The following is a 57671-nucleotide window of genomic DNA, read 5'->3' as shown; positions in this document are numbered from 1 at the left end:
GAGAACGGCCTGGTCGCCCCTCGGGGAAGCGTGGTGTACCGCCGCACCGAGGAGGACGGCCTGCGGGAGTCGCTGGTCTACGTGGACCGCGCCCTGTCCGACGACCCGTCGCTGCACTCCGCCCTCACCGCCCTCGGCATCCAGGAAGCCGACGTCCGGGGGCGCTTCGTGAGCGTCCTCGACCAGGGCTTCGGCTCGTACGGCCCGCAGGAGTGGAACCGGTTCTGGGAGCTCTTCCACCGGGCGGGTGCCTCCGTGGTGGGCCATGAGGTGACCACTCGGGTGGACGCGCCCCTGGAGACGCTGATGGTGCGGACGGCGGACGGCCGCTTCCACACCATGCGCGACTGCATGCTGCCCGGTGTCGTCGTCACCGCGGAGAGCGACCCCGAGATCGCGGTGGACATGCGCTTCCACTCCGACGACGCGGGATTCTTCCGCGAGTTGGGCCTGCGGGACCGCCCGACCGGCAAGCACAGGCCCGAGGAGGAGCCCTGGTTCGAGGAGTACCGGGCCGCCGCGCACGCGGCGTACTGCCGCACGCTCGACGACCGGGCGAGTCGGCCGACCCTGGCCAGGATCAGGATCGACGGTTCGCCCGTCGGTGGGCCCCTGCACCTGCTGCCCCGGCTCTCGGAGCCGGCCCGCGCGGCCTTCGTCCGGGCGCTGCCGGAGGACGCGCTGGTCGAGCACTGGACCCTGCAGATCGGGGCCCAGGTCGACTCCCGTCGATCGGTGCAGTCCCCCATCCGGTGGATGATCTCCCGGCACGGTCTGATCGAGACGTCCCAGGGCCTCAGGCCCCTCAAGGAAGCCGTGGGACCGCAGCTCGGCGGCTACCGTGATGTGCTCCCGGTGGCGTCGATCAGCGAGGAGAAGTCCCGGAAGCTCGGGCTCGCGGACAGCGTCGAGAAGGTCCGTACGAAGCAGTGGGAGCAGCTCCTGGAGAAGCTCCAGGAGAGCGAGGACGACACCTTCGTCGGTTCCACCTACGCCCTGCTGACCCGGTTGGAGATCCCCTTCCCCGAGGACTCGCTGACCCGCTGCCGGATCGGCGACGCCTGGGACACCCGGGCGGACGGCGAGATCGCCGTCGCCGCGGACCCGGAGGAGTACCGCTCCTTGCAGGCCGAGCGGGTGCCCGCGCTGCTGATGCCGGACCAGGAGTCCGCCGACCTCATGGTCGAGCAGTGGGGCATGCTGCGCCACGACGACGTCGTCAGCCGGGAGACCCGGCACGAGTCGAGCGTGGAGCCGGTTCCGCTGGACGAGGAGTTCCCGACGCTGCGGCAGAAGATGGGCGGCTCGGTCGGCACCTACTCGCTGCTGCGCTGCTCCACGCTGGAGGAGGTCGTCCGTACCCCGCACGGTGCCCGGGCGAAGTCCCTGGCGAGCGCCCGCCAGGGCAACGTGATCAAGGTCGTGGACTCGCTGGACCGGCTGGGCACGCTCCGGGCCGTGGACCGCGAGTTGGGTCTGCGGATGGGAGAGGCCGGCTGCCGGGCGCTCCTGGAGGCGCAGGTCCGTCAGGAGCAGGACGAGAAGGTGCGTTCCTCGCTCAAGGCGATCCGCGAGGCCGAGGACGTGACGGCCAAGCTGGAACTGCTGATCGGTGCAGAGGCCCTGCGCGACCGGCTCCCCTCAGGACTCATGGACGCCGAGCGCCAGGATCCGGACGGGCCGGAGCCCACCGGTCGCCGGATCGCGCAGATGGCGTTCAACGCGCACGGCGACAGCGTGCTCAAGACCCATGCGCGCGACATCCAGGAACGCTTCCCGAGCGCCCCGTCCTCCTACACCGGGGGCCCGGCGGCGGTCTCCTTCGTCGCCGATCTCGGCCTGCCCGCGCCCTTTGCCGGATACCGGGCCCCGGCCCTCGAACAGAGCCTGACCGTGGACGGCCCCCGGGACTTCCCCCGCCTGCACGAGTACCAGGAACGTCTCGCCCTCAACATCTTCGAGATGCTGGACCGACTCGCCCCGCAGCGCGCCATGCTCTCCCTGCCCACCGGCGCCGGCAAGACGCGGGTCACCGCCGAAGCCGTCATCCGTTGGGTCAAGCAGGCCGGTGAGCTGAACGGTCCGATCCTGTGGATCGCCCAGACCGAGGAACTGTGCGAACAGGCCGTACAGAGCTGGCAGTTCGTCTGGAGCAAGGCCGGCGCGCAGGAGCGGCTGACGATCAACCGGCTGTGGACCTCGAACGAGGCCGCCCCGGTCACCGACGGGCCGCAGCTCGTGGTGGCCACCGACGCCAAGCTGCGGGTGTGCCTCGACACCGACCGCTACGCCTGGCTGCGGGCCGCCGCCCTGGTGGTGGTGGACGAGGCGCACGTGGCCACCAGCCCGAGCTACACCGAGATCCTGAGCCTGCTCGGCCTGACCCAGCACCGGACGGATCGGCACCTCCTCGGTCTCACCGCCACCCCGTTCCGCGGCCACAACGAGGAGGAGACCCGCCGGCTGGTCAACAGGTTCGGCACCCGTCGGCTGGACGAGGGCGTCTTCCCCTCCGACGACGCCTACGGCCACCTCCAGGAGATCGGTGTACTGGCACACGTCGAGCACAAGGAGCTGACCGGCGGCACCATCGAGCTGTCGCGCCAGGAGCGGGAGAGCGCCGAGCAGTTCAGTCTGCTGTCCAAGGCCGCCGAGCAGCGTCTGGCCGACGACCACGACCGCAGCCGCCGCATCGTCGACGAGGTCGCGGACATGGACGCGAACTGGCCGGTGCTGGTCTTCGCCACCTCCGTGGAGCACGCCAAGTACCTGGCGGCCATGCTGATGGACCGCGGGATCTCGGCTTCCTCGGTGGACGCCACCACCTCCGACAGCGACCGTCGTTCCAGGATCCGGGACTTCCGTGACGGCCGAGTACGCGTGCTCACCAACTACGGGGTGCTCACCCAGGGCTTCGACGCCCCCGCCACCCGCGCGGTCGTCGTCGCCCGGCCCGTCTACAGCCCCAACGTGTACCAGCAGATGATCGGCCGCGGTCTGCGCGGCCCCCGCAACGGCGGCAAGGACACCTGCCTCATCCTCAACGTCCGCGACAACATCCGGAACTTCGACACCGCCCTCGCCTTCACGCAGTTCGAGCACCTGTGGAGCAACCGATGACCACCCACCCCGAGGACGGCCCCGTCCTCACCGCCGAACAGCAGGCCGTCGTGGACCGGCCGTGGGACACCCGGCTGCTGGTCACCGCGGGAGCGGGGACGGGCAAGACCCACACCCTGGTGCGCCGCATGGACGCGCTCGTCGGACACACCGACCCGGACGAGGCGCTGGAGGCGTCCGAGCTGCTGGTCCTCAGCTTCTCCCGCGCCGCCGTCCGGGAACTGCGGGACCGGATCGCCCGACACGGGGAACACGCGCGACGGGTACGGGTACAGACCTTCGACTCCTGGGCCTACTCCCTGCTGCTCCAGGCGCACCCGGACGGGGAGTGGTCGGCGCTCTCGTTCGACGAACGGATCCGGGCGGCCACCGACGCGATCGAGAAGGGCGCGCTGGAGTCCCTGGAGGCAGGCCCGCCCACGCACGTGATCATCGACGAGGTGCAGGACCTGGTGGGCGCCCGCCGGGAGATGGTGGAGTCGTTGCTCGACCGGCTCCAGGACTCCTGCGGGTTCACCCTGGTCGGCGACTCCGCCCAGGCGATCTACGACTTCCAGATCGAGGACCCGGAGGAGTACGCCGATCGCGCCGACCTCTTCCTCCGCTGGGTGCGGATCTCCTATGCCGACGACCTGGAGGAGCTGCGACTGACCCGCAACTTCCGGGCCGTCACCCCCGAGGCGCGCACCGCGCTCCCGCTCGGCCCCGCCGTCCAGGCCGTCGGCAGCGCCCCCGAAGGCGCGGACGCGGCCGCCGAACGCCTCCACGAGGAGCTGCGCGAGCTGCTGCTCGATCTGCCCGACCTGGGCTCGTTCACCGACTCGTTCACGCTGGACACGCTGCGGTCGTTCCCCGGCACCTGCGCGATCCTGTGCCGCGACAACCGGCAGGCTCTGGTCGTCTCGGAGCTGCTGCACACCCAGGGCGTCCCGCACGCCCTGCGCCGCCCGCTCCGGGACCGGCCGGTGCCGTACTGGGTCGCCGAGGTGCTGCGTCGGACCGCGGCCGCCACCCTGGCCGAGGAGCGACTGCGCGACCTGCTCGCCGCGATCCCCCTGCCCGAGGAGACCGACCTCGACCGGGTGTGGCGCTCCCTGCGCCCGGCGGCACGCGGCGCCGGGCGGGGCACCCTCGACGTGGTGCGGTTGCGCCGTCTGGTGGCGGAGCGCCGGTTCCCGGACGAGTTGGCCGATCCGGAACCGGCCCGGCTCGTGGTGTCCACGGTGCACCGCTCCAAGGGCCTGGAGTTCGACCGGGTGATCGTGCTCAACCCGCCGACCGTCGCCGAACTGCGTCGCCGCACCGAGGCACCGGACGTTCCCGCCGAGGCCCGCGCGCTCTACGTGGCGATGACCCGGGCGCGGGAGGACCTGTACCGGGTCGCCCCGCCTGACACGGTGACGGTGCTCAGGCACAAGCCGACCGGCCGGCTGTACCGGGGAGTCCCGAACCAGCGTCTGCAGTGGCGGCGCGACGGCATCGAAGTGCGGGCCGGAGACGTGGACGCCCTGGAACCGGCCGACGCCGTCGGTGACGCCCCCGGCGCCCAGGCTTACCTGCTGGAGCGGGTACGGCCGGGGGACGCGGTGTCGTTCCGGCTGCGTGACGCCCTCCCCATGGGCGCCGAGCAGAGCCCTCGGTACGCCCTGCTGCACGAAGGGCGGGAGATCGGCGACGCCTCCGAGGTCTTCCGGAGTCAGTTGCACTCCGTCCTCAAGGTCGGCTCCACGTGGGAGATCCGCTGGCCCGAGGAGATCTCCGGTCTGCGCATCGACTGCCTGGAGTCGGTCGCGGGCAGTCCGGCCGCCGGGGCCAACGCGGGCCTCGGCGACCACGGGGTGTGGATCGCCCCTCGCATCAGCGGAATCGGACGGTTCCGGCACACCACCGGAACCCAGGAGGAGCAGGAATGACCATCCACGCAGGGCGGCACGCCGAGCACTACCGGGTCCGTGAGGACCTGGTGTCCCGGCTCCGCCGGGAGCTGCTGGGCCCCGACATCGGGGACTCCGCCGAGGACCGGGCCGAGGTCCTGGACCAGGACGCCCCGATCACCCGCTATCCCATCGGCGTGCTCTACCCGCGCCCGGCGGACGCCGCGGCGAGCCGTCGTCTCGAGGAGGACGACGAGGAACAGAGCGGCCTCGACGAGGAGCCCCTGCCCAGGTCGGCCGGCCTCGACGAGTCCGGCCCGTCCGTCGACCACCACGACTCCGGCGGTCGACGGCCGTCCAGTGTCGGTCTGACCTTCGCGGTCGACCCCACCGTGTGCCGGGAGATCGTGGTCTCGGCCCGTGCCGCCGTGTACGAGCCGGAGGACGCCGAAGGGCGCAAGGTCTCGGCGCGTCGCAGCGAGGCCCGCACCACCTCCGACCAGCGGGAGCACTGGCGTCGGGTGGAACTCGACCTGGCGGACGTCACGATCGACCTCGCCCTCCCGGACCGTCGTGGCGACTACTACCCGATCGACCGACCGGTCCGGCTGGACGTGCACGTCCGCCGCCCGTCGAAGGAGACCGGCACGGTCACCGTCACGGTCACCCTGGTGAACGAGCAGAGGGTCGGCGAGCGGGAGCTCCAGGACGCCTTCGCCCTGTTCCAGGCCGGGCTGACGGTCCGTGCCGCCGACGGGTCCAGTGCGTTCGTGGAACGTCCGACCGCGCTGTCCGCCGTGGACCCCGAGCTGGAGAGCAGCAGGCTGCTGCACCGGCACGCCCCCACCTTCGCCACCGGCCACGGCTGCGCGGCGGTATGGGACTGGACCCCGCCCCCGATCGGCCTCACCGACGTGGTGCAGGCGGGAGTGAGCGAGGTGCGCACCGAGTTCGTGCCCACGCACGAGGTGCTGCTCACCGACTCCAACCCGACGATCGACGCGAGTGCCCTCACCATGCTCGGCCTGGCCGAGGCCGGGGACGCCGAGGTGATCGCCGCGCTGGACGGGCTGGCCGACGGCTACGAACGGTGGATCGAGCGGAAGCGGGACGAAGCCGCCGAACTCGCCGGTACCTCGTACGAGACGGCCGCCGCCGAGCAGGTCCGCGCCTGCCGCGAGGCCCTGGAACGGATCCGGGGGGGCATCGCGCTGCTGCGCGACAAACCCGACCTGATGTGGGCGTTCCGCCTGGCCAACCGGGCGATGGCGACCCAGCGGGCCCGGGCCGCCTGGGTCAAGAGCGGCCGGATCGGCGAACCCGACCCGACGACGGCACGCTGGCGTCCGTTCCAGATCGCCTTCGTACTGCTGTGCCTGGCCGGGGTGGACGACCCGGAGCACCCCGACCGGGGCGTGTCCGACCTGCTGTGGTTCCCCACCGGTGGTGGCAAGACCGAGGCGTACCTGGGCCTGATCGCCCTGACCACCTTCCTGCGCCGCAAGCGGCTCGGACCGGCCGGCGGCGGGGTCACCGTCCTGATGCGCTACACGCTGCGCCTGCTGACCCTCCAGCAGTTCGAGCGCGCCGCCATCCTGATCTGCGCCATGGAGCGGATGCGGCTGGAGAACCCCGGGGAACTGGGCCACGAGGAGATCTCCATCGGCATGTGGGTGGGGCGCTCCGCCACGCCGAACACCCTGGAGGTGGCCTCCCGGCAGCTCGCCGCCGCCCGCTCCGGCCGGGTGCTCCAGACGGAGAATCCCGTCCAGTTGCACGCCTGTCCGTGGTGCGGGACCGCCCTGGACGCCCACCGCTACGCAGTGGACGAGGAGGCCAAGCGGATGGACGTGCGCTGCCCCGGCACGGACTGCGCGTTCTCCGACGGGCTGCCCGTGCACCTGATCGACCAGGCGGTGTACGCGGCCCGGCCCACCCTGGTGATCGCCACCGTCGACAAGTTCGCCTCGATGCCCTGGCGGGAACAGACCGCCGCCCTCTTCAACCGGGACCGTCAGGACTCCACCCCTCCGCCGGAGTTGATCGTGCAGGACGAGCTGCACCTGATCTCCGGACCGCTGGGCACCCTGACCGGCCTGTACGAGACCGCCGTCGACGTGCTCGCCGAGCGGCCCAAGGTGATCGCCTCCACCGCGACCATCCGCCGGGCCGCCGACCAGGGCAGGGCCCTGTTCTCCCGCGAGGTACGGCAGTTCCCGCCCGCTGGACTGGACGCCCGCGATTCGTGGTTCGCCGTGGAGACCCCGGCGAACGAGAAGGCGTCGCGCCGCTACGTGGGCCTGCTCACCCCCGGCACGAGCCAGTCCACCCTGCTGATCCGCACCTACGCCACGCTGCTCCACCAGGCACTGCGGACCGACGCGCGCCAGGAGGTGCGCGACGCCTACTGGACACTGGTCGGCTACTTCAACAGCCTCCGCCTGCTGTCCGCCGCCGAACTCCAGGTCCACGACGACGTCGTGGCCTATCTGGAGCACCTGGCCGAACGCGACGGGAGCGAGCCGCGGTCCGTCGGGAACTACTCCGAGCTGACCAGCCGGGTGGACGCCAGCGAGATCCCGGCCCGGCTGAAGCAGATCGAGCGCAGGCTGACGGACGGTGACACGGCGGACGTGGTGGACGTGCTGCTGGCCACCAACATGATCGCCGTCGGCGTGGACGTGGACCGACTCGGTCTGATGGCCGTCATGGGCCAGCCGCAGACCACCGCCGAGTACATCCAGGCCACCAGCCGGGTCGGCCGCGCCCACCCGGGCCTGGTCGCGGTGATGCTCAACTCGAGCCGTTCCCGGGACCGTTCGCACTACGAGAACTTCCAGCACTTCCACTCCGCGCTCTACCGCGAGGTCGAGTCCACCTCGGTGACGCCGTTCTCGGCCCGGGCCCGTGACCGTGGCCTGCACGCGGTGATCGTCGCACTGGCCCGCATCCTGATCCCGGCGGCCCGCAGGGACGAGGACGCGGGGCGGATCGACCTCTTCCACGAGGAACTGCGGGAGCGGATCCGCCCGCTGATCCTCGACCGGGTCGCGAACGTCTCCCCGGAGGAGGTCGACCACGTCGACGCGGCCTTCGAGGAGTTCGTCGGATGGTGGTACGAGGAGGCCGAAGCGAACGGCAACCTGTGCTACGAACCGAAGCGCGGGCGTTCCAACCCCTCGCTGCTCAAGCCCTACGACGACGCCCTGGAGGACGTCGAGGCGTGGGAGACCCTGTGGTCCCTGCGCGACGTCGACGCCGAGTCCGCCCTGTTCATGGAGGCATCCCGATGACCCCGCCCCCGTCCCGTCGACGGCGCACCGCCGGCTCCACGACTCCGGCCCACAACCTGCCCCGGCGCGGCGCGGTCCGTCGGGCCCAGGCCATCACCACCTACGGCGTGGGTTCGTTGGTCGCCGTGGAACAGGAGTCCTTCATCGTCTCGGGCATCGACGGCGCGGCGGACCAGTGGCCGCGCGACGAGGCCCCGGTGATCCGCGAACCCCGTCTCGCCCGGGTGCTGGGAGTGACGCACTTCCGTCTGCCGCCCGCTTCCGGTGACGGCAGTCGCGACGGCATCCGGGTGCGCCGCTTCCCCCTCTGGCACCACTGCCCCGAGTGCCACGCGCTGGACCACGTACGGAAGTTCAACTCTCCGCCCGGACGGAACGAGTGCGGCGAGTGCGGCGAGCCGCTGGTGCCCTCCCGGTTCGTGGTCGCCTGCGAGGACGGGCACATCTCCGACTTCCCGTACTGGCGGTGGCTGCATCGGGGCCGGCGCGCCGAGAGCGGCTTCTGCGGCGGTCGGATGAGCCTGACGTCCTCCGGACGCACCGCCTCGCTCCGTTCCGTCGTGATCTCCTGTTCCTGCGGCGTGCCCGAGGTGTCCATGGAGGGCTCCTTCCGGGCCGGCGCCCTCAAGGAGCTGGGGTTCGACTGTCCGGGCGATCGCCCCTGGCTGAAGGGGGCCGACAGGATCCCCTGCTCCCGGAGGCCCCGGACGCTCCAACGCGGCTCCTCCTCCGTCTGGCAGCCGGTGCTGCGCTCGGCCCTGTCCATCCCCCCGTGGAGCGACACCCGGGTGCACGCCCTGGACGAGCACTGGGACGATCTCCGCGCGTGTTCCGACCTCGCCCAGATCGAGATCCACCTGAAGTACATCTTCAAGGGGTCCACGTCCCCGGTGAGTTCCCAGCAGGTCCTGGACCTGATCTCCGCGATGGAGGCCGAGGACCCCTCCGCCGAGGACACCCCCGATCGGGACCAGGAGCAGCGCTACCGGGCCCTGCGCGACCTGGAGTACCGGCGTCTGTGTGCCGGCAACCCGGAGGAATCCGGGCACCACACCGAGCAGTTCGTCTGCGAGCCGCCGATCGGCGACGAGAAGCCCCTGACCGAGCTGGGCCTGGTCACCCCGATGCTGGTGAAGAAACTGCGCGAGGTCCGCGCCCTGAAGTCCTTCACCCGGGTCATCGATCCCGAGACCTCCGCCGAGGGCCACGAGGCGCAGTTGTCGCTCGCTCCCACCGACTGGTTGCCCGCCATGGAGGTCCACGGCGAGGGGGTGTTCCTCCGGTTCGACGAGGAGCAGGTGGACGCCTGGGCCGAACAGCCCGCCGTCGTCGACCGGGTGGCCCGTATGCGGCACCACCACCAGCGGGTCCTCACCGAACGAGCCTCCGATCCGGCCCGGGTCCCGGTCTCCCCCACCACGCCGCGCATGGCCCTGCTGCACACCTTCGCGCACGTGATGATCAACGAATGGAGTCTGGACTCGGGCTACCCGGCCGCGTCGCTGCGCGAACGGATCTACTCGGGCGACGAGATGGCCGGGGTGCTGATCTACACGGCCACCAGTGACTCGGCCGGCAGCCTCGGCGGCCTGGTCGCCCAAGGCGAGATCGACCGCCTGGCCCAGGCCGTGAGCTCGGCCGTCCACCGTGCCGAGTGGTGCTCCGCCGACCCGCTGTGCATCGAGACCGAGGTCTCCGGCGCGGGTGGCACCAATCTGGCCGCCTGTCACGCCTGCGTGATGCTCCCGGAGACCAGTTGCGAGCACAACAACGGCCTGCTCGACCGGGCCCTGCTCGTCGGCACCCCGGAGGACCCGTCGATCGGGTTCCTCGCGCACCTGCTCACCCACTGAGCACCGGGCGCCGAGGGCGGGACGGCACGGCCGGTGTCGTCCCGCCCCGGTGTCGTCCCGCCCCGGTGTCACGAGCGCCGCACGGCTCCCTTCACCGTCCGTCGCACGGTACCGGCGCCGGGTTGCCCAGCGCGGCCCGGATCGCGAGACCGAAGGCCCGGGCCACCGGGGGCGGTGACGCGTGGCCCACCTGCCGGTAGCGGTCCGTCTTGCCGCCGGCGAAGGTCCAGTCCTCGGGGAAGCCCTGCAGCCGCGCCGCCTGCTCGACCGTCAGCTTCACCATGTCCGTGCCGTCCGGTGACGGGTCCCAGAGGTCCTCGGGCCCGGGGACCTCATTGGCGACGGTGCCGCCGTTGACCCGCATGCGGGCCCAGGACCGCTTCGATCCGGTCGGCCCCAGATCCGGCCCACCGCGATTCCAGGAACCCCCGACCAGGGTCGGGGCGACCTCGTCGGCCTGTGCGGCCCAGGCCGCGGCGTGCGGCCATCCGCGGGCGGCCATCGAGACGCCCAACGCCTCCCCCACCGTCAGCGGTGGCTCGGTGTCCCGCGCCGGGGGCACGAAGTCACGCATGGAGCCCTCCTTCAGCGCCACCAGGATCCCCTGCTTGCGGTCCTGAGGCACGCCGTGCCACTTCGCGTTGACGACGAACCACTCGTACTCGTACCCGAGGTGTCGGAGTTCGGTCTCGACCTCCGAACGGATGGACTCGTACGCGGGCTTGGAGGCCAACTCGGAGAGGTTCTCGATGAGCAGGGCACGGGGCTGCACGCCGTGCAGGAGCATGACGGTCGCATCGAGCAGCCGGAGCTCCTCCGCGCTGTCCTCACGCCTCACCGCGGCGCTCGCCTTCACCCGGGGCAGACCGGCGGCCAGGAGGTCCACGTCGTAGCACTCCTGGTGCTCCTCCGGAACGAAGTCGAGGAGGTCCGTCCGGAGGACGTGCCAGTCCGGGCGGTTCGACCGCAGCGTCTCGCAGGCCACCGGACGGTTGTCGAGCAGCAACACCGGATCGAACCCGGCTTGTTCGAGACCGAGCGCGAGGCCCCCCGCACCGGCACACACGGCGAGGCAGGTCAAACGGTCGGGACGGGACGCTTCCATGATCACCATTCGTACTCGTCGGAGAACTCGGCAGCGGCCGGAGCCCTGGGTACCGACGGCCGCGTTTCTCCCTGGCGGGAGACGACGGTCAGGATACGCACGGCACGTTGTCCGAGCCCACTGCCCTACCGTGCTCACGCGCCGGGCGCGCGGGCCGGTCAGAGTTCGTCGAGGGGTTCGTCCAGGACGCCCTGGCGGGCGATGATGTAGCCGAGGTGGCCGCGGCTGCGGCTGCCGAGGAGTTCGCTGGCCTTCTGGATGTGGCTGGACACGGTGCGGGTGCTCATGCCGAGGCGGGAGGCGATGGCCTCGTCGGTGTAGCCGTTGACCATCAGGCGCAGCACGTTCTGCCGGGTGCGGGCGGTCAGCAGCCGGGGGCGGTGGTGGCCCTGCTGGTAGGTGACGGGCTCGGCGCGCTCCCACATCAGCTCGAAGATCTTGAGCAGGTACTCGACCAGCGGCGGGAGTTCGATGAGCATCGCGGCGGCCTGGCGGTCGGCGCCGGCCGGGATGAAGGCGGTGGAGCGGTCGCAGATGATCACCCGGTCGAAGACCTCGTTCAGGGTGCGCACCTGGGCGCCCTGAGCGGTGACCTGCTCGATGTAGGCCAGCGTCGGGCCGTGCGAGCGCACGGTGTGCTGGTAGAGGGTGCGTTGGCGCACGCCGCGGCCGGCCAGGGCGAGGTCGCGCGGGAGCGCGTCGCCCAGTTGCTCGGGGCCGCGGCCGCCGCCCGGCTGGGCGGTGAGCAGTTCCTCGGAGCAGGCCGCGACGGCCTTCTCCAGCGCGGGGTTGATCTCCTCGCCCGCCAGCAGCCGGATCGGCAACTTGGCGCGCCGCATGACGTCGCGGTAGGTGTGCTCGGCGGCGTGGAAGGAGGTGTGCAGCGCGGCGAGCCGCTCCTGGTGGGCCAGTACGGCGAGTTCGAGCGGCCGCGCCAGTCCGGTGGCGGCGATGTCGGGCGGGACGGGGACGAGCCGGTCACCGGAGCCGGGCAGCGGGCGCAGCAGACCCATCGCGAGCAGGCATTCGGGGGCTTCGCCGACCGCCTCCCCCTCGGCCAGCGCCGTGCGGTAGAACTCGATGCCCCGGTCGCAGAGCTGGGGTGTTCCCCTTTCCGCGCAGTTGTCCTGACTTGGGCACATCTGGGCATCCTTCCGGCTTCGGCATTGCGGTTTCACGAATGCCCGTACCGGCTACCGCCAGGCATCCGAACCGGCAAGATGGAAGTGACTGCCGTTCGAAAGCCGCCCCCCGGGCTCCGACAGCCGTGAGTGTACGCCCAAAGGGCGCGGAAATCATCGGCTGACGGTAGTCGGGCGTGCACGCAAACGGGGAGCCGGGGTCACGGTCGTGACCGTACCCGGCAGCGGTGACCGGGGGATTGCCGGCGCATCGCACCTGGCGTTCCGACGGGACGTCCGGAGCGGGCGGTCGGTGCACGGAACGGCCTACAGACGGAAGGCACCCCCAGTTGCGAGCTGATTCCGACCCGGCGGCACCGCCCGCCGCCCTCGCCGGCCTGGTGGACCAGCGCCTGGTGCGGCAGTTGGCGGAGGCCGCCGCCGCGCAGGTCGGCTCCGGCGCGGTCCGGCTGCTGGGCGACGGCGGGATTCTCCAGGCCTTCGCCAAGCAGCTGATCGAGGGCGCCCTGGAGCTCGAACTCCAGGAGCACCTGCGCGGCTCCGGCAACGGCACCGGCAACGGCTCCGGTCCCGGCGGCAACGGCCGCAACGGCGCCCGGGCCAGACGGCTGCTCACCGAGATCGGCCCGGTCGAGGTGCGGGTGCCCCGGGACCGCGAGGGCAGCTTCACCCCCAAGGCCGTCCTCCCCCGCGCCCGGCGGCTGCCCGGGCTCGACCGGCTGGTGATCTCGCTGACCGCGCGCGGCCTCAGTTCGGGCGAGCTGGTGGCGCACCTGGCCGAGGTGTACGGCGTGGAGCTGAGCCGGGAGACCGTCTCGGCCATCACCGACCAGGTGCTGGACGAGCTCGCCGAGCGGCGCGTGCGGCGGCTCGACCCGGTCTACCCGGTGGTCTTCGTCGACTCGGTGCGCAGCGGCCGCTCGGGCGGGCCGCTGGTGCACCTGGCGCTCGGGGTCTCCACCGAGGGCCGGCGCGAGGTGCTGGGCCTGTGGCCGGCCGCGGACGGTGAGCAGTGGCCGCAGGTGCTGGCGGGGCTCGCCGAGCGCGGGGTGCGGGAGGTCTGGGTGCTGGTGGGCGGCACCGGCGCGGTGCTGGCGGAGGCGGCGGCCGAGCAGTGGCCGCGCACGGTGGTGCACGGTTCGGTGGCGCACCTGCTGCACGCGGCGCTGCGGCACGCGCCCGGCGAGGACTGGGGCGCGCTCTCACGGGCGCTGCGCGAGACCTGTACGGCGCCGACCGAGGCGGCGGCGCTGGAGCGGCTGGCCCAGGCCGAGCGGGAGTGGGGGCCGAGCCACCGCGAGGTGTTCCGGGTGTGGCGGTCGGCCTGGCCGCTGCTGGCCCCCGGTTTCCGCTTCGGCCCGGAGGCACGGCGGCTGCTGACCGGCGGGGGCGCGCTGGAGCGGCTGCACGCCCGGCTGCGCCGGATCGAGCAGTCCGCGGGGCGGGTGCAGGACGAACGGGCGGCGCTCAAGCGCGCCTACCTGGCGACGCTCGCCCTGGAGTCGCCGACCGGGACGGGCCGGCCGTGGGTCGAGGACTGGCCCGCCGTCCGGGAGGAGTTGCGCCGGGGCTCGCTGCGGCGGGCCGGAGTGCCCGCTTCCGCCCCGCGATGTCCTCCGCGATGTCCCACGCGCCCGCGGAGTTCCCACCACTGATCTGACAGACCCAGGTACGACTTGGATCATGTCTGTCTGTTTTTGGCACGATCTGACCGGGCTTCCGGTTCCCGCATTGCGTGTTCACGATCACAGTGAGAGCTTCCAAGCACGTTTGGGGCTTCGGCAGGATGCATTTCAGAGCGAAGAGGGCAGACCGCCCTCCTCAGGAAGAGGAATTCGCGATGCCAAGCCTTGCCGTCCGCGTCCACAAGATGCTCGGGATGCTCGCCGTCCTGCTGGCCGCCGTGGTCGGCCTCCAGCTCCACGCCCAGCCGCACCTGTCCACGGTCTCCGTCACCGCCCACGACGCCCCCAGCGAGGACTCCGGCTGGGGTCCGTGAGCCGCGGCTCCGTTTGATCACATCCGGTCACGTCCGACCACCCTGCTCCTCCCCTTCTCGCACTGCTCTGCACGGCTACGAACCAGATCTGCACAGCTACGAACAGAGAGGAACCGACGATGGCGAACCCGTTCGAGGATGCCGAGGCCAGCTACCTCGTCCTGACGAACGACGAGGGCCAGCACTCGCTGTGGCCGGCCTTCAGCCCGGTGCCCGCCGGTTGGCAGCAGGTGTTCGGTGCCGCCGGACGACAGGACTGCCTCGACTACGTCGAGCAGAACTGGCAGGACCTGCGGCCGAAGAGCCTCATCGCGCACCTGTCCGAGCACTGACCCCGGCCACCGCCCACCGACCGTCGGACCGCTGAGCACCGCGCGGCCGCCGGACGGGGATCCGCGCCGAACGGCCGCTCACCCGGTCGCACCACCTCGGCGGCGCAGCACCCGGCACAGCACCGCCTGACAGCGCACCACCTCGGCAACGCACCCAGGGCAGACCGCCGCTCACCCGGCACCGCCCCGCACCCGAGCCGCCCCTCACCAGGCCGCTCGCCCGGTCGTCGGCGCACCGCACCGCCGGAGCCCGCCGACACCGCCTCACCACACCACCGCAGCACCCCGTCACCGCCGCGCGGCCGCACCGTCACGCCGCCGGCGCGGTCCCGTGTCCGACGTCTACGCGCGTGCATCGAACAGCACCGGCGCGCCACCACCCTCCGCACCGCCGCACCGCACCCGTGTGCCGCACGGACGTCACACGAAGCACACCGCAGCACCGCAAGACGACCGCAACATCGCTCCGCCGACCCCCGGGCCGACCGCCCCGGGGTCAACCCAGCTCGCCGCTCCCGCCACCGCGGGAGCCAGCCGCACGAGGGAGAGAGTCACATGTCCGGGGTCCAGCAGACGCACAGATCCGAGCAGCGGCCGGAAGCGGCCGAGGTCCTGTGCCGACTGTTCGCGGAGGTGCTCGGCCGGGAGTCGGTCGACCCCGCGGCGGGCTTCTACGACCTGGGCGGCGACCGGCCCGCCGCCGAGCGGCTGCTGGCCCGCGTGCACGAGGAGTTCGGCGTCCGCCTGGAACCGTCCGTCCTGGCGGACGCCCCCACCCCCGCCGCGCTGGCCGCCCGGCTGGCCCGCCCCGACACCCGCCCGACCCTCACCGAGCTGGTCGACGCCCAGGTCGCCCGCACCCCGGACGCCCCCGCCCTGTACGCCGAGGGCACCACCCTCACGTACGCCGAGCTGGACGCCCGAGCCAACCGGCTGGCCCGGGTGCTGGCCGCCCGCGGCCTGGGCACCGAGGACGTCGTCGCGCTGGCCCTGCCGAAGTCCCCCGAGGCGATCGCCGCGATCCTCGCCGTCGCCAAGACCGGCGCCGCCTGGCTGCCCGCCGACCCGGCCTACCCGGCCGAGCGGCTGCGCCACATGCTGAGCGACTCCCGCGCCGCCCTGGTGCTCACCACCGCCGGGGCCGCCGGCCGGCTGCCGGAGACCGGCGCCCCCCGGCTGCTGATCGACTCCGCCGAGCACCTCGCCGACCTGGCCGCGCGCTCCGGGGACCGGTTCACCGCCGCCGAGCGGGTGCGGCCGGTGAGCGCGCTGAACACCGCGTACGTCATCTACACCTCCGGCTCCACCGGCGTGCCCAAGGGCGTGGCCGTCACCCACACCGGGCTGCCCAGCATGGTCGGCACCCAGGTCGCCGCCACCGGGGTCGGCCCCGGCAGCCGGGTGCTCCAGGCCTCCTCGCTCAGCTTCGACGTCTCGGTCTCCGACCTGTCCGTGGCCCTCACCACCGGCGCCGCCCTGGTGCTGCCGCGCGAGCAGAGCCAGCTGGTCGGCGAGCCGCTGGCCGCCCTGATCGACCGGTTCGGCGTCACCCACGCCGACGTCGCCACCGCGATGATCTCCACCCTGCCCGACCTGCCGATGCCCTCGCTGCGCACCCTGATCGGCGGCGGCGAGGCGGTCTCCCGCGAGCTGGCCGCCCGCTGCGGCCGCGGCCGGCTGATGCTCAACAGCTACGGGCCGACCGAGGCCACCGTCATCGTCAGCATGAGCGAGCCGCTCACCGGCGAGGAGCTGCCCCCGATCGGCCGCCCCTGCCAGGACGTGCGCATCCACGTGCTGGACGAGCAGCTGCGCCAGGTCGAGCCGGGCACCGTCGGCGAGCTGTACCTGGCCGGCCCGCACCTGGCCCGCGGCTACCTGAACCGCCCGGGCCTGACCGCCGAGCGCTTCGTGGCCGACCCGTACGGCGAGCCCGGCGACCGGATGTACCGCACCGGCGACCTCGGCAGCTACCGCCCGGACGGCCAGCTGGACTTCCTCGGCCGGGCCGACGACCAGGTGAAGATCCGCGGCTTCCGGGTGGAGCTCGGCGAGATCGAGCAGACCCTCTCCGCCCACCCCGAGGTGCGCCAGGCCGTGGTGCTGGTCCGCGAGGACCGCCCGGGCGAGCGCCGCCTGGTCGGCTACACCGTCGGCGCCGCCGACCCGGCCGAGCTGCGGGCGTACTGCGCCGAGCGGCTGCCCGACCACATGGTGCCCGTCGTCGTGGTGCTCGACCGGCTGCCGCTCACGCCCAACGGCAAGGTGGACAAGCGCGCCCTGCCCGCGCCGGTGTTCGGCGCCGGCGAGGAGGACGGCCGCGCCCCCGCCGGCGAGCTGGAGCACACCCTGGTCCGGCTGTTCGGCGAGGTGCTGGGCCTGCCCCGGGTGGGCGTCACGGACTCCTTCTTCGAGCTCGGCGGCGACTCCATCGTGGCCATCCAGCTGGTCTCCCGGGCCCGGCACGCGGGCCTCCAGCTCACCCCGCGCGAGGTGTTCCTCGCCCCGACCGTCGAGAAGCTGGCACTGATCGCCCGTCCGCTGGAGGGGCCGGTCGTCGTCGAGCCCGCCGGGTCCGGCCTCGGCGAGGTGCCGCCGACGCCCATCGTGCACTGGCTGGCCGCCCAGCACGGCGCGGTGGAGAGCTTCTACCAGTCCACCCTGCTCACCCTGCCCGCCGGCACCACGCGGGAGCACCTGACCACCGCCGTCCAGGCCCTGCTCGACCACCACGACCTGTTCCGCGCCCGCACCTCCCCGCTCGCCGAGCGCCCCTGGACGCTGCACGTGCCCGAGCCCGGCGCCGTCCCCGCCGACGCCGTGCTGCGCCGGGTCGAGGGCCGGGCCGACGCGGACGCGCTGCGCGCCGAGACCGAGGCCGCCCGCGGCCGCCTGTCGCCCGAGGACGGCCGGATGGTCCAGGCCGTGCGCTTCGACGCCGGCCCGGAGCAGCCCTCGCAGCTGCTGCTGGTGATCCACCACCTGGTGGTGGACGGCGTCACCTGGCGCATCGTCGAGGAGGACCTGCTCGGCGCGCTCGCCGCGCTCCGCGAGGACCGCGCCGTCGAGCTCGCCCCGGTGCCCACCTCCTTCCGCCGCTGGGCCCAGCGCCTCACCACCGAGGCCAACACCGACCGCCGGGCCGCCGAACTCCCGCTCTGGCAGGCCGCGTTGGCCACCCCGGACCCGCTGCTCGGCGGCCGCCCGCTGGACCCGGCCCAGGACACCTACGCCACCGAGGGCCTGCTGCGGCTCGTGCTGCCCGCCGCGACCACCCGGGCGCTGCTCACCAAGGTCACCGCCGCCTACCACGCCCAGGTCAACGACGTGCTGCTGACCGGGCTGGCCCTGGCCCTCGGCCACTGGCGCGGCCAGGAGACCACCGGGCCCGACGGCGCCGTGCTGGTCACCGTGGAGGGCCACGGCCGCGAGGAGGTCGTCGACGGCGTCGACCTGCACCGCACCGCCGGCTGGTTCACCTCCGTCTACCCCGTCCGGCTCGCCCCCGGGGCGCTGCCCTGGTCCGAGGTCACCGCGGCCGGCCCCGCACTCGGCCGGGCCCTCGGCCGGGTGAAGGAGCAGCTGCGCGCCGTCCCCGACAACGGCATCGGCTTCGGCCTGCTGCGCCACCTCAACCCGGACACCGCCGCCGCGCTGGCCGGGCACGCCGACCCGCAGATCGAGTTCAACTACCTGGGCCGCTTCGCGCCCGAGGGCGTCACCGCCGAGGACGTGCTCGCCGGCACCGAGGCGATGTCCGAGGGCGCCGCGACCGGCCTCGCCCTCGGCCGGGTGCTCGGCCTGGACGCCACCACCGTGGACACCCCGCAGGGCCCGCTGCTGGTCGCCCAGTGGTCCTACGCCACCGGGCTGCTCTCCGAGGAGCGGGTGCAGGCCTTCGCCGAGGCCTGGTTCGCCGCGCTGGGCGCGCTCGCCGAGCACGCCGAGCGGCCGGACGCGGGCGGGCACACCCCCTCCGACTTCCCGCTGGTCGCCGTCACCCAGGACGAGCTGGACGGGCTCGCCGCCCACCACGCCCCCGCCCGCCTGGTCGACGTCTGGCCGACCTCGCCGCTCCAGCAGGGCATGGCCTTCCACTCGGCGTACGACGCCGACGGCGCGGACGTCTACACCTCGGTCGTCACCTTCGACCTCGACGGCCCGGTGGACGCCGACCGGCTGCGCGCCGCCGCCGAGGCGCTGCTGGTGCGCCAGCCCAACCTCCGGGCCGCCTTCCACCAGCGGCACGACGGCCCGCCGGTGCAGGTCGTCCCGGACGGCGTCGAACTGCCCTTCACCGTCGTGGACCTGAGCGGCCACGCGGACCCGGAGGCGGAGGCCGGGCGGATCGCCGCCGCCGAGTACGGCCGCCGCTTCGACCTCGACCGGCCGCCGCTGCTGCGCTACACCCTGCTCCGGCTCGCCCCCGGGCGCCACCAGCTGATCGCCTCCGCGCACCACATCCTGCTGGACGGCTGGTCGACCCCGCTGTTCGCCGAGGAGCTGTGGGCGCTGTACTTCGAGCAGCCGATGGCCCCGGCCGCCCCGTACCGCGAGTACCTGCGCTGGATCACCCGGCGCGACGGCGACACCGCCCGCGCCGCCTGGGCCCACGCCCTGGCCGGCGCCGACGAGCCCACCCTGCTCGCCCCCGGCCGCTCGGCGGCCGTCCCGCAGCTGCCGCTGCGCCTGCACACCGGGCTCTCCCCGGAGGCCACCGAGGCCCTCGCCCGCACCGCCCGCCGCTACGGCGTCACCCTCAACACCCTGGTCCAGGCGGCCTGGGGCGTGCTGCTGGCCCGGCTCACCGGGCGCGAGGACGTGCTGTTCGGCACCACCGTCTCCGGCCGGCCGCACGACCTGCCGGGCGTGGAGCGGATGATGGGCCTGCTCATCAACACCGTGCCGGTGCGGGTGCGCCTGGACCAGGCGGAGAGCTGGGGCCAGCTGCTGCTGCGCCTCCAGCACGAGCAGTCCGCGCTGCTGGACCACCAGCACCTCAGCCTCACCGAGATCCAGCAACTCGCCGGCATGGGAAGCCTGTTCGACACCGTCACGGTGTACGGCAACTACCCGGACCCGTCCGCGCTGGACGACGCCGACCCGAGCGGCGCCACCCGCGTCACCCTGGTCGAGGACGTCGACAGCGCCCACTACCCGCTGGTGCTGGCCCTCACCCCCGGCGACGGCCTCCAGCTGCGACTGGACCACCAGCCGGACGCCTTCACCACCGGGGAGGCCCGCGCCCTGCTGGACCGCTTCCTCGCCCTGCTCGACCGGATCGTCGCCGACCCGGCCGAACTCGTCGGCACCGTCGAGGTGTTGACCGCGGCCGAGCGCGCCGAGCTGGTCACCGAGTGGAGCGGCACCAGCACCCCGCTGCCGGAGGGTTCGCTGCCCGAGCTGTTCGAGGCGCGGGCCGCCGCGACCCCGGACGCGCTCGCGCTCACCGCGGACGACGCCGAGCTGACCTACGCCCAGCTCAACGCCCGGGCCAACGGCCTGGCGCTGCGGCTGGTCGAGGCCGGGGTGGTCCGGGAGACGCCGGTCGCGCTGATGATCGACCGCTCGGCCGCCCAGGTGGTGGCGATCCTGGCCGTGCTCAAGGCCGGCGGCCTGTACGTCCCGCTGGACGACGCCCAGCCCGCCGACCGGCTGCGGACCGTCCTCGACGACGCCGGGGCCGCCCTGGTGCTGGCCGACGCCGCCCACCGCGAGCACCCCGCGCTGGCCGGACTGACGGTGCTCGACCCGCACGCCGAGGAGCACCCCGAGAACCTCGGACTGCCGCAGCGCGCCGACCAGTTGGTGTACGTGATGCACACCTCCGGCTCGACCGGCGTGCCCAAGGGCATCGCCATCACCCACCGCGGTGTGGTGGACCTCGCGCTCGGCGGCCAGTTCACCGGCGGCGGCCACGAGCGGCTGCCGGTGCACGCGCCCTCCGCCTTCGACGCCTCCACCTACGAGATCTGGACCCCGCTGCTCTCCGGCGGCCAGCTGGTGATCGCCCCGGCCGGCCGGCTCGGCATCGCCGAGCTGGCGGCGGTGATCGGCCACGAGCGGACCACCTCCGCCTGGATCAGCGTCGGCCTCTTCAACGTGCTGGCCGCCGAGGCCCCGGAGACCTTCACCGGGCTGCACGAGGTGTGGACGGGCGGCGACATCGCCTCGCCGGTCGCCATGCGGCGGGTGCTGGACAGCTGCCCCGGGCTGCGGCTGATCAACGTCTACGGGCCGACCGAGACCACCACCTTCGCCACGCACTTCCCGATGACCTCGGCCGCCGAGGTGCCGGCCGTGGTGCCGATCGGCCGGCCGCTGCCCAACAACCGGCTGTACGTGCTGGACGCCGGGCTGCGCCCGGTGCCGGTCGGCGTGCCCGGCGAGCTCTACATCGGCGGCTCCGGCCTGGCCCGCGGCTACGTCCGACGCCCCGGCCTGACCTCCGAGCGCTTCGTGGCCTGCCCGTTCGGCGAGCCCGGCGGCCGGATGTACCGCACCGGCGACGTGGTGCGCTGGACGCCCGCGGGCGAACTGGAGTTCGTCGGTCGAGCAGACGACCAGGTCAAGCTGCGCGGCTTCCGGATCGAACTCGGCGAGGTGGAGGCGGCGTTCACCGCCCACCCGGCGGTCGGCCAGGTCTGCGTGGCGGTCCGCCAGGACCAGCCGGGCGACAAGCGCCTGGTCGCGTACGTCACCGGCGAGGTGCGGGCCGACGCGCTGCGCGACTTCGTCACCGAGCGGCTGCCCGGCTACATGCTGCCCGCCGCGATCGTCGTCCTCGACGAACTGCCGGTGAACCCCAACGGCAAGGTGGACCGCAAGGCCCTGCCCGCGCCCGACTACAACGGCGCCGACGGCGGGCGCGAGCCGCGCAACGCCACCGAGCAGGCCCTGTGCGCGCTGTTCGCCGAGGTCCTCGGGCTGGCCCGGATCAGCATCGACGACAACTTCTTCGACCGCGGCGGCCACTCGCTGCTCGCCACCAAGCTGGTCAGCCGCATCCGCGCCGGCCTCGGCGCCGAGCTGCCGATCCGCACGCTCTTCGACAACCCGACGGTGGCCCTGCTGGCCGCCGCCCTGCCCGACTCCGCGGCGGCCCGCCCGGCCCTGCGGCCGGCCGAGCGTCCGGAGCGCGTGCCGCTCTCCTCCGCCCAGCAACGCCTGTGGTTCATCGAGCAGTTCGAGGGCCCCAGCGCGCTCTACAACACCCCCGTCGCGGTCCGGCTCACCGGCGCCGTCGACCTGCCCGCCCTGGAGCAGGCCGTCCGGGACGTGGTGGAGCGGCACGAGGTGCTGCGCACCGTCTTCCCGACCGTCGACGGCCAGCCGCACCAACAGGTCGTCGAGGCGGGCGGGTTGTCGCTGCGCCAGGTGCCGGTGGCCGACGAGGGGCAGCTGCGGGCGGCCCTGGTCGCGGCCGGCGAGGAGGTCTTCGACCTCGCCCACGACCTGCCGGTGCGCGCCACCCTGCTGTCGCTGCCGAACGACGAGCACGTCCTGCTGGTGCTGATGCACCACATCGCCAGCGACGGCTGGTCGGTCGGGCCGCTCTTCCGCGACCTCGCCGAGGCCTACCGGGCCCGGACCGCCGACGCCGCGCCCACCCGCGCGCCGCTGCCGGTGCAGTACGCCGACTACACCCTCTGGCAGCGCGAGCTGCTCGGCACCGACGAGCGGCCCAGCGCCCTGCTGACCGACCAACTCGCCTACTGGCAGCAGGCCCTGGCCGACGCCCCGGAGGAGCTGGCGCTCCCCTACGACCGTCCGCGCCCGGCCGTGCCGGGGCACCGGGGCGGCCTGGTGGAGGTCACCGTCGACGCCGAACTGCACGGCGCGCTCGGCGAGTTGGCGGCGGCGCAGAACGCCAGCCTGTTCATGGCGCTGCAGGCCGCGGTCGCCACCCTCTACACCCGCCTCGGCGCCGGCACCGACCTGCCGCTCGGCACCCCCGTGGCCGGCCGCACCGACGAGGCCCTGGACGACCTGGTCGGCTTCTTCGTCAACACCCTGCTGCTGCGCACCGACACCAGCGGCGACCCGAGCTTCCGCGAGCTGCTCGACCGCGTCCGGCGCGCCGACCTGGACGCCTACGACCACCAGGACATCCCCTTCGAGCGCCTGGTCGAGCACCTCAACCCCACCCGCACCCCCGCCCGCCACCCGCTCTTCCAGACCCTGGTGGCGCTGGAGAGCCGGGTCACGGTGCCGGCCGAGTTCGGCGGCCTGGGCTGCGCGGAGCACCCCTTCGAGCTGGACGTGGCCAAGTTCGACCTGTCCTTCCGCTTCACCGAGCAGGGCCCGCAGGCGGGCCTGACGGTGGCGGTCGAGTACGCGGTCGACCTCTTCGACCACGCCACCGCCACCGCCCTCGGCGAGCGGCTGCTGCGCGTCCTGCGCGCCGCCGCGGCCGCCCCGGACGCGCCGATCGGCGGCATCGGGATCCTCGCCCCGGCCGAGCGCGAGCAGCTGCTCACCGGCTGGAACGACACCGCCGCGCCCGTCCCGGACGCGACCCTGCCGGAGCTGTTCGAGGCGCGGGCCGCCGCCACCCCCGACGCGCCGGCCGTGGTCTTCGGCACCGAGCGGCTGAGCTACGCCGAACTGGACTCCCGGGCCGAGCACCTGGCGGCCCACCTGGCCGGTGCCGGGGTCGGCGCCGAAACGCCGGTGGTCCTGCTGATGGACCGCTCCGCCGACCTGCTGACCGCGATCCTCGCGGTGGCCAAGGCGGGCGGCACCTACGTCCCGCTGGACGACCGGCACCCGGCCGAGCGGCTGCGGCGGATCACCGCCGAGACGGCCGCCGCGCTCGTCCTGGTCGACCCGGCGCACCGCGACCACCCGCTGGCCGCCGACGCCCCCTGCCCCGTCCTGCCGCTCACCGAGGGCTGGTTCGACGGTCCGCGCGAGCGGCGCGCCCACCGGGCCGCGCCCCACCCGGAGCAGCTCGCGTACGTGATGTTCACCTCCGGCTCCACCGGGGAGCCCAAGGGCATCGCGATCAGCCACCGGGACGTGGTGCAGCTCGCCACCGACCCGTGCTGGCGGCACGACGAGGGCCTGCGGGTGCTGTTCCACGCGCCGCACGCCTTCGACGCCTCGACCTACGAGATCTGGGTGCCGCTGCTCTCCGGCGGCCAGGTGGTCGTCGCGCCGCAGGGCGACCTGGACGCGGCCGCCATCCGCGGGCTGGTCCGCGAGCACGCGCTCACCCACGTCCACGTCACCGCCGGTCTGTTCCGGGTCATCGCGGAGGAGGACCCGGGCATCTTCGCCGGTGTGCGCGAGGTGCTGACCGGCGGCGACGTGGTCTCCGCCCCGGCCGTGCGCCGGGTGCTGGAGGCCGTCCCCGGCATCGCGGTGCGGGCCCTGTACGGGCCGACCGAGACCACCCTGTGCGCCACCCAGTACCCGATGCCGGACGCCGCGGCGGTGCCGAACGTGGTGCCGATCGGGCGCCCGCTGGCCAACACCCGGCTGTACGTGCTGGACGCCGCGCTCCAGCCCGTCCCGGCCGGGGTGGCGGGCGAGCTGTACATCGCCGGGGCCGGCCTGGCCCGCGGCTACGTCGGCCGCCCGGCGCTCAGTGCCGAGCGCTTCGTCGCCTGTCCCTTCGACGGGTCCGGCGGCCGGATGTACCGCACCGGGGACCTCGCCCGCTGGACGGCGGACGGCGTCCTGGAGTTCCTCGGCCGGGCCGACGACCAGGTCAAGATCCGCGGCTTCCGGATCGAACTCGGCGAGGTGGAGGCGGCGTTCACCGCGCACGAGGGCGTCGGCCAGGCGCTCGCGGTGGTCCGCGAGGACCAGCCGGGCGACAAGCGCCTGGTGGTGTACGCCACCGGCAAGGCCACCGACGGCGAGCTGCGCGCGTTCGTCGCGGACCGCCTCGCCGCCTACATGCTCCCGGCCGCCGTGGTCGTCCTGGACAGCCTGCCGGTCACGGCCAACGGCAAGGTCGACCGCAGGGCCCTGCCCGCGCCCGAGTACGCCGGGGCGGCCGAGGGCCGCGCCCCGCGCACCGAGCGCGAGCGGGAGCTGTGCGCCCTGTTCGCCGAGGTGCTGGGCGTGGAGACGGTCAGCATCGACGACCGGTTCTTCGACCTCGGCGGCCACTCCCTGCTCGCCACCCGGCTGGTCAGCCGGATCCGCGCCACCCTCGGCGCGGAACTGCCGATCCGCACGCTGTTCGACGCGCCAACGGTCGCCGCCCTCGCCGCCGTCCTGCCCGGGGGCGAGGCGGCGCCCGCGCCGAAGAAGGCCCGCCCGGCCCTGCGGCCGATGCGCCGCCCGAGCGGCCAGGCCTGACCCGCGGCAGGACGCGGGCCGCGCCACCGGCACGGCCCGCCCCCGCCGCACGACCGCTCCGCACCACCGGGCACCGCAGCCCCACCAGCCACAGCAGCCGTACGTCGCCAGTCGGAGGCAGACCTTGATCCCGTTGTCGTTCGCCCAGCAGCGGCTCTGGTTCATCGAACAGTTCGAGGGACCGAGCTCCCTCTACAACACTCCGTTCGCCCTCCGGCTGACCGGCCGGCTCGACGCCGCCGCCCTCGAAGGCGCGCTCGGGGACGTGGTGGACCGGCACGAGGTGCTGCGCACCGTCTTCCCCACCACCGACGGCCAGCCCCACCAGCACATCCTCACCGAGGGGCGCCCGACCCTGCACCGGGTGCCGGTGGCCGACGAGGCCGAGCTGCCCGGGCTGCTGCACGAGGCGGCCGGGCAGGTCTTCGACCTCGCCGCCGACCTGCCCGTGCGGGCCTGGCTGTACGCGCTGCCCGCGCCGGACGAGCACGTCCTGCTGCTGCTCACCCACCACATCGCCAGCGACGGCTGGTCGGTCGCCCCGCTCTTCCGCGACCTCGCCGAGGCGTACCGGGCCCGGACCACCGGCACCGAGCCGCGGTGGGAGCCGCTGCCGGTGCAGTACGCCGACTACACCCTCTGGCAGCGCGAGCTGCTCGGCGAGGAGGACGACCCGGAGAGCGTCGTCTCCCTGCAACTCGCCCACTGGCGCCAGGAGTTGTCCGACCTTCCGGAGGAGCTGGCGCTCCCCTACGACCGGCCGCGCCCGGCCCGGCCGAGCCGCCGCGGCGGCGCCGCCGACTTCGAGCTGGACGCCGAACTGCACAGCGCGCTCACCGAGTTGGCCTCCGGCCGGCACGCCAGCCTGTTCATGGCGCTGCAGGCCGCGGTCGCCACCCTCTACACCCGCCTCGGCGCCGGCACCGACCTGCCGCTCGGCACCCCCGTGGCCGGCCGCACCGACGAGGCCCTGGACGACCTGGTCGGCTTCTTCGTCAACACCCTGCTGCTGCGCACCGACACCAGCGGCGACCCGACCTTCCGGGAACTGCTCGACCGCGTCCGGCGCGCGAACCTGGACGCCTACGACCACCAGGACATCCCCTTCGAGCGCCTGGTCGAGCACCTCAACCCCACCCGCACCCCCGCCCGCCACCCGCTCTTCCAGACCGTCGTCACGCTCAACGCGGAGCAGGCCGGCGACCTCGCCTTCGGCACCGCGACGGGCACCCCGGTCGAGGTCGGCGAGGCGCAGGCCCAGTTCGACCTCAACTTCAACTTCGTCGAGCGGCTCGCGGCCGACGGCACCTGCCTGGGCGTGCGCGCCGCCGTCGACTACGCGGCCGACCTCTTCGACCACGCCACCGCCGTCTCCCTCGCCGAGCGGCTGGTGCGCGTCCTGCGCGCCGCCGTGGCCGCCCCGGACGCGCCGATCGGCGGCATCGAGATCCTCGACCCGGCCGAGCGCGAGCAGCTGCTCACCGGCTGGAACGGGCCGGCCGCGCCGGTCGCCGAGCAGAGCCTGCCCCGGCTGTTCGAGGCCCAGGCCGCCGCCACCCCCCGGGCCCTCGCCCTGGTCTCCGGCACCGAGCGGCTCGACTACGCGGAGCTGAACGACCGCGCCAACCGGCTCGCCGCCCTGCTGCTGGAGCGCGGCCTGACCACCGAGCAGCCGGTCGCGGTGCTGATGGAGCGCTCCGCCGGGCTGCTCACCGCCGTCCTCGCGATCGCCAAGGCGGGCGGCACCTACGTCCCGCTGGACGACCGCTACCCGCTGGACCGGCTCCAGCACATCCTCGCCGACACCCGCACCGCCCTGCTGCTCGTCGACCCCGCCCACCAGGGCCACCCGGTGCTCGCCACCGAGGGCTTCGCCACCGTCGAGGTCACCGACGCGCTGCTCGCCGGGGCCCCCGCGGCGGGCGACCCGGCCGTGCCCGTCCTGCCCGGCCAGCTGGTCTACGTGATGTACACCTCGGGCTCGACCGGGGTGCCCAAGGGCGTCGCCGTCACCCACCGCAACGTGGTGGACCTGCTGGGCAACCCGCACTTCCGGGCCGGCCACCACGAGCGGGTGCTGCTGCACTCGCCCACCGCCTTCGACGCCTCCACCACCGAGATATGGGCGCCGCTGGTCACCGGCGGGGCGATCGTGCTCGCCGAGCCCGGCGAGCTGGACATCCGCCGCCTCGCCGAGACCATCACCACCCACGAGGTGACCCTGGTCCAGGCCCCGTCCGGCCTGCTGCGGCTGATGGCCGACGAGGACCCGGCCGCCTTCCGCAACGTCCGCCAGGTGTGGACCGGCGGCGACGTCGTCCCGCCGGAGTCCGTCCGCCGGCTCCACCGGGCCTGCCCGGACACCTCCGTGGTCGCGGTGTACGCCCCCACCGAGACCACCGCCATCAAGACCACCTTCACCATGGCCCCGGGCGGGCCCGTCCCCGCCGTGGTGCCGATCGGGCGCCCGCTGAACAACACCGGGCTGTACGTGCTGGACACCGCGCTCCAGCCCGTCCCGGCCGGCGTGGCCGGCGAGCTGTACATCGCCGGGGCCGGCCTGGCCCGCGGCTACGTCGGCCGCCCCGGCCTGACCTCCGAGCGCTTCGTCGCCTGCCCGTTCGGCGAGCCCGGCGCCCGGATGTACCGCACCGGCGACCTGGTCCGCTGGACCGCCGACGGGGTGCTGGAGTTCCTCGGCCGGGCCGACGACCAGGTCAAGATCCGCGGCTTCCGGATCGAACTCGGCGAGGTGGAGGGCGCGTTCACCGCCCTCCCGGGCGTCGGCCAGGCCTTCGCCGTGGTCCGCGAGGACCGGCCCGGCGACAAGCGCCTGGTGGTGTACGCCACCGGCGACGGCACTCCCGCCGAGCTGCGCGCCGCCGTCGCCGACAGCCTGCCCGGCTACATGCTCCCGGCCGCCGTGGTCGTCCTCGACGCCCTCCCGGTGACGGCCAACGGCAAGGTGGACCGCCGCGCCCTGCCCGCCCCGGACTGGACCGGCGGCGCCGAGGGCCGCGCCCCGCGCACCGACACCGAGCGCGCCCTGTGCGAACTCTTCGCCGACGTCCTCGGGTTGGAGCGGATCGGGATCGACGACAGCTTCTTCGACCTGGGCGGCCACTCGCTGCTCGCCACCAAGCTGGTCGGCCGCATCCGCACCGCGCTCGGCACCGAACTGCCCGTCCGCACGCTGTTCGACGCCCCCAGCGTGGCCGCGCTCGCCGAGGCGCTGCCCGCCCCGGGCGCCGCCCGTCCGGCCCTGCGGCCGGTCGAGCGCCCCGACCGCGTCCCGCTCTCCCCCGCGCAGCAACGCCTCTGGTTCATCGACCAGTTCGAGGGCCCGAGCGCGCTCTACAACACCCCGTGCGCCCTCCGGCTGACCGGCCCGGTCGACGCCGCCGCCCTCCAGGCGGCCCTGGCGGACGTGCTGGAGCGCCACGAGGTGCTCCGCACCGTCTACCCGACCACCGACGGGCAACCGCACCAGCTGCTCCTGGAGAACCCCGAACTCCCGCTGCACACCGCCTCGGTGGCCTCCGAGGAGGAGCTCGCGGCGGCCCTCGCCGAGGCCGGGTCGCAGGTCTTCGACCTCGCCCGCGACCTGCCGGTGCGCGCCACCCTGCTGTCGCTGCCGCACCAGGAGCACGTCCTGCTGGTGCTGATGCACCACATCGCCACCGACGGCTGGTCCGTGGTCCCGCTGGTGCGCGACCTCGCCGAGGCGTACCGGGCCCGCCGCACCGGCACCGCCCCCGGCTGGGAGCCGCTGCCGGTGCAGTACGCCGACTACACCCTCTGGCAGCACGAGCTGCTCGGCACCGACGAGCGGCCCAGCGCCCTGCTGACCGACCAACTCGCCTACTGGCAGCGAGCCCTGGCCGACCTCCCCGAGGAGCTGACGCTCCCCTTCGACCGGCACCGCACCGCCGCCCCGAGCCGCCTCGGCGCCGCCGTCGAGCTGCGGATGGACGCCGGACTCCACGCCTCCCTCGTCGACTTGGCGCAGCGGAGCCGGGCCAGCGTCTTCATGGTGATGCAGGCCGCGCTCGCCACCACCCTGGGCCGGATCGGCGCGGGCACCGACCTGCCGATCGGCACCGTGGTGGCCGGCCGCACCGACGAGGCGCTGGAGGACCTGGTCGGCTTCTTCGTCAACACCCTGGTGCTGCGCACCGACCTCTCCGGCGACCCGAGCTTCCGGGAGCTGGTGGAGCGCGTGCGGGTCTCCACCCTGGACGCCTTCGAGCACCAGGACGTGCCCTTCGAGCGGCTGGTCGAGCTGCTCAACCCGGTGCGCTCGACCGCCCGCCACCCGCTCTGCCAGGTGATGCTGACCTCCGGAGGCGACGCCGGGGAGATCGGCCTCGACGGCCTGCCCGGCCGGGTCGAGCAACTGGACTCCGACCTCGCCAAGTTCGACCTGACCTTCGCCTTCAGCGAGAGCTTCGACGCGGCCGGCGCGCCCGCCGGGCTGGGCCTGACGGTGGAGTACGCCGTCGACCTGTTCGACCGGGCCACCGCCGAGGCGACGGCCGCCCGCTTCGAGCGCGCCCTGCGCGCGGTGCTGGCCGACCCGGACCTCGCGGTGGGCCGGGTCGAGGTGCTGGCGCCCGAGGAACGCGAGCAGCTGCTCACCGGCTGGAACGACACCCGGGAGGACCTCCCGCTCGGCACCTTCCCGGCGCTCTTCGAGGCCCGGGCCGCCGCCCGCCCGGAGGCCGTCGCGCTCTCCTTCGGCGCCGAGCAGGTCACCTACGGCGAGCTGAACGAGCGCGCCAACCGCTTCGCCCGGCTGCTGATCGAGCACGGCGCGGGCCCCGAGCGGTTCGTCGCGATCGCCCTGGAGCGCTCGATCGAGCTGATCGTCGCCCAGCTCGCCGTGCTCAAGGCCGGCGCGGTCTTCCAGCCGCTGGACCCGCGCTACCCGGCCGACCGGATCGCCTACATGCTGGACGACGCCCGGCCCGCGCTGGTCCTCACCAGCCGGGCGCTGGCCGACGGCCTGCTCGCCGACAGCACCGTCCCGCGGCTGCTGATCGAGGACCTGGACGCCTCCGGCCACCCGGCGCACGACCTCACCGGCACCGCGATCACCCCGCACTCGGCCGCGTACGTCATCTACACCTCGGGCTCCACCGGCCGCCCCAAGGGCGTGGTGGTCACCCACACCGGCCTCGCCGCCATGGTGGAGAGCCAGCGCCGGGGCCTGGCCGTCACCCCGGACAGCCGGGTGCTGCTGTTCGCCTCGCCGTCCTTCGACGCGGCCGTCTGGGAGCTGGGCATGGCGCTGCTCACCGGCGCCCGGGCCGTCCTCGGCGACGCCGACCAGCTGCTGCCCGGCCCCTCGCTGACCGAGCTGATCGCCGAGCAGGGCGTCACCCACCTGACCCTGCCGCCGACCGCGCTGGCCGTCCTCGCCCCGGACGCGCTGCCGGAGGGCGGCACCCTGGTGGTGGCCGGCGAGGCCTGCCCGCCCGACCTGGTCGAGCACTGGTCGGCCCGGCTGCGGATGGTCAACGCCTACGGCCCGACCGAGTCCACCGTCTGCGCCAGCATGAGCGAACCGCTCGCCGGCCGGATCGCCCCGCCGATGGGCCGGCCCGTGCTGGACACCCGGCTCTACGTCCTGGACGCCGCGCTCCAGCCCGTCCCGGCCGGGGTCGAGGGCGAGCTGTACATCGCGGGCGCCGGCCTGGCCCGCGGCTACCTCAACCGGCCCGGCCAGAGCGCCGAGCGCTTCGTCGCCGACCCGTACGGCGCCCCCGGCAGCCGGATGTACCGCTCGGGCGACCTGGTCCGCCGCCAGGCCGACGGCACCCTGGAGTACCTGGGCCGCACCGACCACCAGGTGAAGATCCGCGGCTTCCGGATCGAGCCCGGCGAGATCGAGGCCGTGCTGGCCCGACACCCCTCCCTGGCCCAGGCGTTCGTGCTGGTCCGGGAGGACCGCCCGGGCGACCGCCGGCTGGTCGGCTACGCCGTCGCCCACCCCGGGCGGACGGTCGACCAGGCCGAACTGCGGGCCCACGTCGGCGCGTCCCTGCCGGACTACATGGTGCCCTCGGCGGTCGTCGCCTTGGACGCCCTGCCGCTGACCGCCAACGGCAAGGTCGACCGCAAGGCCCTGCCGGCCCCCGACACCACCTGGCTCGGCTCCGGGCGGGCGCCCGCGACGCCCCAGGAGGAGCTGCTCTGCGGCCTGTTCGCCGACCTGCTCGGACTGGAGAAGGTCGGCGTGGACGACAACTTCTTCGAACTCGGCGGGCACTCGCTGCTGGCCAGCCGGCTGGTCGCGGGCCTGCGCGACCTGGTCGGCGAGGGCGACCGGGTCGGCGTCCGCACGCTGTTCGAGGCGCCGACCGTGGCCCGGCTGGCCGAGCGGCTCACCCGGGGCCCGGCCGCCGAGAGCTTCCCCGTCCTGCTGCCGATCCGCACCCGCGGCTCGCGCCCGCCGCTGTTCTGCGTCCACCCGGCCGCCGGCATCAGCTGGGTCTACACCGGCCTGCTGCGCCACCTCGACGCCGAGCAGCCGATCTACGGCCTCCAGGCCCCCGGCCTGGCCGACCCGGCCGCGCACCCGGCCTCGGTCGAGGAGCTGGCCCGGACCTACCTCGCGCAGATCCGCGCCGTCCGCCCCGAGGGCCCGTACGCCCTGCTCGGCTGGTCGTTCGGCGGGGCCGTCGCCCACGCGATCGCCGCGCTGCTGCGCCGCCAGGGCGAGGAGGTCCGGCTGCTCGCGCTGCTGGACGCCTACCCGGGCACCGGCGAGCCGGGGCCCGAGCAGTGGCGGGACGACCCGGCGCAGCTCGCGGTGATCCTCGACTCGCTCGGCCACCCGGCCGGGGAGGTCACCGCCTGGCCCGCCGACGAGGACGGCTACGCCGCGCTCGTCCGCGACGGCGAGGGCCCGCTGGCCGGCCTCAGCGGCGCCGGGGTGGCCCGGGTGGTCTCGGTCTTCCAGGCCAACGCCGAGCTGTCCCACGCGCTCCCGCTGCCCGGCTACGACGGCGACGCGGTGTTCTTCACCGCCGCCAAGGACCGGCCGGCCGACGCCCCCGACCCGGAGAGCTGGCGCCCGCACCTGGGCGGCCGGCTCGACGTCCACGAGGTGCCGAGCACCCACGGCGCGATGACGGGCACCGAGGCGCTCGCCGTCATCGGCCCGGTGCTCGCCGCCCGCCTGACCTCCTGACCTCCTGACGCACCGACTTCAGACCCCTACCGACCGCAGGCGACCGACCTGCGCACACCACGCGGACCGCACCCGGTCCGCCCACCGAGAAACGGACACCACCATGACCACTGCGGCCATCCCCGACACCTGGCGTGGCATCACCCCGTCGCCGATCACCTCGACCGACGCCTACAACGGCTTCATCGCCGCCAACGTGATCTTCGCGCTGGACCGGATCGGCCTGCTGGAGTCGATCGGGCGCGGCGAGCCGCTCTCGGCCGCCGAGGCCACCGCCCAGGCCGGCGACACCGCCCGGACCGAGGCCGTGCTGCGCGCCGCCGCCGACTACGGCTACCTCAAGGCCGACGGCGACGCCTACCTGCCCACCGAGGCGGGCCTGGAGATCGCCGCCGCGCGCGGCTACTTCACCTGGGCCGTCGGCGGCTACCACGACGTGTTCGGCCGCGCCGGCCATCTGAGCGCCGGCACCCACCGCTACGACACGGACGTCTTCCGCGACGAGGCGATGGTCGCCCTCGGCTCCGCCCAGTGCGACCAGTCGCTGTTCGCCGCCCAGCTCACCGACGTGCTGAGCGGCATCGACTTCCGGCACATCGCCGACCTGGGCTCGGGCACCTCCGCCCGGGTGCGCCGGGTGGTCTCGCAGCGCGAGGGCTCCCGGGGCCTGGGCATCGACATCAGCCGCCCGGCCACCGACATCGCCCGCCGCGACATCGTCGAGGCCGGCATGCAGGACCGGGTCACCGCCGTCCGCGCGGACGTGCTGGGCCTGCTCGGCACCCAGATCGACAACGACGCCGAGGCCGCCGAGGTGGCCGAGGTCGACACCGTGATGAGCTTCTTCCTGCTGCACGACCTGCTGGCCGACCCGGCCACCCGCTCCTCGATCTTCACCCGGATGCGGGAGTCCTTCCCGAAGGCCCGCACCTTCGTCCTCGGCGACACCATGCTGCGCGACCCGGGCACCTCCGACGGCGCCCAGCCGGTCTTCTCGGTGGGCTTCGAGCTGGCGCACGCGATGATGGGCGTCCCGCTGCACACCAAGGCCACCTACGAGGAGCTGTTCACCGAGGCCGGCCTGCGGATCGACCGCGTCGAGGCGCTCGCCACCCCGCACTCCTGGCTCTACGTCCTCCAGGCCGACTGATGGCCGGCCCGTCGGACGCCAGGTACCTGCTGGCACAGAACGAGCACCCGTACCCGCCGCTGCCGTCGGTGCTGGCGGCGCTGGCCGAGGCCAGTGCCGACCTGCACCGCTACCCGGACTTCCGTCCGGAGCGGATCGCCGGGATCGTCGCCGACTGGCAGGGCGTCCCGGCCGGCCAGGTCGTGGTCGGCCACGGCTCGGCGGGCGTGGCGCTGGACCTCTTCCACGCGGTGGTCGAGCCCGGCGACAACGTGGTCCACTCGGCGCCCTGCTTCGACGCGTACCCGCTGTTCTGCGAGATCGCCCGGGCCGAGGCCCGGCCGGTCCCGCTCGGCCCCGACGCCCGGCACGACCTGGCGGCGATGGCCGAGCGGATGGACGGGCGCACCCGGATCGTCGTGCTGTGCAACCCGCACAACCCGACCGGCACGGTCTACTCCTGGGCCGAGCTGACGGAGTTCTTCCGCCGGGTGCCGGCCACCGCGCTGATCCTGCTCGACGAGGCGTACGTCGACTTCGCCCTGGGCTGGCAGGCCCCGGACGTGCCGGCCCGGATCGCCGAGTGGCCGAACCTCGTGGTGCTGCGCACCCTGTCCAAGTCGCACGGCATCGCCGCGCTGCGGATCGGCTACGCGCTGGCGGAGGAGTCCGTGGCCCAGCGGGTACGGGACCACCAGGTGCCGTACGCGGTGAACCGGCTCCAGGAGGCGGGCCTGCTCGCCGCCGTCGGCGCCGAGGACGAGATGGCGCGCCGGATCGCCGAGATCGCCGCGGAGCGGGAGCGCACCGAGGCCGAACTGCTGCGCCTCGGCTGGACGGTGGCGCCCAGCGTCACCAACTTCCTGTGGGTCGACGCCCCCGGCGACCAGCTCCCGCTGCGCGCGGAGCTGGAGCGCCTGGGCGTGGCCGTGCGCTACTACCCCGGCCAGGGCATCCGGGTCGCCATCGGCGAGAAGGACGCCAACGACGCGGTGATCGAGGGCTTCGCCGCCGTCGCCCCGCTCGCCCCGGCCCACCCGGCCACACCCTGAGCGCCCGGCGCCCGACCCGCCGACGCGCCGACCGCCCGGCGCCCTGAGCACCCCGCGTGCGTCAGGGCGCACCCCGGGCGCCCCTGCACCACCGCACCGCACAGCAGCACCGCACCACCGAGCACCACCGCACCACCGAGCACCACGGCACCACCGCACACCCCTGCACACCCCGAAGCGCCGTCGGCGCAGCGAAGGAACCGCCATGCACCCGCTGTTGGTCCGCCCGGAGTTCCGGCGCTACCTGGCCGGGCAGACCCTGTCCGTCCTCGGTGACAGCGCCCTCTCCATCGCCCTCGGCATCTGGGCCAAGGTGCTGACCGGCAGCAACTCCGCCGCCGGTCTGGTGCTGTTCTGCTTCTCCGCGCCCCTGCTGCTGCTCCCGCTCGGCGGCCTGCTCGCCGACCGGGTCCGGCGCAAGCCGCTGCTGGTCGGGGTCAACCTGGCGGTGGCCCTCTCGCTGCTGCCGCTGCTGCTGGTCGACGGCCGGGACACGGTCTGGATCATCTACTGCACCGCCACGGTCTGCGGTCTGGCCGGGGCCGTCCTGGCCCCGGCGCAGAGCGCGCTGCTGCGCAGCATCCTGACGGAGCGTCAGGACTTCGGCGCGGCGGCCGGGTTGACCCAGAGCGCCCGGGCCGGCACCACGCTGGTGGCGCCGCTGCTCGGCTCGGGCCTCTACGGCTGGTTCGGCGGGCACGTGGTGGCGGTGGCCGACCTCGTCGTGCTGCTGCTGGCCGCGCTGAGCTTCCTCACCCTGCGGGTGGAGGAGGTCAAGCCGGAGCCCTCGGGCCTGCGGTGGCGCACCGAGGTGCTGGCCGGCTTCGTCCACCTGCGCGGTTCGGTCGGGCTGCGGCCGCTGGTCGCGGCCACCGCCGCCTCCGGCTTCGTGCTGAGCCTGCTGCAGCCGGTGCTGTTCGCGCTGACCCAGCACGGGCTGCACCGCTCGCCGCAGTTCCTCGGCGTGCTGGAGACCACCGAGGCCGTCGGCGCGCTGGCCGGCTCGGTGGTCGGCGGCCTGCTGATCGGCAGGCTCGGGCCGCGCCGGACGGTCATGGCGGGCTCGGCGGTGTTCGGCCTCGGGACCGTCCTGCTGCTGGCCCCGTCGCTGTACGTGGTGTCGGCCGGCCTGGTGATCGCGGGCGCGGGCATCCCGGCCGCCATGGTCGGCCTCGCCACCGCCGCCCAGGCCTCCACCCCGCCGCAGCTGATGGGGCGCGCCCAGGCGGCCGTCAACCTCTCGCTCACCGCGCCGCAGGCGCTGGCCGTCGGCGTCGGCTCCGGCCTGGTGGCCGCCCTGGACTTCCGGGTGGTGCTCGGCGTGATGGTGGTCGGCGCGCTGCTCGCGTCCGCCCACCTGATCGGCAAGCCGGAGGCCCCGACCGAGCCGCCGGAGCCCGAGGGCCCGGACGCGGACGCGGACACGGACGAAGGCGAGGGCGAGGGCGACGGCCCGGCCGAGCCCGAGGACGCCAAGGACCTCCAGCCCACCTGATCCGGCGCCGCCGCACACGTACCCGCGCACGCACCCGTACGCCCGCTCCACCCGATCGTCCCTCAGCACCTCCCGTCCTCCTCACGAGAGAGCTCCTCTGATGACCGACCGTTCCTCTCCCACCGTCACCCCGATCCCCGTCGAGCTGGACCACGTCGAGTTCTACGTGGCCGACCTGGGCGCCGAGACCACCCGGCTGACCACGGAGTACGGCTTCGAGCTGCTCGTCCCGCCGACCGAGCGCGGCGAGGCCGCCGAGCGCTGCCTGTCCGCGCTGGTCGGCCAGGCCTCCATCCGGCTGCTGCTCACCCAGCCGCTGGCCGCCGGCCACCCGGCCACCGGCTACCTGGCCCGGCACGGCGACGGCGTCGGCGCCCTCGGCCTGCGGGTGCCGGACGCCACCGACGCGTACCGCACCCTGACCGCCCGCGGCGCCGCCGCGCTGGGCGAGCCGAAGGCCGCGGACGGCTGCGTCACCGCGGTCGTCGACGCCTTCGGCGAGGTGGTGCACACCCTGATCGAGCGCGGCCCCGAGGTCCCGGCCGGCCGCATCCCCGGCCTGCCCGACCCGGCCCCGCTGACCGGCGAGGGCCAGGTCGGCCTGCGGACCGTCGACCACTTCGCCGTTCTGGTGCCGTTCGGCGAGCTGCGCAAGACCGAGCACCGCTACCGCGAGGTCTTCGGCTTCCGGACGATCTTCGAGGAGCGGGTCGAGGTCGGCGCGCTCGGCATGGACTCGGCGGTCGTGCAGAGCGCCGACCACAGCGTCACCCTCACCCTGATCGAGCCGCTCACCGCGGACGCGGGCGGCCAGATCGCCTCCTTCCTGGCCGGCCACGGCGGCGCCGGGGTGCAGCACGTCGCCTTCGCCGCCGAGGACGCGGTGCACTCCGTCTCCACCATGGCCGAGCGCGGCGTGCCGTTCCTGCGCACCCCGCAGACCTACTACGACGCGCTGCCCGGCCGCCTGACGCCGCTGCGGCACTCCTTCGAGCAGCTGCGCGAGCTGAACCTGCTGGTCGACCAGGACCACGACGGCCAGCTGTTCCAGATCTTCACCCGCTCCCAGCACCCGCGGAACACCTTCTTCTTCGAGGTGATCGAGCGCATCCGGGCCCGCAACTTCGGCAGCAACAACATCCGCGCCCTCTACGAGGCCGTGGAGCTCCAGCGCAACGCCAGCGAAGTGGCCGGATGAGCGCGTCCGTCCGCAACGAACCACCGACCGGCCCGGCCGGCGGGCGCCCGGCGCTGTCCGTCGCGGAGTACGCCGACCGGGCCCGGGCCGTGCTCGCGCCCGAGGTCTGGGAGTGGCTGGAGGGCGGTGCCGAGCGCGAGTTGACGCTCGCCGCCAACCGGGCCGCCTTCGACCGGGTGGCCCTGGTGCCCCGGGTGCTGACCGACGTCAGCACCCGGGACACCGCCGCCACCCTGGTGCGCAGCCGGGCGGCCCTGCCGGTGGCGGTGGCACCCGTCGCCTACCACCGGCTGTTCCACCCCGAGGGCGAGCTGGCCTCGGCCCGCGCCGCGGCCGCCGCGGGCGTGCCGTTCACCGTCGGCACGCTCAGCAGCGTCGGCTTCGAGGAGCTCGCGAAGACCGGCGCCACGCTCTGGTTCCAGCTGTACTGGCTGCGCGACCGCGGCCGGCTGCTCGACCTGGTCAGGGCGGCCGAGGAGGCCGGCAGCGAGGCCCTGGTGGTCACCGCCGACGTGCCGTACATGGGCCGCCGGCTGCGCGACGCCAGGAACGCCTTCGCCCTGCCGTCGGACGTCCGCGCGGCGCTGCTGGAGGGCGGCGCCGCCGGGCGGGCGCACGAGTCGACCGCCGCCGTCTCGGCGGTGGCCGCGCACACCGCGGAGCTGCTCTCCCCCGGCGTCACCTGGGCCGACCTCGAGTGGCTGCGCGGCGAGACCGACCTGCCGCTGGTGGTCAAGGGCGTGCTCGACCCGGCCGACGCCCGGCGGGCCGCCGGGATCGGCGCCGCGGCCGTGGTGGTCTCCAACCACGGCGGCCGCCAGCTCGACCGGGCCGTGCCCGCCGTGACGATGCTGCCGGAGGTCGCCGAGGCGCTGGCCGGCGAGGACTGCCAGGTGCTGCTGGACAGCGGGGTGCGCGGCGGCTCGGACGTGCTCACCGCGCTGGCCCTCGGCGCCACCGGGGTCCTGCTCGGGCGCCCGCTGATCTGGGGCCTGGCGGCCGGCGGCGAGGCGGGCTGCACCGAGGTCCTCGACCTGCTCGCCACCGAGCTGCGGCACGCGCTCGGCCTCGCGGGCTGCGCCGACCCGCGGGCCGCCGCCGAACTGCGCACCACCACCCTGCCCTGCCCCGTCTGGAGCACCCCGTGACCACCATCGCCGCACCGCACGACCTGCTGCTCGCGGGCCTGCACACCTCCCTCGCCGACCCGGCGATGACCTCGATGAACCTGCTCAACGAGATCTCCATCCGCTACCCGGAGGCGGTCTCCTTCGCGGCCGGCCGCCCGGCCGAGCAGTTCTTCGAGCTGGACGCCGTCCACCGCCACCTGGACCGCTACGTCGACCACCTGCGCACCGAGCGCGGGCTGACGGAGGAGGCGGCCCGCCGGCAGGTGCTCCAGTACGGGCGGACCAAGGGGATCATCCACGAGCTGATCGCCACCCACCTCGCCACCGACGAGGGCATCGAGGTGCCCGCCGAGTCGATCGTGGTGACGGTGGGCTGCCAGGAGGCGATGTTCCTGGTGCTGCGGGCGCTGCGCCGCGGCCCCGAGGACGTGGTGCTGGCCGTCTCCCCCACCTACGTGGGGCTGACCGGCGCGGCGCTGCTGGCCGACCTGCCGGTGCGGGCGGTCGCCGACGGCCCGGACGGCGTGGACCTCGCCGACCTGCGCCGCCAACTGGCCGCCGCCCGGGCCGAGGGGCTGCGCCCGCGGGCGCTCTACCTGGTGCCGGACGTGGCCAACCCGAGCGGGGCCAGCCTGCCGCTGGAGCTGCGCCGGGAGCTGCTGGCGCTGGCCTCCGAGGAGGACTTCCTGCTGCTGGAGGACAACCCGTACTGCGTGTTCGCCGGCGAGGAGCGGCTGCCCTCGCTCAAGGCGCTGGACACCGACCGGCGGGTGGTCCACCTCGGCTCCTTCGCCAAGACGGCCCTGCCGGGCGCCCGGGTCGGGTACGTGGTGGCGGACCAGCTGGTGGCGGACGGGCAGGGCGGCACCGGGCTGTTCGCCGACCTGCTCGGCATGATCAAGAGCATGACCACGGTGAACACCTCGCCGATCGCCCAGGCCGTGATCGGCGGCGCGCTGCTGGAGCACGGCCACAGCCTGCGGGCCGCCAACACCGAGGTGGCCGCGCTCTACCGGCGCAACCTCGCGCTGGTGCTGGAGGGCCTGGCCCGGCGCTTCCCGCCCGGCTGCGGGGTGACCTGGAACGAGCCGCGCGGCGGGTTCTTCCTGGTGCTCACGGTGCCGTGCGTGGTGGACGACGCGCTGCTGGAGCGCTCCGCCTCGGAGTACGGGGTGATCTGGACGCCGATGTCGCACTTCTACCCGGGGACGGGCGGGGAGCACCAACTGCGGCTCTCCGTCAGCCAGGTCGACCCGGCCACCGTCGACCGGGGGCTGGACGGCCTGGCCGCGCTGCTCGCCGCGCGGTCCTGACCGGCCCCGGAAGGGGGCGTCCCGTCCGGGGCGCCCCCTTCCGGCCCGCTCCGACCCCCACGAGGGTAGGTTTCAGGCATGCTTGACTACCTCTCACGCACCATCGCCGCCTACGAGCACAGCGCCGACAAGTACGAGTCCGCCACCAAGGGCATGGTCCCGGACGAGGAGCTCGACCTCTTCACCGGGATGCTCCCCGATCCGGCCGGGCCGGTCCTGGACGCCGGGTGCGCCTTCGGCCGCGACACGGCCCTGCTGGCGGCCAGGGGCGTGGCGGTGACCGGCGTCGACCTGAGCGAGCCCTTCGTCGCCCGGGCCCGGGAGCTCCACCCCGGGCTGGACTTCCGGCGCATGGACGTGTGCGCGCTGGACCTCCCCGACGCCTCCTTCGCGGGCGTCTGGTCCCAGGCGACGCTGCTGCACCTCAGGGACGAGCACGTGGCGGCCGCGCTGGCCGAGTTCCACCGGGTGCTGCGGCCCGGCGGGGCGCTGTTCGTCAGCTTCAAGGAGGGGGAGGGCGAGGAGGAGTTCGTCGAGTCCTTCAGCGCCGACGCCGCCCGCTTCTTCCGCTACCAGACCGCCGACCGGGTCCGCGGCCTGCTGGAGGCGGCCGGCTTCACCGGGGCCGACGTCCGCGTCGTCAACGAGCGGCAGCGCTACGGCGCCGGGCACCGCGACCTCGACTGGCTGACCGCGTACGCCCGTACCGCCTCCTGAGCCGGCAGAGCCCGGCCCCCGAGCGAGCGTCACGTTCGGGTCGAAACAGGCCGTTTGCAGCCATCCCAATCGTCGGGCCCTGGAGCACCACCACGGATTTCGGCTGACGACCGGTCAATCTCGGCCGGAAATCCGTGCGTTGACCACATCGTTATTGAACGCCCCCTCGACACGTTGTTATGGTCACGAACTGTCGTGATCAAGTCAGCCACAAGGGGGCGATCATGGACGAGCCGAAGCCGCGTCCGGACGGCGCGCGACCTCCGACGGGAGGCGACCGCACCCCGGCCACCGGGGCGGACGGCGGCCCGGGGTGGTCCCTCGCCCCGGTCGCGATGCTGCGCCACGCGGGCTACCCGCTCTCGCTGCTGGACCGCGTCGTCGCCCCCTCGACCGCCCGGGCCGCCGACGCCGTCCTCGACCTGCGGGACGAAGCCGTCGAGCTGGGGCGGCGGTTGAAGGCCGACCTTCGCGCCGAGCGGGCCGGTACCCGGGGCGACCTCGCCTCCGGCGTCGGCATGCTCCGCCCCTTCCCGCCCGCCGACCTCGCCCGGCTCGAAGCCGAACTCGGCCCGGCCGCCCTGGACTCGGCCAAGCGCTACCAGGACGCGGTGCAGGCCCTGGACGGCCACTGGGAGGCCTTCGAGCGGGAGCACGGCGCCGCCCTCGCCGACGCCCGCCGGACCGTCGTGGACCTGTTCCGCGAACCCTCCCTCCAGCAGGTCCTGCTGCTGTCCAACGACGCCCGCTTCGAGGAGTTCACCGCCTGGCTCGCCTCCGGCGGCGCCGGGTCGGACGGCCACGTCAAGCGGATGACCGACCTGCTCGCCATGTACCTCCAGCGGGTCACCACCAAGAACGAGACCCACTCGCACTTCGGCCCCCTCGCCGTCGCCCGGACCGCACCGGAGGGCGCCGCCCCCGGCGTCGGCTGGTCCACCGGCCCGCTGCGCCGGATCGCCCTGCTCAGCCACTGGGCGGGCGAGGCGATGGCCGAGGTCTTCAGCGCCCGGCCGGAGGCCTTCGAGACGGTGCGCCCCCGCCGGCGGCCCCTCGCCTTCGCCGAGGGCCCCGTCGTCCGGCTGTACGCGTTCGAGAGCACCACCGGCATGCCGGACGGCTGGCGCTTCGTCGCGGTGAAGGCCGACACCTTCGACGCCGACCGGTCCTGGCTCTGGGAGCACTGCGACGGCGAGCGCACGGTGGCCTGGCTGCGCGCCGCCTGGGCCGACCGCCCGGACCGCCCGGCCGACCGCGACTTCGACCGGGTGCTCGCCGAACTCGTCGACCAGGACTGGCTGATCGGCCGCCGGGAGATCCCGATCGGCGCCACCGACGTGCTGCGCGAACTCGCCGGACAGCTCGCCGACGACTCCCCCGACCTCGCCGTGGTGCGCCGCTTCCAGGACGGTCTGCGCCGCTTCGCGGAGGGCCCGACGGAGCGGCGCGCGGCCCTGCTCGGCGAGCTCAAGCAGGCCTTCGAGGAGGTCACCGGCTCCGCCGCCAACCGCTCCGAGGGCCGGCACTACGCGGACCGGAGCATCCTCTACGAGGAGGCGTACAGCCCGGTCAGGGACGTCGTCCTCGGCCCCGACGTCGCCGCCCTGATCGGCCGCGAGCTGTCCGTGGTCTACGACCTGACGCTGCTCGTCCCCCGGCTGCGCGTCCGCCGCGAACTGGACATCCTGCACCGCTGGACGGCACGGCGCTTCGGCACCGGCACGCCCGTACCGCTGCCGGACTTCTACGCCGCCTTCTTCGCCGACAAGCCGCTGCTCGCCGCCGAGTGCGAGGAGGTGGACCGGGAGATCGCGGCGCTCGACCGGGAGGTCGTCGACCTGCTGCTGGACGGCGCCGAGGACGGCCGCTCCGAGAGCGTCGTCGACCGGGCCCGACTGGAGGAGCTGCTCGCCCGCCACCCCGACACCCCGCCCGCGCTGTGCAACCCGGACGTCATGCTCGCCGCGCCGGACGCCGCCGCGATCGGCCGCGGCGACTTCCTCGCCGTCGTCGGGGACTGCCACGCCGTCCGCGAGGCGCTCACCCACTCCAGCTTCGCCTCGATGCTCCAGGCCGAGGCGCCCGAACTCCTCGACGCGGTCCACGACCGCTACCGGGGGCTGCTCGACGAGGACGAGGTGCTGGTCGACCTCTCCCGCTCGCACCCCGACAAGACCGGCGCCCAACTCACCTACCCCTGCCCGGACCTGGAGGTGTACGGGCTCTCCCCGAAGGCCCGCGGCGACGTCCTCCAGCCCGGCGCGCTGTACCTGGTGGCCACCGCCGACCGGCTGGAGCTGCGCGCCCACGGCCTGGCCGGCCGGCTCAAGCTGCTCGCCCCGCTGGCGGGCGGCCCCAGCATCCGCCAGGACCCGCTCTCCCCGTTCGCCTTCCCCCGCCACTTCGGCGGCGTCGGCGTCCGCGACCGGGACCGCGACCACGTGCCCCGCATCCGCTGCGGCCGGATCGTGCTGCACCGGGAGCGCTGGCGCGTCCCCGCCGAGGCCCTGCGCGGCTGGAGCCCCGGCGTCCACCGCTCCAAGGGCGACGCCCCGGAGTTCGCCGCCGCCCGCCGGCTGCGCCGCGAACTCGGCCTGCCGCGCCGCGGCTTCCTGAAGATCCCCGGCGAGCCGAAACCGGTCTACGTCGACTGGGAATCCCCCCTCATCGTCCGGCAGGTCTTCCGGCTCGCCCGGAAGACGGCCGCCGCTCTGGAGTTCAGCGAAATGCTCCCCGCCCCGGAGCACCTCTGGCTCGACATCGACGGAGAACGTCACACCAGCGAGCTGCGCTGTGCGGTCTTCTCGCGCCGTCCCCACTGAGTGCTCCACGTCGAGGACCCCACGCCCTCACCGACCGAAGGCACCGCCATGACCAAGAGCTGCATCGTCCAGTTGCCCTTCCCCTCCAGCCACGACCCCGACCCGAACCTCGCCCGCTACTACGACGACTACGACCGGCGCTTCCGGGCCATGCTGCCCGAGTACTTCATCCCGACCGACGGCCTGTGGGAGATGCCGCTCTGGGTCGCCCACCTGACCGCCCTGCTGAACACCGCGGGCCTGGACTCCGTCTTCCGCGACCTGTCCAGGACCCCGGCCGAGCCGGAGCACTGCGCCGAGCCGCTGCTGGAGGCGACCGCCCCCGGCGACCTGGTCCTGATGTCCCCGCTCGCCCAGAACCTCCGGCTCGCGCTGGAGGTGGCCAAGCGGCTGGAGCACGCCGGCCGGCGCGTCGTCCTCGGCGGCAACATGGCCCCGCTCGCCCCCGACGGCGCCGTGCACGCCGTGCACCGCGGCCAGCTCGACGCCACCTTCGTGCGCCGGCTCGTCGAACTCGCCTCCGGGTCCGGCGGCAGCCTGGAGAAGCCGCTGCTGCCCGGGCTGGTGTCCGACCGGATCACCTGGGCGCCGGACTACCGCCACCTCGGCGGCTACCAGGGCCGGGTCCCGCTGCTGCGGCTCAACGCCAGCCACGGCTGCCTGTACCAGTGCTCGTTCTGCGGCGACGCCTGGAGCAAGCAGCTCACCCTGGTCGCCAAGGACGCGCTCGCCCAGGAGGTCGACGAGCTGACCAGCCGGTTCCCCGACACCCGGCTCTTCTACATCGGCGACAAGACCTTCGGCCAGTCCCGCGAGGCCGTCGGCAACCTGCTGGACGTCTTCCGCGACCGCCCCGGCTACCGCTTCATCGTGCAGACCCACGTGATGCAGGTGAAGGAGTGGATCGTCGAGGCCATGCTCGAACTCGGCGTCGTCGCCGTGGAGCTCGGCTTCGAGTCGGCCGACTCGCAGATGCTCAAGCGCCTCAACAAGCTCTCCCGCGGCCTGGACGACTACACTTCGAAGATCCGTCAACTCAGCGACGCCGGGCTGAAGATCGTCCTCAACATGATGGGCGGCCTGGACGAGGAGACGGAGGCCGCGCACGGCCAGACCGTCAGCTGGATGCGGGAGAACGAATCGGCGCTGTGGCTCTTCAACCTCTACAACTTCGTCCCGTACCCGCTCACCCCGGACTTCCCCAGGCTGCGCGAGCGCATCTTCAACTGGGACTTCGCGGACTGGCGGGAGGACGCCCCGGTCGTCTACCGGCCCCGGCACCTGTCCCCCGAGGACAGCTGGGACCTGTTCCAGGAGAAGATCGCCGCGGCGCACGCCATCATCCGCGACCCGCTGCCCGCCGCCCCGGCCCCCGCCGTCCCCGGCCTGTCCGTCACGCCCGCCGCGCAGGAGAACTGACATGACCGAGCTCCCCGACTTCGAGGCCCTCCGCACCAGCGTCAAGCCGGAGGACTTCGAGCAGGACCCGCTGCCCGGCTGGGCCGGCGTCGGCACCCTCTTCGGCGCCCCCACCACCACCGCCGACCAGGTGGACGTGGGCGAGACGGGCTGGGTGGTGTCCGGCGTGCCCTACGACGCCACCGCCAGCTCCCGGCCCGGCGCCGCCGAGGGGCCGCGGGCGGTCCGCCAGGCCAGCCTGGTCTTCTCCAGCTACCTCACCAGCCTCGGCCAGTGGCGGATGCTGGACACCCGCACCGGGCAGACCTTCCGCTACCACGCGCCCCGCGTCGCGGACGCCGGAGACCTCCACATCTACCCGACGGACACCGTCAAGACCTTCCAGGCCGTCGCCGCCGAGAGCCGCCGGCTCAGCCAGAACGCCCCGCGGCTGATCTTCCTCAACGGCGACCACTCCTGCACCTTCCCCACCTTCGCCGGCTTCCGCGCCGGCCGGCTGGACCGCGGCGCCGGCCGGGTGGGGTTCATCAACATCGACCACCACTTCGACTTCGGCAACTGGAGCACCCTGCACGGGCCGCTCTACCACGGCTCCAACTCCCGCCGGATCAGCGAGATCCCGCAGATGCGCCCGGAGGACATCGCCTTCGTCGGGGTCGGGGACGTGACCAAGTACGACCAGTTCCGCGGCCTGCTGGACAGCGGCTTCCACGTCGTCCCCGGCTCCCTGATCACCCGGGACGGCGCCGCCGCGGCCCTGCGCCCCGTCATCGAGGAGCTCGGCTCGCGCTGCGACACCGTCTACGTCTCCCTCGACATCGACGTGCTCGACAGCGCCGCGGCGACCGGCACCGGGCACGTCACCATGGGCGGCATCGGCATCGGCGACCTCCTCGACGTCTACGAGGAGCTGCGGGCGCTGCCCGTCGGCGCCGTCGACATCGCCGAGATCGCGCCCCGCTACGACCCGTCCGGCGGCACCGCGCAGATCGCCGCCCGGCTGCTCTTCGAGTTCCTGTTCCGCACCGAGGTCGCCCCGGCCGAACTCGCGCCCTGGGCCCCCGGCACCCCCTCCGCACCCCGGGAGCACCGGTGAGATTCACGCCCCACGAAGCGCAGTTCGACTGTACCCCGCTGGTCTCCGGGGCCCCCGCCGAGCGCGAGCGGGCGCTGGACGCCCTCGCCGCCGGAGCCGTCGAGGTCATCCACCGGACCGGCTACGCCGTCTTCCGGATCGGCCGGCTGCGGCTCGGGGTCGAGGAGAGCCGCCGGCTGTCCACCGGCATCGTCGAGCGCGTCCGCACCGCGCTGATCGCCCGCGGCGCCCCCGCCCGGATGCGGCTGGAGGTCGACAAGGCGCAGCAGACCTACGTCCCCGAGGGCTACACCACCCGGACCCTGCTGCCCCACCACGACGGCCAGCACTGCTCGTACCTGACGCCCAGCCTCCAGGACGCCCCCGACTGGGACCCGGCCCAGCGCACCTACGGCGACTCCGGGTACACCACCACCGCCGCGCACAAGATGTACCAGGGCATCTTCCTGCCCGAGGTCGGCGAGGGGCTGAGCGTCACCACGTACTACGACTGGCTCGGCGTGATCGACGAGGTACTGGAGCGGCGCGGCATCGACCGGGGCGACGACCCGGTGGCCGGCGCGGCCCGCTGGCTCGGCGGCAACCTGCGCCGCGGCCTGGAGCGCCAGCCCCAACACGGCTGCGCCTACCCGTCGGTGGGCGCCATGCTCGGGCTGGAGGAGACGTTCTGGCACGGCCTGTCCTTCCACCACAGCGAGGCGGACCTGACCAAGGAGGAGCGGCGGCGCTACCCCGCCGCCGTACCGCTGGCCCGCGAGTGCGCCTGCGGCGAGTGCCGGGGCGAGGCGGCCCGGCTCTTCTGCCACCAGCTGCTCATGGCCACCGGCCTGACCTGGGCGCGGTTCCGCCGCCGCTGGGAGGTGCTCGCCCCGGGCGAGCACTGCGACCTGCTGCTCGGCCACAACCTGACCATGCTGCACGGCGGCCTGGCCGGCGGCGCGGGGCGGATCATCGAGCCGCTCTGCCTGGTCGTGGACGAGCCGTCCGGCCCCGAGTACGAGCGCTGGCTGGCCGCCTCCTGGCGGCGCACCCTGCCCGGGGCCCGCTGATGCGGAGGAGCCTGCCGGCGCGCGGGGCCCGGCCGGCGCGGGGATTCCGGTCGGCGCGGGGATTCCGGTCGGCGCGGGGATTCCGGTCGGCGCGGGGATTCCGGTCGGCGTGGAGGTCCCGCTGATGCGGGGGGCGCCCGCGACCCTGGCCACCCCGGTCGACCTGCACCTGCACACCCGGCACTCGGACGGGGACGAGGCGCCGGCCGACCTGGCGAGGCGGTGCGTCGAGGCCGGGCTGCGGGTCGCCGCCGTGACGGACCACAACACCCTCGCGGGCGTCGCCGCCTTCGAACGGGCCGCCGCCGGGCGCCTCACCGTCGTCCCGGCCTGCGAGATCACCACCACCTGGCGCGGCGAGGAGACCCACTGCCTCGCCTACTTCGTCGACCCCGGCGACGAGGCGTTCCGGCAGCGGATCGGACGCCTCCACGACGCCGAACTCGCCTGGTGGCGCACCTGGACCGACCGGGCGCAGGCCCTCGGCGTGCCGATCGCCCGGGCCGACGTCGAACGGCGCCTCGGCGGCGACCGGGTGGCCTACGTCAACGACTACCTGGCCCTGCTGCTGGAGGCCGCCGGGGACGACCCCCGGTTCGCCCCGTACGCCGACGGCGACGACCGGTTCGCCCGCCTCATCGCCGACTGGTGCCGCCCGGGCCGGCCGCTGCACGTCGAACACCCCGTCAACCCCGACCTGGTGGACGTGCTGTCCTGGATCGAGCGGGCGGGCGGCGTCGCCGTCCTCGCCCACCCCGGCCCGCACACCGCCGGCCTGGACGCCCCGCGGTGCGCCGAACTGCTGGCGCCGCTGCGCGCGGCCGGCCTGGCCGGACTGGAGGTGTGGACCAGCTGGCACACCCCGGCCGACAGCGCCCGGCTCGCCGAGGCGGCCGGGCGGCTCGGCCTGGTCGCCACCGCCGGGTCCGACTACCACGGGGTACGGGTCAAGCCCTGGGCGCCGAGCCCCGGCCTGCTGCCCGCGCTCCCCGCCGACCCGCTCGCCGTCCTGGACGCCCTGCACGACCGCCGTCCGCCCGTCCACTCGATCCCCCAGGTGAGGCCGTGACCACCGTCAACGATCCCCGGACCGCCGCCGAGCCCGGGGTGCGCGTCCCCTGGCAGCTCGCGCCGGTCGTCGTGCTCCGCCAGGCCGGCTTCCCGATGGAGCTGCTCGCGCCCCTGGCCGACCCGGCCGCCGCCGAGGAGGCCCGGGAGCTCGTCGCCCACGGGCAGCGGCTGAAGGAGCTGGCCGACGCGTTCAAGGCCGCCCTGCGCCGCCACCCGGTGCCCGGCGCCGCCCGGCTGTCCTCCCCCGCCGGGTTCCTGCTGCCCGTCCCCGAGCCCGAGCTGGCCGCCGCGGCCGCCGCCGTGCCCGCCGAGGAGGCCGCCGTCCTGCGCGCCTACCAGGACGCCGCCCGGCACTTCGCCGAGGAGCAGACCCGGTTCGCCGCCCGGCACCAGGAGCGCCTCGACCGGGCCGGGGCCGCCGTCGTCGAGGCCTTCGGCGACGAGCGGCTGCGGCAGGTCCTGCTGCTCTCCAACGACTCCGCCTACCCCACCTTCGCCGCCTGGCTCGACGCCCACGACGGCGCGACCGGGCGGCGCACCCGCAAGATGACCGACCTGCTCACCATGTACCTCCAGCGGGTCACCACCAAGAACGAGACCCACTCGCACTTCGGCCCGTTCACCCCCGGCCGGGTCGGCACCGCCCCCGGCATCACCTGGTCCGGCGAGCGGGAGCTGGAACGGCGCGCGCTGTTCAGCCACTGGGCCGCGGAGAAGCTCGCCCAGAGCGCCGCCGCCGTCCCCGGCCTGCTCGACCACGCCCGCCCCCGGCGCCGCCCGCTGTCCTTCCTGCGCGACGGCCGGATCGACCTCTACGCCTTCACCACCCGCGACGGCCTGGACACCGACTGGGACTTCCAGCACCTCGGCGGGCGCCCGGTCGAACCGTACGAGGCCTGGCTGTGGCAGCACTGCGACGGCGAACGCACCCTGAGCGAACTGCGGCAGGCCTGGCAGGACGAGCAGCGCTGCCCCCTCCCCTTCGACGAGGTGCTCGCCGGACTCGCCGAGCGCGAATGGGTGGTCGTCGAGTTCGAGATCCCGATCGGCGACCACCGGCCGCTGGCCGCCCTGCGCGAGCAACTGCTCGCCGCCCCCGCCCCGCTGGCCGACCCGCTGCTCACCGCGATCGACGGCTTCGAGGCCGACCTGACCCGCTTCGCCGCCCTGCCGCTGCCCGAACGCGCGGCCGCGCTCGCCGAGAGCAAGGCCCGGTTCGAGCAGCTGACCGGCGGCCCCGCCAACCGCAACAGCGGCCTGCACTACGCCGACCGCAGCATCCTGTTCGAGGAGGCCCGCGGCCGCCCCGCCGACCTGACCGTCGGCCCGGACCTCGCCCGCTTCATCACCGACGAACTGTCCATCGTGTACGAGACCGTGCTGGCCGGCCCGCGCCTGCGGATGCGGCGCGAACTGGTCATCCTCACCCGGTGGGTGGCCGACCGGTTCGGCCCCGGGGTGGAGATCCCGCTGGACGTCCTCTACGCCGAGTTCTTCCGCGACCGCGACGCCATCGCCCGCGAGTGCCTCGCCGTCGAGGCCGAACTCGCCGAACTGGACCGGGAGATCGGCGCCGCCCTGCTCGGCGAGGCCGCCACCGACCCGGACCGCTCCGAGGTCGTGGTCGACCGGGAGCGGATGGCCGCCGTCCTCGCCGCCCAGCCGAGCAGCCCGCCGGCCGTCTGCGACCCGGACATCCTGTTCGCCGCGCGGAGCCGGGAGGACCTGGCCGAGGGCCGGTTCACCGCCGTCATCGGCGACTGCCACGCGGTGCGGGAGGTCATCACCCACACCAGCTTCGGCCCGCTGATCCAGGAGCACACCCCCGAACTGCTCTCCGAGGTGTACCGCGGCTACCAGTCCCTGCTCGCCGACGACGAGGTGCTCGCCAACCTGTCCCGCGGCCACCCCGACAAGTCCTCCACCCAACTCGTCTACCCCTGCCACGACCTGGAGGTCTACGGCCGCTCCGCGCAGTCCCGCGACCGGGTGCTGCAGCCCTCCCAGCTCTACCTGGTGCTGCGCGACGGCCGGCTGGAGCTGCGCGCCCACGGCGTCGAGGGCCGGCTGCGCCTGATGGCGCCCCCGGCCGGCGGCCCGAGCATCCGGCAGGACCCGCTCTCCCCGTTCGCCTTCCCCCGCCACTTCGGCGGCGCCGGACTGGACGCCCCCGACCTGGCGCACATCCCGCGCATCCGCTGCGGCCGCGTCGTGCTGCAGCGCGAGACCTGGCGCATCCCCGCCGCCCGGCTGCGCGACACCGCCGCCTTCGGCCGCCAGACCGGCCGGGACGACGCCGCGCTGTTCGTCGCCGCCTGCCGGCTGCGCGCCGAGCACCGGCTGCCCCGGCACGTCTTCGTCAAGGTCCCCGGCGAGCCCAAGCCGGTCTACGTCGACTGGGAGTCCCCGCTGCTGGTCCGGCAGCTGGGCCGGCTGGCCGCCCGCGCCGAGGGCACCCTGGAGGTCTCCGAGATGCTGCCCGCCCCCGACCAGCGCTGGCTGGACGTGGACGGCCGGCGGTACACCAGCGAACTGCGCTGCGCCGTCTTCTCGGCCGGGAACCCCGCCGCGGAGCCGCGCGGGTGAGCACCGACACCGCCGTCCGCCCCTCCTCCGGCTACCACCGGGTCCTCGGCGCCGCCGCCTCCTCCGCGGTCGGCGACGGCATGCGCTTCGCCGCGCTGCCGCTGCTGTCCACCGCGGTGCTGGACGACGCCTTCCAGGTGTCCGCCGTCACCGCCGCGACCACGGTGCCCTGGCTGCTGTTCGCCCTGCCCGCCGGGGCGTACGCCGACCGCTTCGAGCGGCGGCTGCTGATGGTCCTCGCCGACCTGCTGCGCGCCGCGGTGCTGGTCCTCACCGTCCTGCTGCTCGCCGCCGACCGGCTGACCTTCTGGCCGCTGCTCACCTCCGCGTTCCTGCTGGGCGTCGGCGAGGTGCTGTTCGACTGCGCGTCCTTCGCACTGTTGCCGAGCGTCGTGCCCAAGGACCGGCTGGAGTCGGCGAACGGCCGGCTCTTCGCCGTCCAGACCGTCGGGCGCGACCTGCTCGGGCAGGTCGTCGGCGGCGTGCTGTTCACGGTCGGCCGGGCCGTCCCGCTGGTGATCGACGCGGTCTCCTTCCTGGCCTCCGCGCTGCTGCTGCGCGGCGTGCGCGGGCCGGTACCCGAGTCCGGGCCTGAATCCGAGCCTGAATCCGGGCCTGCCGCCGAACCCGGGCCGGGCGCCGGGAAACCCCGCCTGCTGGCCGACATCCGCGAGGGAGTCGCCTTCGTCCTCCGCGATCCGCTGCTGCGCGCCCTGACCGTCTCCGCCGGGGTCATCAACGCCGTCTACCTGGGCCAGATCGCCGTCTTCGTGATCCTGGTCCGCGAGGTGCTGGAACTCCCGGACGCCGCGTACGGGGCGCTGCTGGCCGCCGGGGCGGTCGGCGGCGTGATCGGCGGCGCGGTCGCCGGCCGGCTCAGCAAGGCCGTCGGCCGGGTCCCCGCGCTGGTCGGCAACCTGGCCCTGATGGGCGCCGCCGGCCTGGCGGTGGCCGCCACCGACCGGGTCCCCGTGGTCGCCGTCGCCTACGGCGTCACCGGCTTCGCCCTGATGGTCTGGAACGTCGTCGCCGTCTCCCTGCGCCAGACGATCATCCCGGACCGGATGCTCGGCCGGGCCACCGGCGTCTACCGGCTCTTCGCCTGGGGCACCATGCCCCTCGGCGCGCTGGTCTTCGGCCGGGTGAGCGCCTCGGCCGGGCCGCGCACCGCCTTCGCCCTCGGCGGCGTGGTCACCCTGCTGACCTGCCTGCCGATCGCCTACGCCCTGCTGAGGGACAGCAGGGTGACCGACCGTCGCAAGACCACCGAGGATGCACCATGAGTGAGCGTTTCGCCGTACTGGACCGACTGGCCGGACAGTGGGGCCTGAGCGGCCTGGAACTCGTCGGCAAGGGACTGGAGTTCACCGTCTTCCGGGCCCGGGCCCGGGACGGCGAACCGGTCGCCGTACGGCTCTCGCACCACCGCTTCGACTCCAACGCCAACGACCCGCACGTGGACACCCGCGCCCTGCTCGTCCAGGAGCACGCCATCGCCCGGCACCTGGCCGAACACGGCCTGCCCGTCGCCCGCGCCCGGGAACTCGTCCTCGCCGACGACCCCGACTCCCCCGACGTGCTGCTCTCCGACTACGTCCCCGACGACGGCACCCCGCTCGACTCCCACGCCCTCGGCCGGCTCCTCGCCCGGCTCCACCAGGGACCCCCGCCGCCACTGCACCCCGTCGCCGCCGAGGGCGGCACCACCGCCGAGGTCCTCACCACCCGGATAGGCCGCCGCTGGGCCGAACTCGCCCGCCTCGTCGCCGACTGGCCCGAGCCCCCGGCCCCCGACCTGCTCGCCCGGCACCTCTCCCCCCTCACCGGGACCAGCCTCCTCCACCTCGACGTCCGCAGCTCCAACATCCGCCGCCACCAGGGCCGCACCACCGCCCTCCTGGACTGGTCCAACGCCCTCCTCGGCACCCCCGCCCTCGAGTTCGGCCGCCTCGCCGAATACGCCCGCTACCCCGAGAACGACCTCGACCTCCCCGCCCTCCGCACCGGCTACGCCACCCTCGCCCCCGTCCCCCCCGAGGACGACCCCACCCTCCTCGCCTGCCGCCTCGACGCCGCCCTGATGCTCGCCCTGGTCTTCCTCTCCGAAGCCCCCGACCCCACCCGCGGCCCCACCGCCGCCACCCACGCCCGCACCCTCGCCGAGCACCTCAGCCGCCTGTAACCACCGACAACGCAGAACGCCCGGCCGGGAAACCCCGGCCGGGCGTCTTTTGCGTTCTACGAAACCACCTTTAGGTGGATTCACCTGCTGCGAGGAAGCCCCGATAGACGACTGCCAGCAGCGCCGCGTAGGCGCGCATCTCCCGCGCGATCGCCAGGTCCTCTCCCGAGTATTCCGCGCACAAGGCGTCAGCGCGGGCGATGGCGTCGTCGAGTTCCGCCAGGACATCCGCAGCCGACGGGCTGAACCTGCCGGTCCTCATGTAAGCGTGGACCACCATCACGTACTCGTAGGCCGTGCCGAGATCGGCGCGAAGTCGTGTCAACTCCCGTGTCGAGCCGTACGGAGGGAACGGATGGCCGCGCCAGAGGGTGTAGGCATCCGTGAAGCCCAGTTTCATGAATCCTCGCGACCGTCAGCCAGTAGGCGCAGCGGGCTTAGGGGGATGGTACGAGATGACTTTGCCGTCCCTCGTGATGAGCAAGTACTCACCCGAAGCGTTAGAATACTCAATCCCCTTGAGCTTGTCCTCATGGTTCGCGACATCCTTGAGATGGGCGTCCCACCCCGGCTTCGGGCCCGGCTTCCTCATACGCTCAGCCAACGCCTTGGCCGCGTCGAAGTACTGCTGCTGCGACCAGCCGAGCGGCTCTCCGTGCCTCTTGAAATGATCCAGGAACTGCTCGTGACTCGAGTCGTAGGTGGCACGGTGAAAGAGATCGTCGACCTCGCTGGCGGAGACCTTCAGACATGGCGGCCCATCGGTGTTGTGAACCAGCACCGACGTGTCACCCGCGACCACGTAGTACGTGTGGATCTCGTCGACGGTGAGGTTGTAGGCGCCCTGGAGGGTGTTCCAGTGCCGGACGCTCTCGATACGCCGGGGCTGCCCTGCCGGGTCGCGCAGTTCGTCACCGGTCTCGAGGTCGACGGCGTCGATCCAGGTCTTCCGGTTCTCGGCCCAGAAGGGGTGGTGGTCGGTGCTGGTCAGGGAGCGTCCGGCGCCGAGTGAGATGTCGGTGAAGTCCCGGTCGTCCGGGGTGTAGATGGTGGCCGAGACCCGGCGGGGGCCGGTCTGTCCGGTGGTGGGGTCGGTGGCGAGGACCTCGTCGCCGATCTTGACCCTCTCGATCGCGCGGGTGGAGCTGTCGCCCATCAGGACGCCGGTGCCGGCCGGGAAGCTGTTCAGCTTGCAGGCCGGAGGGACCCGCCTGACGAGCTTCTGGATGAACTCGACGGCCTTCTCTCCCCAGGAGCCGAACTTCTTGGCCCACTTGGCGAGTTTGGCGACCGCGGCGCCGTCACCGATGAAGGGGATCGCCCCGATGCAGGATTCGACCGCCTCGGTGGTACGGCCTTCGACTGCGTAGTAGGCGCAGTTGACGAGGTCGGCGATGTCGGCGAGGCCGGGGGCGAAGACGCCACCCACGCCGCCGATCACGTCGAGGGTGAGGTGGATGGTCTCGGAGACGAGACGGTAGATGGAGTTGGAGGTCTCGTTGTCCTCCTTCGCCTTCTTGATCTCCTCCTCGATCCCCGCGATCGAGTCCTGCTTCTCCTTGGTGGCCTGCGCCTGCGCCGCGGCGTCCTGGCGCTCCGCCTCCAGCCTGACGGCCTCGGCCTTCTGCTCGGCGTCGAACTTGCCCTGGTAGTTGGCGCGGGCGTCGTCGGCGGCGGCCTGGGCAGCCGTCGCGTCCTTGCCGGCCGCCTCCGCGGAGGCCCGGGCATCGGCAGCGGAGCTGTAGGCGTCGGTCGCGGCCGACCGGGCCTGCCGGGCCGACTGCTCGGCCCTGTTGGCGGAGTGGACGGCGCTCGCGGCGTCGCGGTTGGCGGAGGCCTTGGCCGCGTTGGCCGTCTTCGCGGAGGCCGCCGCCCTGGCGGCGTCGGCCGCGGCGGCGTCGGCGGCGGCCTGGGCCTTGGCGACGTGCTCGGCGGCGGTGTTGGCCGAGGCCTGGGCCTGGGCGGCGTAGCCGTTGGCCTCGTTGGAGGCGTTGCGGGCGATGGCGGCGGCGGCCTGGGCCGTGGCCGCGTTCTTCTGGGCGGTCGCGGCGGCGGCGGTCGCCTGGGCGATCAGGCCCTTGATGTCGGCGACGTGCAGTGCGGCGAGCCGGTCCTTCTGCTGCGCGGTGTACTGGCCCTGGGCCACGAAGGCGCGCAGGTCCTGCACAGGGCCTTCGAGGGCGATCTTCGCCGCGGCCTTGAGCTCGGGCTCGGTGGCCGGGGCGTCCTCCAGCCGGGTGGCGGTCAGACGGTCGTCGGCGGCCTGCGCGTCCGACAGGCCCTTGCCGAGGAAGTCCCGCAGCGCGGTGGGGGTGTTGACCCGCAGCGCGGCGTCGGCGGCGGCCTTGACGGCGGGGCCGGCCTTGTCGCTGAGGCGAGTGATCGTCAGCCGGTTCTCCGGCGCGACGGCCTCGTACTGACCGCTGGTCAGGAAGGTGGCGAGCTGGGCGGCGTTGCCCTGCAGCGCGGTGTAGGCCGCGGTGCGGACCGCCTCGCTGTCGGAGTTCTTGTGGATCGCGGTGACACTGTCGCGGGCGTCGCGCTCCTCGGCCTCCCGTCGCCCGGTCTTCACGTAGGCGAACACGGCGGCGTCGTCACCGGACAGGGCGTCGACGGCCGCCGAGTTCCCCCAGGAAGCGGAGATCTTGCGGGAGACCATGGCGAGCTTGCGGCCGTCGGTGGCGACCTGCGTCGGGGTGGCGCCGGGCTGGTTGGCCAGCTGGGCGAGCCGCTCGGCCTCGGCCCGGGCCTTCTGGACGTCCCGGGCGGCCTGGTCGGTCTGGGCCTGCTTCGCCGTCTCGTCGGCCTTGGCCTGCCGGGCCTTCTCCACGGCCACCGCGGTGCGGTTGGTCAGGTCCTCGGCCTCGATGCGGCGTGCCAGGTCCTGGACCGCGTTGGCCCTGTCGACCGCGGTCTGGGCGTCCGCGGCGAAACCGGAGGCGGCGTTCGCGTGGTCGGTGGACTCCTGCGCGGCGTTCGCGCTCTGGCCGGCGTGGTCGGCGGCGTCCCGGGCGGCCTGCGCCGCGGCGGCGGCGTGTTCGCCCGCGGACTTCAGGAGCGCCGCGGCCGCCTGCGACTGCGTCGCGGCCTCCCCGGCCAGCTGCTGCGCGGCGGCGGCGGCACGGCCGGCCTCTGCGGCCGAACGGCGCGTAGCCGCCGCGGCCTGCTTGGCCTTGGCCGACTGACCGCCGGCGCTGGCCGCGTAGGCACCGGCCTGCTCGGCCGAACCCGCCGCGGAATCGGCGTTGCCCTTCGCGCTCAGCGCGGCGCCCGCCGCGGTCTGGCTGTCGCTGAGGGCCTTGTCCGCGTGGACGAGCGTGTCCTTGGCGGCGTCCACCAGCTTCGCGGCCGCGTCGGCGGCGTCCGCCGCGACCCGTGCGTCGTGCGCCTTCGTCGCGTCACCGGCCGCCGCGGCCGCGGAGTTCCGCGCGGCGGCGGCGGCCCGCTGGGCACCGGACGCCGCGGCCGCCGCGTTCGACGCCGCGTAAGCCGCGGCGCGTGCGCCCGCGTTGGCCGCACGCGCGGCCGCCAGCGCCGTGTTCGCCGCCTTGCCCGCACGCTCGGCGGCCGTCGCCGCCTTGTTCGCCGCCTCCGTGGCCCTGGCCGCGTCGTTGCCGGCCTGCTGGGTCTCGGACGCGGCCAGAGCGGCGGCCTTCATGGCCTCCTGCGCCTCGTGGACCGCCTTGTCCTTGGCCTCGATGGCCGCGGCGGCCTCCTGGGCCGCCTGCGCGCCCGCGTCCTTCGCCTGCTGCACCAGAAGCGCGATGCTCGCGCGCTCCATGTCACGGTTCTGGGCGACGTACTGGCCGGTCGCGAGGAAGTCGCGCACGTCCTCGATCGACCCGTTCAGCGCGGCGCGTGCCGCCGCCTGGGTGTTCGTGCCACCCGCGCTGAGGATCTGCACCAGCTTGAGCCGGTCGTCCGAGTCCTTCGCCGGGAACTGCCCCTCGGTCAGGAACCGCTGCAGGTCGTCGCTGCTGTTGCTGCGCAACGCGGCGTCGCCGGCGGCCTGCAGGTTGCTGCCCGCGCCCATCGCGGGGTCGGTGAGCCGGGTGATCCACAGCCGCCGGTCGGCGTTGAGAGCCTCCTGCCAACCGCTCTGCAGGAAGGCGCGCAGCTCGCCGGCGGTGCCGCCGATGGCCTTGTCCGCAGCTTCGCGGACCTTCGGCCCACCCACACTGGAGATCTGCGTGGCGGCGAGCAGGTCGTCAAGACGCTGGGCGCCGGCGAGGTCGTTGTCGACGAACCGCTTCACGTCCTGGTCCGAGCCCGCCAGCACGGCTTCCGCGAGCTCGTGGACGCGGGGGCCACCGTTGAGCCAGGCCTCGACCGTGATGTCGCGGGCGCTCCGCTGGAGCTGAGCGTCGGTCGGCTCGGCGGCCGAAGCCGTCGAGATGCCCGATCCCACCAGCCCCGCCGTCAGAGCCAGCGGCAGCAGGCCCAGGGAGAGCCTGCCCAGCAGCGGCGGCCTTCCCCTCCCCCGCCCCCGTGACCGGGATATCGAATGGTGCATCAGAAAACCTCCACTGTCGGCATCGGCCGGATTCACGGCCGCAGCGGAGCCTACGTCAGATGACGGTACGACAGAACGTTCACGAAGTCAGAAAGTTGCTCGAAAAGCAGCCAATGAAACACCTGTCAAAGGGCAAAGCCAAGCAAATACAACCGCATCACCGATAGGCACCCAACCACTGGGAAAGCATGACATTCTGCCTGGCCAGAGCCTAGAAAGTGCTTGTCGAGCCGCCAGCCCATCTGGTTCGATGGCCCGGATTCCGGCCGCGGCACCGAGGGCACCGATGCGGCAACTTCGGCTACTTCCACCGGCAATGACGTCTCGTCATTGCCGGTTGGTTCGCCCACCATTCAGCCGGTCACCCGATTCCGCAGATCCGCCCGTCAGGGCAACACCAGATGAACGAAAAGGATTAGGCATGGCAAAGCGCTTGTCCCGCTTGCTCGTTGGCGGTGCGGTCGCCGTGGCCGCCACGCTCGGCGCCACCGCACTGGCCTCCGCCGACGGCACTCCGGCGGACAACTCGGCCGCGCCGGTGGCGGTCGAGGACTTCAACTACCCCGGCCCGGCGCCGTACCCCAACGTCAAGCTGCTGCGCGGCGACGGCCACATCGTGCTGTCCGACTGCGCCGTCGACAGCCAGATCAGCGTGTTCAGCTTCGACCTGCC

Annotated in this window: 26 protein-coding genes and 3 pseudogenes (1 of these 29 running past the window's edge); 25 read left to right on the top strand and 4 right to left on the bottom strand. The window is 74.0% G+C overall.

Annotated elements, in window-relative coordinates; genetic code table 11:
* The 4 genes in view from ACWDD9_RS17920 to drmB are tightly spaced (each overlapping or abutting the next) and all read left to right on the top strand, a layout consistent with a single transcriptional unit that may run on beyond the window.
* A protein-coding gene (locus tag ACWDD9_RS17920) for a DEAD/DEAH box helicase (RefSeq protein WP_387966967.1) crosses the window boundary here: on the top strand, positions 1-3120 show its 3' portion. The gene continues 1647 nt to the left of window position 1, outside the view; the window shows 3120 of its 4767 coding nt (coding positions 1648-4767); the start codon falls outside the window, past its left edge; the stop codon is at positions 3118-3120.
* Positions 3117-5033, top strand: coding sequence for a UvrD-helicase domain-containing protein (locus ACWDD9_RS17915; protein WP_049649228.1), 1917 nt, complete (start codon positions 3117-3119; stop codon positions 5031-5033). The genes ACWDD9_RS17920 and ACWDD9_RS17915 overlap by 4 nt, the downstream gene beginning before the upstream one ends.
* Complete coding sequence (locus tag ACWDD9_RS17910; RefSeq protein WP_387966968.1) at positions 5030-8287, top strand: helicase-related protein; 3258 nt, start codon at positions 5030-5032, stop codon at positions 8285-8287. The genes ACWDD9_RS17915 and ACWDD9_RS17910 overlap by 4 nt, the downstream gene beginning before the upstream one ends.
* Positions 8284-10140 carry a DrmB family protein gene (drmB, locus tag ACWDD9_RS17905; RefSeq protein ID WP_449812002.1) on the top strand — a complete coding sequence of 619 codons (1857 nt, stop codon included), beginning with the start codon at positions 8284-8286 and terminating at the stop codon, positions 10138-10140. Before ACWDD9_RS17910 ends, drmB begins: the two co-directional genes overlap by 4 nt.
* Before the next feature lie 91 nt (positions 10141-10231).
* On the opposite strand, the gene ACWDD9_RS17900 is transcribed toward drmB, so the two are convergent.
* Both ACWDD9_RS17900 and ACWDD9_RS17895 read right to left on the bottom strand, forming a co-directional pair.
* Complete coding sequence (locus ACWDD9_RS17900) at positions 10232-11254, bottom strand: DNA cytosine methyltransferase (protein WP_199823021.1); 1023 nt, start codon at positions 11252-11254, stop codon at positions 10232-10234.
* A gap of 149 nt (positions 11255-11403) precedes the next feature.
* Positions 11404-12387, bottom strand: coding sequence for a helix-turn-helix transcriptional regulator (locus ACWDD9_RS17895; RefSeq protein ID WP_049649231.1), 984 nt, complete (start codon positions 12385-12387; stop codon positions 11404-11406).
* A 329-nt stretch (positions 12388-12716) separates the two neighbouring features.
* Here ACWDD9_RS17895 and ACWDD9_RS17890 point away from each other — a divergent pair.
* The 20 genes and pseudogenes from ACWDD9_RS17890 to ACWDD9_RS17795 all read left to right on the top strand — a co-directional run.
* Positions 12717-13961, top strand: a pseudogene (locus ACWDD9_RS17890) (IS256 family transposase); the annotation flags it as partial.
* Positions 13962-14227: 266 nt separating this feature from the next.
* Complete coding sequence (locus tag ACWDD9_RS17885) at positions 14228-14386, top strand: hypothetical protein (protein WP_158077742.1); 159 nt, start codon at positions 14228-14230, stop codon at positions 14384-14386.
* 119 nt (positions 14387-14505) lie between these two features.
* A complete protein-coding gene (locus tag ACWDD9_RS17880; RefSeq protein ID WP_049649760.1) occupies positions 14506-14718 on the top strand; it encodes an MbtH family protein in 213 nt (70 codons plus the stop codon).
* Positions 14719-15273: 555 nt separating this feature from the next.
* Positions 15274-25032: an amino acid adenylation domain-containing protein gene (locus ACWDD9_RS17875; protein WP_449812001.1), complete on the top strand. Its 9759-nt coding sequence runs from the start codon at positions 15274-15276 to the stop codon at positions 25030-25032.
* Positions 25033-25156: 124 nt separating this feature from the next.
* Positions 25157-32227, top strand: a pseudogene (locus ACWDD9_RS17870) (amino acid adenylation domain-containing protein); the annotation flags it as partial.
* 103 nt (positions 32228-32330) lie between these two features.
* Positions 32331-33377: a class I SAM-dependent methyltransferase gene (locus ACWDD9_RS17865; protein WP_049649758.1), complete on the top strand. Its 1047-nt coding sequence runs from the start codon at positions 32331-32333 to the stop codon at positions 33375-33377.
* Complete coding sequence (locus ACWDD9_RS17860) at positions 33377-34408, top strand: pyridoxal phosphate-dependent aminotransferase (RefSeq protein WP_375876913.1); 1032 nt, start codon at positions 33377-33379, stop codon at positions 34406-34408. Before ACWDD9_RS17865 ends, ACWDD9_RS17860 begins: the two co-directional genes overlap by 1 nt.
* 205 nt (positions 34409-34613) lie before the next feature.
* Positions 34614-35903, top strand: coding sequence for an MFS transporter (locus ACWDD9_RS17855; protein ID WP_449812000.1), 1290 nt, complete (start codon positions 34614-34616; stop codon positions 35901-35903).
* 100 nt (positions 35904-36003) lie between these two features.
* Positions 36004-37101 carry a 4-hydroxyphenylpyruvate dioxygenase gene (gene hppD, locus ACWDD9_RS17850; RefSeq protein WP_049649755.1) on the top strand — a complete coding sequence of 366 codons (1098 nt, stop codon included), beginning with the start codon at positions 36004-36006 and terminating at the stop codon, positions 37099-37101.
* On the top strand, positions 37098-38249 hold the full coding sequence (locus tag ACWDD9_RS17845; protein ID WP_375876915.1) for an alpha-hydroxy acid oxidase: 1152 nt from the start codon (positions 37098-37100) through the stop codon (positions 38247-38249). Before hppD ends, ACWDD9_RS17845 begins: the two co-directional genes overlap by 4 nt.
* A 65-nt stretch (positions 38250-38314) precedes the next feature.
* Entirely contained in the window at positions 38315-39544 is a 1230-nt protein-coding gene (locus ACWDD9_RS17840; protein ID WP_082345225.1) for an aminotransferase-like domain-containing protein, read from the top strand.
* A 78-nt stretch (positions 39545-39622) separates the two neighbouring features.
* On the top strand, positions 39623-40261 hold the full coding sequence (locus tag ACWDD9_RS17835) for a class I SAM-dependent methyltransferase (RefSeq protein WP_117490517.1): 639 nt from the start codon (positions 39623-39625) through the stop codon (positions 40259-40261).
* A 224-nt stretch (positions 40262-40485) separates the two neighbouring features.
* Positions 40486-43083 (top strand): lantibiotic dehydratase, encoded by a 2598-nt coding sequence (locus tag ACWDD9_RS17830; RefSeq protein WP_449811999.1) that lies wholly within the window; start codon positions 40486-40488, stop codon positions 43081-43083.
* A gap of 48 nt (positions 43084-43131) precedes the next feature.
* Entirely contained in the window at positions 43132-44502 is a 1371-nt protein-coding gene (locus ACWDD9_RS17825; protein WP_049649751.1) for a B12-binding domain-containing radical SAM protein, read from the top strand.
* A 1-nt stretch (position 44503) separates the two neighbouring features.
* The gene (locus ACWDD9_RS17820; RefSeq protein WP_449811998.1) at positions 44504-45598 is read left to right on the top strand and encodes an arginase family protein; all 1095 of its coding nucleotides are present in this window, start codon (positions 44504-44506) and stop codon (positions 45596-45598) included.
* Positions 45595-46647 (top strand): hypothetical protein, encoded by a 1053-nt coding sequence (locus tag ACWDD9_RS17815; protein ID WP_449811997.1) that lies wholly within the window; start codon positions 45595-45597, stop codon positions 46645-46647. The genes ACWDD9_RS17820 and ACWDD9_RS17815 overlap by 4 nt, the downstream gene beginning before the upstream one ends.
* A 124-nt stretch (positions 46648-46771) precedes the next feature.
* Positions 46772-47716 carry a PHP domain-containing protein gene (locus tag ACWDD9_RS17810; protein WP_449811996.1) on the top strand — a complete coding sequence of 315 codons (945 nt, stop codon included), beginning with the start codon at positions 46772-46774 and terminating at the stop codon, positions 47714-47716.
* Positions 47713-50304, top strand: a complete 2592-nt coding sequence (locus tag ACWDD9_RS17805; RefSeq protein ID WP_449811995.1) for a lantibiotic dehydratase — start codon at positions 47713-47715, stop codon at positions 50302-50304. The genes ACWDD9_RS17810 and ACWDD9_RS17805 overlap by 4 nt, the downstream gene beginning before the upstream one ends.
* A complete protein-coding gene (locus ACWDD9_RS17800) occupies positions 50301-51587 on the top strand; it encodes an MFS transporter (protein ID WP_449811994.1) in 1287 nt (428 codons plus the stop codon). The genes ACWDD9_RS17805 and ACWDD9_RS17800 overlap by 4 nt, the downstream gene beginning before the upstream one ends.
* Complete coding sequence (locus tag ACWDD9_RS17795) at positions 51584-52486, top strand: phosphotransferase family protein (protein WP_449811993.1); 903 nt, start codon at positions 51584-51586, stop codon at positions 52484-52486. The genes ACWDD9_RS17800 and ACWDD9_RS17795 overlap by 4 nt, the downstream gene beginning before the upstream one ends.
* Positions 52487-52556: 70 nt before the next feature.
* Here the strand turns inward: ACWDD9_RS17795 and ACWDD9_RS17790 are convergent, their stop codons facing one another.
* Both ACWDD9_RS17790 and ACWDD9_RS17785 read right to left on the bottom strand, forming a co-directional pair.
* Positions 52557-52886: a hypothetical protein gene (locus tag ACWDD9_RS17790; RefSeq protein ID WP_117490473.1), complete on the bottom strand. Its 330-nt coding sequence runs from the start codon at positions 52884-52886 to the stop codon at positions 52557-52559.
* Between the two features lie 15 nt (positions 52887-52901).
* Positions 52902-56999 (bottom strand): polymorphic toxin-type HINT domain-containing protein, encoded by a 4098-nt coding sequence (locus tag ACWDD9_RS17785; RefSeq protein WP_449811992.1) that lies wholly within the window; start codon positions 56997-56999, stop codon positions 52902-52904.
* A 421-nt stretch (positions 57000-57420) separates the two neighbouring features.
* Here ACWDD9_RS17785 and ACWDD9_RS17780 point away from each other — a divergent pair.
* Positions 57421-57671: pseudogene (locus ACWDD9_RS17780) on the top strand (hypothetical protein); the annotation flags it as partial.

This window comes from Kitasatospora sp. NPDC001119 (genome assembly GCF_053598475.1).
The sequence above is the reverse complement of the archived record's forward strand: the minus strand, read 5'-3'. Positions and strand labels throughout refer to the sequence as shown.

Bases quoted from the DNA above. Each gene is read 5' to 3' on its own strand.
- ACWDD9_RS17915 (WP_049649228.1), top strand. From the start codon at position 3,117: ATGACCACCCACCCCGAGGACGGCCCCGTCCTCACCGCCGAACAGCAG.
- ACWDD9_RS17910 (WP_387966968.1), top strand. From the start codon at position 5,030: ATGACCATCCACGCAGGGCGGCACGCCGAGCACTACCGGGTCCGTGAG.
- drmB (WP_449812002.1), top strand. From the start codon at position 8,284: ATGACCCCGCCCCCGTCCCGTCGACGGCGCACCGCCGGCTCCACGACT.
- ACWDD9_RS17900 (WP_199823021.1), bottom strand. From the start codon at position 11,254: ATGGTGATCATGGAAGCGTCCCGTCCCGACCGTTTGACCTGCCTCGCC.
- ACWDD9_RS17895 (WP_049649231.1), bottom strand. From the start codon at position 12,387: ATGTGCCCAAGTCAGGACAACTGCGCGGAAAGGGGAACACCCCAGCTC.
- ACWDD9_RS17885 (WP_158077742.1), top strand. From the start codon at position 14,228: ATGCCAAGCCTTGCCGTCCGCGTCCACAAGATGCTCGGGATGCTCGCC.
- ACWDD9_RS17880 (WP_049649760.1), top strand. From the start codon at position 14,506: ATGGCGAACCCGTTCGAGGATGCCGAGGCCAGCTACCTCGTCCTGACG.
- ACWDD9_RS17875 (WP_449812001.1), top strand. From the start codon at position 15,274: ATGTCCGGGGTCCAGCAGACGCACAGATCCGAGCAGCGGCCGGAAGCG.
- ACWDD9_RS17865 (WP_049649758.1), top strand. From the start codon at position 32,331: ATGACCACTGCGGCCATCCCCGACACCTGGCGTGGCATCACCCCGTCG.
- ACWDD9_RS17860 (WP_375876913.1), top strand. From the start codon at position 33,377: ATGGCCGGCCCGTCGGACGCCAGGTACCTGCTGGCACAGAACGAGCAC.
- ACWDD9_RS17855 (WP_449812000.1), top strand. From the start codon at position 34,614: ATGCACCCGCTGTTGGTCCGCCCGGAGTTCCGGCGCTACCTGGCCGGG.
- hppD (WP_049649755.1), top strand. From the start codon at position 36,004: ATGACCGACCGTTCCTCTCCCACCGTCACCCCGATCCCCGTCGAGCTG.
- ACWDD9_RS17845 (WP_375876915.1), top strand. From the start codon at position 37,098: ATGAGCGCGTCCGTCCGCAACGAACCACCGACCGGCCCGGCCGGCGGG.
- ACWDD9_RS17840 (WP_082345225.1), top strand. From the start codon at position 38,315: ATGACCTCGATGAACCTGCTCAACGAGATCTCCATCCGCTACCCGGAG.
- ACWDD9_RS17835 (WP_117490517.1), top strand. From the start codon at position 39,623: ATGCTTGACTACCTCTCACGCACCATCGCCGCCTACGAGCACAGCGCC.
- ACWDD9_RS17830 (WP_449811999.1), top strand. From the start codon at position 40,486: ATGGACGAGCCGAAGCCGCGTCCGGACGGCGCGCGACCTCCGACGGGA.
- ACWDD9_RS17825 (WP_049649751.1), top strand. From the start codon at position 43,132: ATGACCAAGAGCTGCATCGTCCAGTTGCCCTTCCCCTCCAGCCACGAC.
- ACWDD9_RS17820 (WP_449811998.1), top strand. From the start codon at position 44,504: ATGACCGAGCTCCCCGACTTCGAGGCCCTCCGCACCAGCGTCAAGCCG.
- ACWDD9_RS17810 (WP_449811996.1), top strand. From the start codon at position 46,772: ATGCGGGGGGCGCCCGCGACCCTGGCCACCCCGGTCGACCTGCACCTG.
- ACWDD9_RS17795 (WP_449811993.1), top strand. From the start codon at position 51,584: ATGAGTGAGCGTTTCGCCGTACTGGACCGACTGGCCGGACAGTGGGGC.
- ACWDD9_RS17790 (WP_117490473.1), bottom strand. From the start codon at position 52,886: ATGAAACTGGGCTTCACGGATGCCTACACCCTCTGGCGCGGCCATCCG.
- ACWDD9_RS17785 (WP_449811992.1), bottom strand. From the start codon at position 56,999: ATGCACCATTCGATATCCCGGTCACGGGGGCGGGGGAGGGGAAGGCCG.